The organism is Bacillus sp. N3378-2at (genome assembly GCF_033412715.1).
GTDB lineage: Bacteria > Bacillota > Bacilli > Bacillales > Bacillaceae > Bacillus > Bacillus subtilis.
Genome location: NZ_CP117986.1, coordinates 2,752,501 through 2,810,171 on the forward strand (window position 1 = coordinate 2,752,501; position 57,671 = coordinate 2,810,171).

Sequence of the window (57,671 nt, forward strand, 5' to 3'; positions counted from 1 at the left end):
ACGTCCTATCTCTAGGATTGTCAGAGGATGTCAAGACCTGGTAAGGTTCTTCGCGTTGCTTCGAATTAAACCACATGCTCCACCGCTTGTGCGGGCCCCCGTCAATTCCTTTGAGTTTCAGTCTTGCGACCGTACTCCCCAGGCGGAGTGCTTAATGCGTTAGCTGCAGCACTAAGGGGCGGAAACCCCCTAACACTTAGCACTCATCGTTTACGGCGTGGACTACCAGGGTATCTAATCCTGTTCGCTCCCCACGCTTTCGCTCCTCAGCGTCAGTTACAGACCAGAGAGTCGCCTTCGCCACTGGTGTTCCTCCACATCTCTACGCATTTCACCGCTACACGTGGAATTCCACTCTCCTCTTCTGCACTCAAGTTCCCCAGTTTCCAATGACCCTCCCCGGTTGAGCCGGGGGCTTTCACATCAGACTTAAGAAACCGCCTGCGAGCCCTTTACGCCCAATAATTCCGGACAACGCTTGCCACCTACGTATTACCGCGGCTGCTGGCACGTAGTTAGCCGTGGCTTTCTGGTTAGGTACCGTCAAGGTACCGCCCTATTCGAACGGTACTTGTTCTTCCCTAACAACAGAGCTTTACGATCCGAAAACCTTCATCACTCACGCGGCGTTGCTCCGTCAGACTTTCGTCCATTGCGGAAGATTCCCTACTGCTGCCTCCCGTAGGAGTCTGGGCCGTGTCTCAGTCCCAGTGTGGCCGATCACCCTCTCAGGTCGGCTACGCATCGTCGCCTTGGTGAGCCGTTACCTCACCAACTAGCTAATGCGCCGCGGGTCCATCTGTAAGTGGTAGCCGAAGCCACCTTTTATGTTTGAACCATGCGGTTCAAACAACCATCCGGTATTAGCCCCGGTTTCCCGGAGTTATCCCAGTCTTACAGGTAGGTTACCCACGTGTTACTCACCCGTCCGCCGCTAACATCAGGGAGCAAGCTCCCATCTGTCCGCTCGACTTGCATGTATTAGGCACGCCGCCAGCGTTCGTCCTGAGCCAGGATCAAACTCTCCGATAAAGTAGTTTGACTGACTACGCACATCACTGTGCGATTTTTAAAAACTGAATTAACAGGTACGTTTTGTCTTGTTTAGTTTTCAAAGAACTTTGTGTGCTTCTCTCGAAGCGACTACTTAATAGTAACATTTTTAGTTAACTAGGTCAATACTTTTTTAAAAAAGTTTTTACTAGTCATAATGGTCATGCTTGTGTCTTTAAAAAGACAACAGAAATGATTATACCATAATTTTTATGGCTGTAAAGGGTTATGACAAAAAAAGCACAGCTATTTCAGCTGCGCTTTTTTTCACACTTCTTCTTGTTCTTCTTCATTCTCATCTTCTTCGTTTTTCTCTACTAAAGCTACTGTAGCAACATGCTCTTCTTCTGCCATTCTGATGAGACGCACACCTTGAGTGACACGTCCGGTGATGGAGATATCATTGATGTCCATTCTGATGAGTACGCCGCTAGCTGTAATAATCATTAGATCCTCTTCACCTTTAGTAGCTTTCACTGCTACTAGTTGGCCGTTGTTCTCGGTGATTTTCGCTGTTTTGAGTCCTTTTCCGCCCCGGCTTTGGGTTCTGTACTCTTCAGCCGGAGTTCGTTTTCCGTACCCTTTTTCAGTAACGATAAGGACGTGTGATTCTTCCTCTAATATCTCCATGCCGACAACAACGTCGTCATCCGTCAGGGTGATGCCTTTTACGCCCGCCGCAGTTCTTCCCATCTCCCGAACATCTGTTTCAGGGAAACGGATCAGTAAACCGTTTTTCGTTCCAATGATGATTTGTTTTGTGCCATCAGTCAGACGTACACCCATCAGTTCATCGTCTTCACGAAGACTCAGAGCGATTAGACCATTGTTGCGGATATTAGCGAATTGAGATAGTGATGTTCGTTTTGAAACCCCATGCTTTGTAGTGAAGAAAAGGTAAAGCTCCGCATTGAATTCCGTGACTGGAATAATCGCGTTGATCCACTCACCCTTTTCTACCTCCAGCAGGTTAATAATCGGGATTCCTTTTGCCGTTCTGCCGTATTCAGGGATTTCATACCCTTTTGCACGATACACTTTCCCCTTGTTCGAGAAGAAGAGAATCGTGTCATGAGTTGACGTAGATATCAAATGTTCAACGAAATCATCTTCGTTTGTTCCCATACCTTGTACACCTTTTCCGCCCCGTTTTTGACTGCGGTAAGTTGATGCAGGAAGACGTTTGACGTATCCGTTGTGCGTCAGAGTAACTACGATATTTTCTCTCTCGATGAGATCTTCATCTTCAATTGTCTCCAGTCCAGAAGTGACGATCTCAGTACGTCTTTCATCGTTAAAACGCTCTTTGATTTCCGTGAGTTCTTCACGAATGATCTCAAGCACTTTATATTCATTTGCCAAGATGTCTTTTAGCTCTGCAATTAATTTAACAAGAGATTGGTATTCTTCTTCGATCTTTTCACGTTCCAGTCCCGTTAAACGCTGGAGCCTCATGTCAAGGATCGCTTGTGCTTGCTTCTCTGTCAGTGAGAATTGTTCAATTAAACCTGTTCTCGCAATTTCAGCCGTTTGAGAATTACGGATAAGGGAGATAACTGCATCGAGATGATCCAGTGCAACTCTCAATCCTTCCAAGATATGAGCTCTCGCTTCTGCTTTACGCAATTCATAAGCAGTACGGCGTCTAATGACAACTTTTTGGTGGTCAAGGTAATGCTCCAGGCATTGCTTAAGAGTTAAAACTTTCGGCTGGCCATCAACAAGTGCAAGCAGGTTGATGCCAAAAGATGTTTGTAGAGCAGTTTGTTTGTACAGATTGTTTAAGATGACATTTGCATTGGCATCGCGTCTTATTTCAATGACAATTCTCATACCTGTACGATCTGACTCATCACGCAGATCTGTGATACCCTCTATCTTTTTGTCCCTTACGAGATCAGCAATTTTCTCAATTAATTTCGCCTTATTTACTTGGTAAGGTAACTCTGTAACGATAATTCTTTCTTTACCCGAAGATGTTTGTTCGATCTCAGCTTTTGCCCGGATCGTGATAGAGCCTCGGCCTGATTCGTATGCTTTCCGGATACCGCTGCGTCCCAAGATTTGACCCGCGGTCGGGAAATCAGGCCCTGGAATGACTTCCATAAGCTCTGGAATGGTAATGTCCGGATTCTCACTGACAGCAAGTACACCGTCAATGATTTCTCCCAGCTGGTGAGGAGGAATGTTTGTTGCCATACCTACCGCAATGCCGGCAGCACCGTTCACGAGCAGATTCGGGAACCTTGAAGGCATAACGACAGGTTCTCTTTCTGACCCGTCATAGTTATCCTGGTAATCGATTGTGTCTTTTGTGATGTCGCGAAGAATCTCCATTGAGATTTTAGACATTCTTGCTTCTGTATAACGCATGGCCGCCGCTGAGTCTCCGTCAACAGAACCGAAGTTTCCATGACCGTCAACGAGCATATAACGGTAGTTGAAATCCTGAGCCATTCTAACCATGGATTCATATACCGCTGAATCACCGTGCGGGTGGTATTTCCCGATAACTTCTCCAACGATACGCGCGGATTTTTTATAAGGCTTGTCACTTGTCATGCCTAAATCATTCATTGCATACAAAATCCGTCTATGAACCGGTTTTAAACCGTCTCGAACATCCGGAAGAGCACGGGACACGATAACGCTCATTGCATAATCCAAGAAGGACGTACGCATTTCCTGACTGATATTTATTTCACGAACTTGTGGTGTGTTTTGTTCACTCATTAAAAAACCTCCCTGAAGTATCACATGAAATATGTGGGAGTAGATTGTCCATTATGACCTTCAATACGATTTCACTATTCTCCATTATATCAATAAACTTATGATTATACACATTAAATTGCTAGAATATATAGGTATTGCAAGCATTGCTGCATCTGATCTTGTTCAGAAAAAAGCCTTATTTCTTATTGGAAATAAGGCTTTTTATGATTAGATGTCAAGATTTTTAACGTATCTCGCATTCGCTTCTATGAAGTTTCGGCGCGGTTCTACTTTGTCGCCCATAAGCATTTCAAAAGTCTCGTCCGCATCCATTGCATCTTCAAGAGTTACCTGAAGAAGTGTTCTGGAGCTAGGATCCATGGTTGTCTCCCATAGCTGGGTGGCATTCATTTCACCAAGACCTTTGTAACGCTGCAGTCCAGGCTTAGGCGTTTGAGGAAGAGTTTTTAACAGCTCTTCAAGCTCCTTGTCATTGTACGCATATTCAACACGTTTCCCCTGTTGAACCTTGTAGAGCGGCGGCTGTGCAATGTACACGTAGCCATTTTCGATAATTTGGCGCATATATCTGTAAAAGAACGTTAACAGCAGTGTTCTGATGTGCGCGCCGTCAACATCGGCATCTGTCATAATGACAACTTTGTGGTAACGGGCTTTCTCAAGGTTGAAGTCTTCCCCAATACCTGTGCCGAGCGCTGTGATCATAGAGCGAACTTCGTTGTTAGAAAGGATTTTATCCAGTCTGGCCTTTTCAACGTTTAGGATTTTACCTCTAAGCGGCAAAATGGCTTGGAAATGTCTGTCGCGTCCTTGTTTAGCAGATCCTCCGGCAGAGTCACCCTCTACGATATATAACTCGGAGATGCTCGGATCTTTTGAAGAGCAGTCCGCTAACTTACCGGGCAGGTTTGAAATTTCCAAAGCACTCTTACGACGTGTTAGTTCACGGGCTTTTTTCGCAGCCATTCTTGCTCTTGCCGCCATTAAGCCTTTATCGACAATTTTTTTGGCTGCATCTGGATTTTCCAGCATAAATGTTTCCATCGCCGTAGAAAATAACGTATCGGTGATCGTCCGTGCTTCTGAGTTGCCCAGCTTTGTTTTCGTTTGGCCCTCAAACTGCGGATCAGGGTGTTTGATTGAAATAATCGCTGTCAGCCCTTCCCTTACGTCATCTCCGCTTAGGTTTGGATCATTTTCTTTAATAAGCCCTTTTTTTCTGGCGTAATCGTTGATAACACGAGTCAGGCCCGTTTTGAAGCCAGCTTCATGGGTACCGCCTTCGTACGTGTTAATGTTGTTTGTAAACGAGTAAATGTTGCTTGTGTAGCTGTCATTGTATTGCAAAGCCACTTCAACCGTAATGCCGTCCTTTTCGCCTTCAATGTAAATCGGCTCTTCATGGACAACCTCTTTAGAGCGGTTTAAATACTCTACATAACTTTTAATTCCGCCTTCGTAATGGTATTCATTTTTGCGCTCTTGTCCTTCACGTTTATCCTCAATCGTGATGTTTACGCCCTTTGTTAAAAAGGCTAATTCACGTACGCGGTTGGCAAGCAGATCATAATCATACTCGGTTGTTTCTGAGAAAATTTCAGGGTCCGGGACAAAATGTGTCGTCGTTCCTGTATGATCCGTTTCGCCAATGATTTCAAGGTCTGTAACCGGAACTCCGCGTTTATAAGTTTGGCGGTGAATTTTACCGTCACGGTGAACCGTCACATCAAGCTCTGTTGATAGTGCGTTTACGACAGACGCACCTACACCGTGTAATCCTCCGGATACTTTATAGCCGCTTCCGTCAAATTTTCCTCCGGCATGAAGTACCGTCATAATGACTTCTACCGCAGGACGGCCCATTTTTTCATGAATACCGACTGGAATACCGCGGCCATTATCTACAACCGTGATACTGTTGTCTTTTTCGATTTGGATATTGATATCCGTACAATAACCGGCGAGGGCTTCGTCAATACTATTGTCGACAATTTCCCATACCAGGTGGTGAAGGCCTTTGCTGTTTGTCGAACCGATATACATCCCCGGTCTTTTACGAACAGCTTCCAATCCTTCTAGTACCTGTATCTGATTTTCATCATAACTGTTTTGCTGCTGTTCCATAGCCACGTCATTCACCTACACTTTTCTAAACGATATATTCGTGATAAAAAATTTCTAAGAATCTATTTCAAACATAAATTGCGCACGTTTTTTTAATGTGCTGGAAGATAAGGGAGAGTAATATATATTCTGAACCGTGACTACGATAGATTTGGGCGTGCCGTTTACGGAAGGCACCACCTTGTGTTTCTGTTTTTTCAGAAATTCTTCAACAATAGGCGACATGTTGGCTTTAAAGTCAAAAATGCCGACAATATCTCGTGTTGAAACCACAAAGTCATCACCTAAATGAATATACAATTGCTCACCTCATTTCTTCACTTCACTAACGCACCATTTTGCACACGGAACATTCCTGCTTGACGTAAGGTTTCGTGATCAATGCCATCAACGCTTGTCGTTGTGACAAACGTTTGTACACGGCCTTGGATCGTATGAAGCAAGTGTGACTGGCGATAATCATCCAGTTCACTCAGTACATCATCCAATAGTAAAATGGGATATTCTCCGATTTCTTCATGGATCAGGTCAATCTCCGCCAGCTTAAGGGACAACGCCGTCGTTCGCTGCTGTCCTTGAGAACCATACGTCTGCACATCGCGTCCGTTCACATAGAAAAGAACATCATCGCGATGAGGCCCTGACAGCGTCACACCACGCTCAATTTCTTTTTCTCTTAATTTAGAAAACGCTTCTTGATAGCTATCTCCTATTTTCGACAAATCTAGGGGATCTGATACATCAAGAGCTGTATGGTATTTCAGGGTAAGTTCTTCAAGCCCTCTTGAGATGCCTGCATGGATGGGCTGCGCCCATTTCTCGAGCTGTGCTGTAAACTGCAGGCGTTTTACGACGACTTTTGCTGCAACTTCTATAAGCTGATCGGTCAGAACATCGAGCATCGTCCGGTCAGTTTGTTTTCTTGTTTGCAGCTGTTTCAAAAAATGATTCCGCTGGGAAAGGATTTTCTGGTAAAGAGAAAGATCATGAAGATAGACGGGAGAAACCTGTCCAATTTCCATGTCAAGAAACCGCCTTCTCACTTGAGGGCTTCCCTTTACAAGATTTAAATCTTCCGGCGCGAACATAATGGTGTTGAGGGCCCCGACATACTGGCTGAGCTTTTGCTGTTCAATATGATTGACCTTGCCCTTTTTACCCTTTTTGGAGATGACGAGCTGCATCGGGATCGCCCCGTTTTGCTTCATCACTCTTCCCTCTATTTTAGCATAGTCTTTGTCCCACCGTATAAGTTCTTTGTCATTTGATGTCCGGTGCGATTTCGCCATGGACAAGACATAGATCGCCTCCATGAGGTTTGTCTTCCCCTGGGCGTTTTCTCCGATGATCACATTTACTTTATTTTCAAATTGAAGTTCAGCATGGTCGTAGTTGCGGTAAGATGAAAGTTCTAAGTTCTGGATATACAATCAGTGTCACCCGCTTTAATTGACGACTTGAAATGAACCAAATCCTTCAATCTCTACCACATCTCCAACATACAGCTTTCTGCCCCGGCGGTTGTCCGGCTCATCGTTCACAAGCACTTCATGCTCGCTTAAAAACCACTTCGCCATACCGCCAGACTGAATCACATCGGCTAATTTTAAGAATTGTCCGAGTGTAATCATCTCTGTATCAATTGAAATCGGATTTGCCATTATATCGACCTCTTTCAAATATCACTAATATCTAATTGTACTAAAAAAAAACGAATTAGGGAAAGGGAAAACTTGTCGGAGCAGATACCGAATAGAAAAGCTGCCGACAAGTCGGCAGCAGTGTATCGGATTAATAGGTTCTGACAGGGAGGATAAGCTGTACAATCGTTTCATCATTCGGCGTGCGAATTAAGAAAGGTCTCATTGCACCTGTAAAGCTTACGCGTATTTCTGCTCCTTCAAGCACCTTTAGTGCATCCAGCATATATTTTGGACTAAAAGAGATATTTAATTCCTCACCTTCAATTTGATCCGCAGCAATTGCTTCCACAACTTTACCGATTTCCGGTGAATTGGAAGAAATTTCAATGGATTCAGCCGGTTTTGCGGACAGTTTTACAACGTTGTTGCGTCCCTCTCTAGCTAAAAGAGATGCACGATCAATGGCCTGAAGGAATTCTTTTGTGTTCACAATGATTTCTGTTTTGCTGTCTTGCGGAATCAGGCTGGTTGTGTCTGGATAATTCCCGTCCAGAAGCCGTGAGAAGAATAAGACGTTTTTCGCTTTAAACAGAACTTGGGTTTCTGTGATGACGATATCTACAAGTTCCTGGTTGTCATCTAAAATCTTGCTGAGTTCAGTTAAACTTTTTCCCGGAATCACGACGTTATAAGATCTGTCTTCTGGAATATCAAGTTTGGCCTTTCTTAATGCAAGACGGTGGCTATCCGTTGCAGTGCATAATAATTCACTTTGCTCCACTTTCCAGTTTACACCTGTCAAGATAGGGCGTGTTTCTGAGGTGGACACTGCAAATACTGTTTGTCTGATTAGATTTTTTAACAAATCAGTTGGGATCTGAATCGCATGATGCTCTTCAATCTGCGGCAAGTGCGGATACTCGTCAGCATCCAGTCCGTTTAGATTAAATTCAGCTTTACCAGAACGGATAATCGTCAAATACTGATTTTGGACTTCAATTTCTACAGTTGCCATCGGCAATTTTTTTACAATTTCACTAAAAAAGCGAGCCTGTAAAACGATGCTTCCGGGCTGTTCAATAGTGACGATTTCTTTATCTCCTTCTTCTTTTGGAATGAAGGATTCAATAGAAATATCTGAGTCACTCCCTGTAAAGGATACTCCATCATCTGATGCAACAATTTTAATACCAGTCAGAATGGGAATCGTGGTTCTGGATGAAACTGCTTTTAATACATCTTGGACACTTTCAACAAGACGATCTTTTTGAATCGTGAATTTCATTTTTATCCTCCTAACGGATAATGTATTAATATATATATTTATAAAAAATAGTAGAAGTAATAGTAGGGCCTGTGGATTTGTGGATAAGTTGTGAAAAAGACAGGAAACACAGCCTATCCACATGTGGACAGACTGTGTATGACTTCCGAAAAGTTATTCACACTTTCCCCGATTGATCCCTGGTCCTGCTATTTAAGCTGTTCTTTAATTTCTTTTACATGCTGCTGAAGCTGTTCATCATCTGCCAGCAGTTTCGAAATTTTTTCATGCGCATGAATAACGGTCGTATGATCACGTCCTCCAAACTCTTCACCGATTTTAGGAAGAGAGGAATCAGTCATTTCCCTTGATAAGTACATGGCGATTTGACGCGGAAAAGCTACTGACTTTGTCCGTTTTTTTGCTTTGAAATCCTCGAGTTTAATATTAAATTGCTGGCCTACTACCCTCTGAATTTCTTTTATCGTAATGACTTTCGGTTTTGAGGAAGGAATAATATCTTTCAACGCCTCAGCGGCCAGATCAGCATTAATATCTTTATTAATTAAAGATGAATAAGCGACAACTCTGATTAATGCTCCTTCGAGTTCCCGAATATTGCTGTCGATTTGATTCGCGATGTAAAGCATAACCTCGTTCGGAATATCGAGGCCTTCTGCTTTGGCTTTTTTTCTTAAAATTGCAATTCTCGTTTCTAGATCAGGCGGTGTGATATCTGTAATAAGTCCCCATTCAAAACGAGAGCGCAATCTGTCCTCAAGTGTCGGAATTTCCTTTGGCGGTCGGTCACTTGAAATGACGATTTGTTTGCTTTCTTCGTGCAATGTGTTAAATGTATGGAAAAATTCTTCCTGGGTTTGTTCTTTCCCCGCTAAAAATTGAATATCATCTATCAAAAGCACATCAACATTTCGATAGCGATTGCGGAAGTCGACGGCTTTATTATCTCGGATAGAGTTGATGAATTCGTTTGTAAATTTCTCAGAAGACAGATAAACCACTTTGGCAGAAGGATTATGATCTATTACATAATGGCCGATCGCATGCATTAAGTGCGTTTTCCCTAAGCCGACGCCCCCATAGATAAATAAAGGGTTGTAAGCTTTCGCGGGTGCTTCCGCTACTGCGAGGGAAGCAGCGTGTGCAAATCGGTTTCCAGATCCGATGACAAAAGTATCAAAAGTATATTTTGGATTGAGCATATTTTGAGGAAAATCAGATGTATCTTCTTTGACCGCTTTTTTGACTTGCGGTTTCGGCATAAAGTCCTCAACATCTTGATTTTGAGGAATGACAAACTTAATGCTCAATTCTTCCCCGGTTAATTCATATATAGTATCTGCAATCAGATGCAAGTATCTGGACTCCAGCCAGTCTCTGGCAAATTCATTGGGAGCCGTGATCGTTAATGTATCGCCTTGCAGTGAGTGGGCTTTGGTTGACTTCATCCAAGTCTCAAAACTCGGTTTGCTCAACTTTTTTTCGATTTGAGCAAGGGCTTGGTTCCACAGGTCTAATATATTTTCCATCTTCCGGCACGTCCCTCCTTTTCATAGAAAATGTTGTCTTTCTCTGTTATAGAACACAAAAAAAGAGCAAATGGCGCTTACCATTCGTACACATTAAATGTTGAAAACATATAATATAGTAGATAAATAGCTTTTCGACAAATTTCACAACTTGTGGACAACCTGCTACACAAGCTGTGTGAAATCAATCCACAACTTATCCACACTTTGTGGATAAAGAGGAAAGGTAGGATTAGTAATCAAGAGTTAAAACACAAATATAATACCAAAATAAACGAGAGCTTGCAATGGTTGTCACAATCTTATCCACAAAGCGGACAACCTGTTGAAAAAGCCTTGTCCACAGGGGTTGGTAATGTGAAAATGTTGTCGATAACCTCTGTGGATACTAAAAAAAGCCGAAAAAGATATCCACATGCGTGATTTTAGGGGCAAATTATTTGGATTTGTCTTTTTTCCGTAAAAATAAGGAATCTAAAAAATAAGGTTTCGAAAGTTGAAAAGGTATGGTATCCTATTATGGTTGCAAGAAATAAAAGCACTAGTGAAGTTGACAATGAATAGGTAACGCAAATATAATAAGTAAGACTGTCTTTAACAGCTATTCCTCGAGGGAGGTGTCATAAATGAAAAGAACATTCCAACCGAATAACCGTAAACGCAGCAAAGTTCATGGCTTCAGAAGCCGTATGAGTTCAAAAAACGGTCGTCTAGTTTTAGCACGCCGTCGCCGCAAAGGCAGAAAAGTATTATCAGCTTAGGCCACTGAATAATGTCAGTGGTCTTTTTTCACGTTATGGGAAAAGATAGATGTGATGCGTAATGAACCGGGGCATGCTTCCTGGTTCAGATGCATCTCATGTTCATAATAAATTTTAAAAGTTTCTGCCAGCCAGTATCGGAGTGAGTCATTTGAAGAAGCGAAATCGTTTAAAGAAAAATGAAGATTTTCAAAAAGTGTTTAAACATGGGACATCAGTTGCAAACCGCCAGTTTGTCTTATATACGCTTGATCAGCCTGAAAATGATGAACTGCGTGTCGGGCTTTCCGTCAGCAAAAAAATTGGCAATGCTGTGATGCGAAATCGGATCAAACGTTTGATTCGGCAGGCCTTTCTTGAAGAGAAAGAGAGACTGAAGGAAAAGGATTACATCATTATTGCCAGAAAACCGGCGAGCCAGCTGACATTTGAGGAAACGAAAAAAAGTTTGCAGCATCTATTCAGAAAGTCTTCATTATATAAGAAATCTTCGTCAAAGTAGGCATCACCACGCTTTCTTACAACTTTTAAAAGCGCTTCCTTTCTGGTTGATCAGAAAAAGACACCATTTAAAACTGAAAGATGCTAAAATACATACAAGTATGCTTTGCAATAAAAGAGTGTAAAGATTAATTATAGGAGGAAATGTTGTTGAAAAGGAGAATAGGGTTGCTATTAAGTATGGTTGGCGTATTCATGCTTTTGGCTGGATGCTCGAGTGTGAAAGAGCCGATTACTGCAGATAGTCCGCATTTCTGGGACAAGTACGTAGTATATCCATTGTCTGAGCTCATTACGTATGTAGCGAAATTGACGGGAGATAACTACGGGCTTTCAATTATTCTAGTTACCATTTTAATTCGTTTATTAATTTTACCGCTGATGATTAAGCAGCTGAGAAGTTCGAAAGCGATGCAGGCTTTACAGCCGGAAATGCAAAAGCTTAAAGAAAAATACAGCTCAAAGGATCAAAAAACGCAGCAAAAGCTTCAGCAGGAAACAATGGCTTTATTCCAAAAGCATGGTGTCAATCCATTGGCGGGATGTTTCCCGATTTTGATCCAGATGCCGATTTTAATTGGATTCTATCATGCGATCATGAGAACCCAGGCGATTTCAGAGCATAGCTTCTTATGGTTTGACTTAGGAGAAAAAGATCCTTACTATATTCTTCCTATCGTTGCCGGTGTCGCTACATTTGTTCAGCAAAAACTGATGATGGCGGGCAATGCGCAGCAAAATCCGCAAATGGCGATGATGCTTTGGATTATGCCAATTATGATTATCGTATTTGCGATCAACTTCCCGGCGGCTCTTTCTCTTTATTGGGTAGTCGGTAACTTGTTTATGATTGCGCAAACTTTCCTCATTAAAGGACCTGATATTAAAAAAAATCCTGAGCCGCAAAAAGCCGGAGGAAAGAAAAAGTGAGGAATGTGACTGCTGCAGGGCGAAATGTCGATGAAGCAGTACAGTCCGGATTGCAAGAGCTGGGATTAACGAAGGATAAGGTAGAAATTATTATTATTGAAGAGGGAAACAAAGGGTTTCTCGGCATTTTCGGCAAAAAGCCTGCGATCGTAAAGCTGGTTGAAAAGATTGATCCGATTCAGCAAGCGAAGTTATATCTTCAAACGATCGCCGAAGCCATTGCCGGGAAGTCTGATGTGACTGTTCAAGAAAGCAAAAAGACAGTGAGATATCATATAACAGGTGAAAAGGCAGCATTGTTGATTGGGAAAAGAGGACAAACCTTAAACGCTCTTGAAACTTTGACACAGCTTGCCCTTAACCGTTATCCAGGCCAATACAAAAATGTGACGGTGGATGCAGAAAACTATCGTTTGAAAAGAAAAGAAACACTGAGCCAGCTGGCCATCAAGCTTGCTGACCAAGTTTTGAAAACGAAAAAATCCATCCAGCTTGAGCCTATGCCGTCCAGCGAAAGAAAAATTATTCACGATACTCTTTCTGGATATGCAAACCACCAGATCAAAACATATTCAATGGGTGAAGGCGAAAATCGTCATCTCGTTATTTCCCATAAAAGATAGCATAAAACCGAAGTCCGATAAAAATTGGATTTCGGTTTTTTTGTATCAGAAAAATCTACTTTTCCTAGTAATATCAAGGTTTTGCCGTTTAAGTTTTTTCTTTTTAGGTGTATCCTGTTGATAAAAAGGAAGTTCAGGAAATAAAATTAATTGTTATTCACATGTGGATAAGTTAAAGTAATAAGGGACGAATTTCTATTTCTGTGGATAACAAATCTTCCACTTCGAACCAAACTATGTTATCTTTTAGTTTTGGCATAATAAAAATTTTTTTATATAGATGAAGTATAAGTAAAGAGAGGTGAACAACATGGATACAATTGCGGCAATTTCCACACCGATGGGAGAAGGCGCGATTGCGATTGTACGGTTGAGCGGACCAGAAGCCATTCAAATCGCAGATAAAATTTATAAGGGACCGAAGGGGAAAACACTCAGCTCGGTCGAATCACATACGATTCATTATGGTCATATCGTAGACAGACCTTCGGATCGTGTCGTTGAGGAAGTAATGGTATCAGTGTTAAAAGCGCCGAGAACTTTTACACGGGAAGATGTTATCGAGATAAACTGTCACGGGGGAATTGTGACTGTGAACCAAGTGCTTCAGCTCGCATTGAGAGAGGGGGCGAGACTGGCAGAGCCTGGCGAATTTACGAAACGTGCGTTTTTAAACGGGCGAATCGATCTTTCACAGGCGGAAGCGGTTATGGACTTAATCAGAGCGAAAACGGACCGGGCAATGAACGTTGCTATGAATCAAATGGAAGGGCGTCTTTCTGCTTTGGTGCGCCGTTTGCGCAGTGAGATTTTAGAAACACTGGCCCATGTTGAGGTGAATATCGATTATCCGGAGTATGATGATGTAGAGGAAATGACGCATCAGATTTTAGTCGAAAAGGCAACCGCCGTGAAAAAGGAAATTGAGGCGCTGCTGAGGACTTCTGAGCAAGGAAAAATCTTGCGTGAAGGTCTTTCTACCGTCATTATCGGCCGGCCGAACGTAGGAAAATCATCTCTTCTGAACAGCCTCGTTCATGAGGCAAAAGCCATTGTAACCGATATTCCCGGAACGACACGGGATGTAATTGAGGAATACGTGAATGTAAGGGGCGTCCCGCTTCGTCTGGTTGATACAGCAGGTATTCGCGAAACAGAGGATATTGTTGAGCGAATCGGTGTTGAACGTTCTCGCCAGGTTCTAAAGGAAGCGGACCTGATTTTACTTGTGCTTAATTATAGTGAAGAGCTTTCTGAAGAAGACGTGAAGCTTTTTGAAGCCGTTGAGGGCATGGATGTTATCGTGATTTTGAATAAGACTGACCTTGAGGCGAAGATTGACACTGAACGTGTCCGTGAGCTTGCCAATGGACGTCCAGTTGTTACGACATCTCTTTTAAAAGAGGAAGGCATCAATGATCTGGAAGAAGCGATTCAATCATTGTTCTACACGGGTGCCATTGAAAGCGGTGATCTGACTTATGTCAGCAACACACGTCACATCTCTATTTTACAGCAAGCAAAACGCGCCATTGAAGATGCGCTTAGCGGCATCGAACAGGATGTCCCGATCGACATGGTGCAAATTGACCTTACAAGATGCTGGGAGCTTTTAGGGGAAATCATTGGAGATTCTGTCCACGAAAGCTTAATTGATCAGCTCTTTTCACAATTCTGTTTAGGAAAATAATAAAAGGAGGAACTAGAATCATGGGGTATGAAGCAGGCCAATACGATGTGATTGTGATTGGCGCCGGGCATGCCGGTGTTGAGGCTGCCCTCGCATCTGCACGCCAAGGCGCCAAAACGCTTGTCTTGACCATCAACCTAGATATGGTTGCATTTATGCCATGTAATCCGTCTGTCGGCGGCCCCGCAAAAGGGATTGTCGTCCGCGAAATTGACGCGCTCGGCGGAGAAATGGGAAGAAACATCGATAAAACGCATATTCAAATGAGAATGCTGAATACAGGAAAAGGTCCTGCGGTTCGTGCATTGCGTGCGCAAGCAGACAAATTCCAATATCAGCACGAAATGAAAAATACGCTTGAAAAAGAACCAAACTTAACATTGCTGCAAGGAATTGTGGAGCGGCTGATCGTTGAAGACGGCGAATGCCGAGGCGTTATTACACAAACCGGCGCACATTATCGTGCGAAAGCAGTTGTCATGACGACAGGGACATATTTAAGAGGACGTATCATTCTTGGTGATCTGTCTTACTCAAGCGGCCCAAATAACCAGCAGCCTTCTATTAAGCTTTCTGAGCATTTGGAGGAACTTGGTTTTGACCTTGTTCGTTTTAAAACAGGTACGCCGCCTCGCGTTAAAAGCGACACGATTGATTACAGCAAAACGGAAATTCAGCCTGGTGACGATGTGCCTCGCGCTTTCTCATATGAAACAGTGGAATATATCACAGATCAGCTCCCTTGCTGGCTGACATATACAAGCCCTGAGACACATGAGATTATTGACAGCAACCTGCACCGTTCACCGATGTATTCCGGTATGATCAAAGGTACGGGCCCAAGATACTGCCCATCCATTGAAGATAAAGTTGTACGATTTAATGATAAACCGCGTCACCAGATCTTCCTTGAGCCGGAAGGCAGAAATACACAGGAAGTCTATGTCCAAGGTTTATCTACAAGTCTTCCAGAAGACGTACAGCAAAGAATGCTTGCAACGATTCCTGGACTTGAAAACGTGCAAATGATGAGAGCCGGCTATGCGATCGAGTATGATGCAATCGTACCGACACAGCTCTGGCCGACACTTGAAACAAAAAAAATCACAAACCTTTACACTGCAGGCCAAATTAACGGAACTTCCGGTTATGAAGAAGCTGCGGGACAAGGGATTATGGCGGGAATCAATGCAGGACGAAAAGCGCTTGGAAAAGAAGAAGTGATTTTAAGCCGTTCTGACGCCTATATTGGTGTTCTGATTGATGACCTTGTGACAAAAGGTACCAATGAGCCATATCGTCTTTTGACATCACGTGCGGAATACAGATTGCTGCTTCGCCATGACAATGCTGATTTGCGTCTGACAGAAATCGGACACCGCATTGGATTGATTTCTGATGAGCGCTATGCGGCTTTTGAGAAGAAAAAAGCGGCGATCGAGGCGGAGAAAAAACGTCTTCATTCTGTAATTATCAAGCCGTCTCCGGAAAATCAAGAATATATCCGTTCTCTTGGCGGAAGCGAATTGAAAGATGGAGTTCGCGGCACAGACTTGATGAAGCGTCCTGAAATGAACTATGAAACAGTCACAAAACTGGCGCCGCCAGAAGTGCCAGTTCCTCAAGACGTGGCAGAACAAGTAGAAATCCAAGTGAAATATGAAGGATATATTGAAAAATCTCTTCAGCAAGTGGAAAAACTGAAGAAGATGGAAAATAAAAAAATTCCAGATCGAATTGATTATGACGCAATTAAGGGGATTGCGACCGAGGCGCGTCAAAAACTGAAAAATGTACGGCCTTTGTCTGTTGCCCAAGCTTCCCGCATTTCCGGTGTAAACCCGGCGGACATTTCAATTCTATTGGTGTATTTAGAGCAGGGACGCATTGCGAAGATAGCCGAATAGAAAGGATGACGGCATGAATATTGAAGAATTTACTTCTGGTTTGGCGGAAAAAGGGATCTCCCTTTCTCCCCGTCAGCTAGAGCAATTTGAGCTGTATTACGACATGCTGGTTGAATGGAACGAAAAAATCAATCTGACTTCAATAACAGAGAAAAAAGAAGTGTATTTAAAGCATTTTTATGATTCCATTACAGCTGCTTTTTATGTCGACTTCAATCAGGTGAACACGATTTGTGATGTCGGAGCGGGAGCGGGTTTTCCAAGTCTGCCGATAAAAATATGCTTTCCGCACCTCAATGTCACAATCGTAGATTCACTGAATAAACGGATCACGTTTTTAGAAAAGCTATCTGAGGCTTTGCAATTGGAGAATACAACATACTGCCATGACAGAGCTGAAACGTTCGGGCAACGGAAAGACGTGCGTGAAAGCTATGATATTGTGACAGCGCGAGCAGTTGCGAGATTATCTGTTTTGAGTGAGCTTTGCTTGCCTCTGGTGAAGAAAAACGGTTTATTTGTTGCTTTAAAAGCCGCATCAGCGGAAGAAGAACTGAATGCAGGCAAAAAAGCAATCACGACGCTTGGAGGAGAACTTGAGAATATCCATTCTTTTAAGCTGCCTATTGAAGAAAGCGATCGTAATATTATGGTGATACGCAAAATAAAAAATACACCTAAGAAGTATCCAAGAAAACCGGGAACTCCTAATAAATCGCCAATTGAAGGGTAATTTAGACAGCCTGATATGACAATACCATCATATTTTCATCAAAATTGATGGATGTACAGCAGGAAAAACCATGAGAAAATAGAATTATAAAAATGGCAGTTTTTAAAGGTGGTGTAGGTACATGAAGCATTCATTCTCTCGTTTCTTCGGGCTTGGTGAGAAGGAACAGGAGCCGGAGATTGCTGAACATGATACAAACAAAGAAGAGATTCTGGAAATACCGGTAAATGCTATCGTTCCCAACCGTTTTCAGCCACGCACCATTTTCTCAGATGAAAAAATCAAAGAGTTAGCAATGACCATTCATACACACGGCATTATTCAGCCGATTGTTGTTAGGCATACAGAAGAAGAAGGCCAATACGAACTCATTGCAGGTGAAAGACGCTGGAGAGCGGTGCAATCGCTTGAGTGGGAAAAGATTCCGGCAATTATTAAGGATTTTTCCGACACGGAAACCGCTTCTGTGGCGTTAATCGAGAACTTGCAGCGGGAAGAACTGTCTTCTATTGAGGAAGCGCATGCTTATGCTAGGCTGCTTGAGCTGCATGATTTAACACAGGAGGCACTCGCACAGCGCTTAGGAAAAGGGCAGTCTACAATCGCGAATAAGCTTCGGTTATTAAAGCTGCCTCAGCCGGTCCAAGAGGCGATTATGGAGAAGAAAATCACCGAGCGCCATGCCAGAGCGCTGATTCCGCTGAAACAGCCTGAGCTCCAAGTCACACTGCTCACAGAGATTATTGAGAAAAGTTTAAATGTAAAGCAGACGGAAGACCGCGTGGTGAAAATGCTGGAGCAAGGCCAGAGAAAGCCAAAGCCGAGACGCAAAGCATTCAGCAGAGATACAAGAATTGCGATGAACACGATTCGCCAGTCACTATCAATGGTGGAAGACAGCGGTGTAAAATTGAATACGGAAGAAGAAGAATTTGAAGAATATATTCAATTAACGATTCGCATACCAAAATAGAAGCTCTCCTGAAAAGCAGGAGAGCTTTTTATATTTTTAATAAAAGGTAATCACTTACTTTTAGTGAATATTATTATATTAGAATTCTTTTCTTTGAGCTTGTGGATAAATTCTTCAGATTTTTGCGGTGAAATTACTGCATGTCCCCATCCCCCCTTATAATATATCGTGATGGCATGGCGAGAGCCGATCAGACGAAAACCGGACCACAGTTTCTTTTTTTGAACGACTTTATCGATTTTTTCATAAGGAATTTGATGTTTGATCAATCCGGCTTTAATGATCAGATGGTGTTCCTTCAATACATATTTTAGGTCAATAAAGCTCCAAATGATGAGTCCATTTAAAAGAGTCAGCAGAATAAAAATGATCCAGCCGGAAACTCTCATATTTCCCAGCACAAAAGGAACAATGGCATCTGCTTGTATCAGTAATATGAGAAACACAATCATCAGCGTAACGGGTACATCTCTCTTCGTTTGATAAACCATTTTCTCACCATCCTGTTTCCACGTTCTGTACTGTGACTTCTTCTTTTTTTCTTTAAGAAATTCCTTTTTTAAGTCAAAAAAACATAGAAATTGCAGAATTTATAAGAGAAAGCATAAAGCGTGCTTGAATTTTCAATTATTTCCCTTCTGATTCGGAACAAAATGATGAAAAAAATGAAACGCTTTAATCTTTTTTTGATAGAATAGAAGCAAGATAGTACATGTTCATGTGAAAGTAGGTGACATCGTGGGAAAAATCATAGCAATTACGAACCAAAAAGGCGGGGTCGGCAAAACAACGACGTCTGTCAACCTTGGGGCATGTTTGGCTTACATAGGGAAAAGGGTTCTGCTGGTAGATATTGATCCGCAGGGAAATGCGACAAGCGGATTAGGGATTGAAAAAGCCGATGTAGAGCAGTGTGTGTACGATATTTTAGTAGATGATGCAGATGTAATAGATATTATTAAAGCAACGACAGTAGAGAACTTGGATGTGATTCCTGCGACGATTCAGCTTGCCGGGGCTGAGATCGAGCTGGTTCCTACAATATCAAGAGAAGTGAGATTGAAGAGAGCGCTTGAAGCAGTAAAGCAAAATTATGATTATATTATCATTGATTGTCCGCCGTCATTGGGCTTGCTGACGATTAACGCCCTTACTGCCTCGGATTCCGTTGTGATTCCTGTACAGTGCGAATATTATGCCTTGGAGGGGCTCAGCCAGTTATTAAATACAGTACGTCTTGTGCAAAAGCATTTGAATACTGATTTAATGATTGAAGGTGTATTGCTGACAATGCTTGATGCCCGGACAAACCTTGGCATTCAAGTGATTGAAGAGGTTAAAAAGTATTTTAGGGATAAAGTATATAAGACAGTTATTCCGCGTAATGTCCGTCTGAGTGAGGCACCGAGTCACGGAAAACCCATCATTTTATACGATCCGCGGTCAAGAGGTGCGGAAGTATATTTAGATTTAGCAAAGGAAGTGGCTGCGAATGGCTAAAGGCCTTGGAAAAGGGATTAATGCGTTATTTAATCAGGTAGATTTGTCTGAAGAGACAGTTGAAGAAATTAAAATTGCCGATTTACGCCCTAATCCTTATCAGCCAAGAAAACACTTTGATGACGAGGCATTAGCTGAACTAAAAGAATCTGTGCTGCAGCATGGCATTCTTCAGCCGCTTATCGTCAGAAAATCTTTAAAAGGCTATGATATTGTTGCGGGTGAACGGCGTTTTCGAGCGGCAAAGCTGGCAGGTTTAGATACAGTTCCGGCCATTGTCCGTGAATTATCAGAGGCGTTAATGAGGGAAATTGCTTTATTAGAAAATCTTCAGCGTGAAGATTTATCTCCGCTTGAAGAGGCTCAGGCATATGACTCCTTGTTGAAACACTTAGATCTCACACAAGAGCAGCTTGCCAAACGTCTTGGGAAAAGCAGACCGCATATTGCGAATCATTTAAGACTGCTGACACTGCCAGAAAATATTCAGCAGCTTATTGCCGAAGGTACGCTTTCTATGGGACATGGACGCACGCTTCTTGGCTTAAAAAACAAAAATAAGCTTGAACCGCTGGTACAAAAAGTGATTGCGGAGCAGCTCAATGTTCGCCAGCTTGAGCAGCTGATTCAGCAGTTGAATCAGAATGTTCCACGTGAAACAAAGAAAAAAGAACCTGTGAAAGATGCGGTTCTAAAAGAGCGAGAATCCTATCTCCAAAATTATTTTGGAACAACAGTTAATATTAAAAGACAGAAGAAAAAAGGCAAAATCGAAATTGAATTTTTCTCTAATGAAGACCTTGACCGGATTTTAGAGCTTTTGTCTGAACGAGAATCATAAATGAAAAAACCATCTTTCAAACGAAGATGGTTTTTTCATTTATATGCGCCCAGTGAGCCTTTGCAGCGGGTTAAGGCGTTCTTGCCTCCACTCTGTCCGATCTGTTAAACTCAAACCTTCCGCTAGAACATTTGCCATATTCATGACCAAGTTGAGTCTAGTATTTTGTAATACAAAATATTCCATAAAACCGCTGACATTTACGATTCCGTTAATATGAAGATCTCCCACTTCAGGAAGGTCTTTTTGCACACCGGCTCCGGGCTTTAATGGCCCGTCCCCGATTTGAAATGAACCCACACTCTTAACGCGGCCTAAGCATGCATCCACCGCTATAACAAATGGGTTTTTATGTAATTTATGAATGTCATTGATTTTATCCTTCATGTTCACAGCATGGACGGGGTCAGATAAGGTTCCGTAGACATGGAATCTGGTGAGCTGCATCTGTTTGAGTTTCATCCCTACGAGCGGGCCTAATGAGTCACCGGTTGAACGGTCTGTTCCGATACAAACCACGACAATTGGTTTGCCGGCAGCTTTACGTAAGGATGAAGAAAGGATGGTTTGGATTTGTTTTGCCGCTGCAGCATCTGTATGTGAAACATATTGCTTTACTCGTTCCTGAGAGGAAAAAAGCCCGCCTTTTCGATTCATGGGTTTCACTTCCTTGTTATAGTAGGTAACAGAATTGCTATGGTGTGTGTAGTTATGTAAGGTTGTTTACAGTATATCCAGCAGTATGATTTTTTATGCTTTGTGTATGGCACCGGAGATTTTAAAAAAGTAGAGGTTATGATATGAATGGTTAGTGGGTGATTACAAGTATTGTCCCCCATTGCCTCGATCATGATCAAGCAATGGTCTGCTTATGAAACACTTGAATAGATAGGAATGGTTAGAAAAAAGTGAAGAGTGAAGTTCACTTCTTCATTCCAAGGACAAACAAATAAATATCTCTTTTTAGACTGCCGCATTAGCAGTCTTTTTTATGTTTATTTCGTATGATAATTTCACCTTGTGTTTAAATGTCTATGAAAATATGGCATGTTTGCTTTCCTTTATTTATATAGTAACAATAACGGGAACAAGCTGAACTTTGTCTATGAGGTGATAGTGTTGTGGAGAGCCGGAATGAAGTGGATGCTGCTCATATTAGGGAGCCTGATTGGGGCCGGATATGCGAGCGGTCAGGAGATATGGCAGTTTTTTGGGGCGGAAAGCGGACTTGCTATTGTGCTGTTTACAATTATGTTCATTTTCTCGTCTTATATTGTGATGAAAATCAGTTTTAAAGTTCAATCCACTCATTTTCTGCCGGTTCTGGAGCATTTAATGGGGCCATGGCTGGCGAAAATTTATGATGTCCTCATCATTTTTTATTTGTTTTCGACGACTATGGTGATGATTGCCGGAGGCGGTGTGACCCTGCAAATGTACAAGCTTCCTTTCTGGTGGGGAATCACGCTGATTTGTATTGTGACAGTGTGTTTGTTTTTGTGGGATGTGAAAGGAATATTATCTATAAATAGTATTTTGATTCCTGTGTTAGTAGCGGGGCTTTTATATGCGCTGATCTCCTTTCAGAGCACACATCACCATACGTGGACGATTGATTTGTCCCAGCAGTATAACTGGCCTGCGAGCATTACGTTTACCTCTTTAAACATCCTTTCAGTTGTTGCGATTTTATCCTCTGTTGGGAAAGAGATGAAAGGGCTCGGAGAAGCAAAAATCGCAAGTGTGGCAAGCGGTCTTATTTTTGGCGTGATCTCATTTGTTTATAATGAAACGTTGGTGGAGCTGGCGGGCTCCCTTTCTCAGTTTGAAATACCGCTGTTTGCCGTTCTGGAGGGTGCGCCTTATTTCCTTTTTTTATGTATGACGGCGGTGCTGTGCCTGGCGATTTACACGACGACGGTAGCAGGTTTGCTGGGGCTGTCCAGCCGGCTGATGGCGTTTATTCATATGCCTAGATGGATGATTGTGTTGATTTTGTTAGTGTTAATGGTACCTTTTACTTCTTTCGGATTTTCTGATTTGATCGCGTTCTTGTATCCGATATATGGGATGCTCAATTTGTATTTGTTAGTTTGTCTGCTCTTATATCCTATTTTGAGTAAATGGAAATAAGAGGATGTATTTCTTTTCAGGTATCTTGATTGCTCTTATGATCAGTTTTTTTGTACAATAGATACAGCAGTTTAGGAAAAGAGGTGAAGGGTCTTGGCGGATAAAGACTTTGGCCTGAATGATATCGTAGAAATGAAAAAACCGCATCCATGCGGAGCGAACAGCTGGAAAATTATACGCATGGGAATGGATATTCGAATTAAGTGTGAGGGATGCTCTCACAGTGTTATGATTCCGAGAAGAGAATTTGAAAGAAAACTAAAAAAAGTACTAGTCAAGCATGAGGAGCCTACTTCATAAATAGGCCGACACTCATGCTTTTTCATATAGAAGGTAAGGAGAAGACGGCGATGAGCAAAGTGCATCAGTCGGCATGTCCGCTGAATTGTTGGGACAGCTGCGGCTTTTTGGTGACTGTTGATGATGGAAAGGTAACAAAAGTGGACGGAGATCCAAACCATCCGATTACGGAAGGTAAAATCTGCGGCCGCGGCAGAATGCTTGAGACAAAAACAAATTCGCCTGATCGGCTTCGCTATCCAATGAAAAAACAAAATGGCGAGTTTGTGCGGATTTCTTGGGAGCAGGCACTTGATGAAATTGCCGATAAACTTCGGGAAATCAAGGAAACGTCGGAGACGACTGCTGTTTTGCACAGCCATGATTATGCGAATAACGGTCTGTTAAAAGCGCTTGATCAGCGTTTTTTTAATGGATATGGCGGCGTGACCGAAATCGTCGGAAGCATATGCTGGGGCTCCGGTATCGAGGCGCAAAGCTGGGATTTTGGCCGTTCGTACGGTCACGGACCGCTTGATATTTACAACAGCAAGCATGTTGTTGTGTGGGGAAGAAATGTATCCAGAACAAATATGCACTTATACCACCACTTGCAGCAGGTGAAAAAGAAGGGCGCCACAATTACGGTGATTGATCCGATCTTCAATCCGACTGCCAAGCTTGCCGATCGCTATATCTCTGTAAAGCCAGGAATGGACGGCTGGCTTGCGGCAGCCGTTTTGAAAGTTCTGATTGAGACGGGAAGAACGGATGAAACGTTTATTTCTGAGCACTCTGTCGGTTTTGATGATGTGAAAGAGCTTTTGAAGACCGTTTCTCTGGAAGAGTTTATTGTGAAAACAGAAACTTCTATGGAGGACCTGGAGTATCTGGCCGCTTTGTATGCTGATGGTCCGGTGTCTACTTTTATGGGGCTTGGCATGCAGCGTTATAAAAACGGCGGGGGAACGATTCGTTGGATTGATGCACTCGTTGCGGCAAGCGGAAATGTCGGAATTAAGGGCGGCGGCGCGAATTTCGGAAATGTCCAGATTGGTGAGAGCTTTGCAAAAACAAAGCTGACGCTGCCGGAATTAAAAACAACATCCCGTTCTTTTTCAATGATGACACAGGCTGAAGAAGTGTTGACCGCTGCTGATCCTGCGATTGAGATGATTATTGTGACGTGCGGAAATCCGCTGACTCAGGTGCCGAATACAAATAAGGTGAGACAAGCATTTGAAAAGGTTCCCATGACGGTCGCGATTGATTCCATTATGACGGATACCGCAGAGCTGTGTGATTATGTTTTGCCGACTGCCACTGTTTTTGAAGAAGAAGATATCTACTATTCCAGTATGTATCATCATTATGTTCAGTACGGGAAGAAGCTTGTGGAGCCGCAGGGTGAAGCGAAATCGGACAGCTGGATCTGGTCAGAGCTTGCAAAACGTCTTGGGTTTGGCGAGCTGTTTGAATACAGCACTCAAGAATTTTTAGAGATGGGGCTTTCCTCATTGGAAGCAGAGGATGTGACACTTGAGCGTTTAAAAGAAAAAGGCCACCTCCCTCTTCCAGTAAAACAGGTGCCGTGGGATGATTATCAGTTTTTGACGCCGAGTGGAAAATTTGAATTTACTTCGTCGCTAGCTGAGCAAAAAGGATTTAGCGGCTCGCTTCAATTAAATGTGCCCGAAGAATCTGTTTTCCATAATGAGGAGTTAGCTGAAAAGTACCCTTATACGCTGTTATCCATTCATCCGCAGCGTTCCAACCATTCACAGCATGTGCCGTTTATTGAAAAGCTTCAGCACGTTCAGGTCGATATTTCTCCAGATATAGCTGCTGAGCAGAATCTTCAGGATGGAGACGAGGTTGTCATCTTTAATGACCGCGGACGCTTGAAGGGCAAGGTGAAAGTGATGAAGCAGGCTCATGCGAAGACGATTAATATAGATGAAGGCATGTGGGCGGCTTTTGGAGGGTCAGTCAATGCACTGACAAATGATACAAATTCTGATAATGGAATGGGAAGTACGCTTTTTGACTGTTTAGTAGGCTTGAAAAAAGCATAATCAAAGGGATTGGCAGGTTGAAAATGCTTTTTTGTCAGCTTGTCTTTTCCAGTGAACCTCCTTATAATTGCTCTAGGTTCAAAATACACTCATACAATGACGGTTTTATATAGAGGAGATGAAAGAATGGCTTTAACAGCTGGAATTGTTGGTTTGCCGAACGTCGGAAAATCAACACTATTTAACGCAATTACACAGGCCGGTGCCGAATCAGCCAACTACCCGTTCTGTACAATTGATCCGAACGTGGGAATTGTAGAGGTGCCGGATGATCGTCTGCAAAAGCTGACTGAGCTGGTCAACCCGAAGAAGACTGTGCCGACTGCTTTTGAATTCACTGATATTGCAGGGATTGTAAAGGGCGCATCTAAAGGAGAAGGACTCGGCAACAAGTTCCTATCTCATATTCGCCAAGTTGACGCGATTTGCCACGTTGTCCGTGCTTTTTCCGATGACAACATTACACACGTTTCCGGAAAGGTTGATCCGATTGATGACATTGAAACGATCAACCTTGAGCTGATCCTCGCTGATATGGAAACGGTTGAAAAGCGGATTACACGCGTCAGCAAGCTTGCGAAGCAAAAAGATAAAGACGCTGTATTTGAGTTTGAGATTTTATCTAAACTGAAAGAAGCGTTTGAGAGTGAAAAGCCTGCTCGATCTGTAGAATTCACTGAGGAGCAGCAAAAGCTTGTGAAGCAGCTCCATTTACTGACTTCGAAGCCTATTTTGTACGTGGCCAACGTAAGTGAAGATGAAGTTGCTGATCCATCTGGCAATGAAAATGTAGCGAAGATTCGCGAGTACGCTGCCGGCGAAAACGCAGAAGTTATCGTTGTATGTGCAAAAATCGAATCTGAAATCGCTGAGCTTGAAGGCGAAGAAAAGCAAATGTTCTTGGAAGAGCTGGGCATTCAAGAATCAGGTCTTGATCAGCTGATCAAAGCGTCTTACTCTCTTCTCGGCCTCGCAACATATTTCACAGCCGGAGAACAGGAAGTCAGAGCTTGGACATTCAAAAAAGGCATGAAAGCACCTGAGTGTGCAGGAATTATTCATAGTGACTTTGAGCGGGGCTTCATTCGTGCTGAGACAGTTGCTTATGAGGATCTTCTTGCGGGCGGCGGTATGGCAGGAGCTAAAGAGGCAGGAAAAGTCCGCCTTGAAGGGAAAGAATATGTGGTCCAAGACGGAGATGTTATTCATTTCCGATTTAATGTATAGGATGCAGTTGTAAAGGGACAAGAGCTTTGGTATAATATAAAATTGTGAGTAATAGAATTATTGCTCCTTGCCCATTATGGGCCGCTTAGTCCAAAAGGAGGTGCAAACAGATGAGAAAGTACGAAGTTATGTACATTATCCGCCCAAACATTGACGAAGAGTCTAAAAAAGCAGTTATCGAGCGTTTCAACAACGTTCTGACTTCTAACGGTGCGGAGATCACTGGAACAAAGGATTGGGGTAAACGTCGTCTTGCTTACGAAATCAACGATTTCCGCGACGGTTTCTACCAAATCGTAAACGTTCAATCTGACGCTGCGGCAGTTCAAGAATTTGACCGTCTAGCTAAGATCAGTGACGATATCATTCGCCACATTGTTGTTAAAGAAGAAGAATAAGCAATTTTGAAATATATAATGGTAAAAGGTGGTCTTTCTTATGCTTAACCGAGTTGTATTAGTCGGAAGACTGACAAAAGACCCAGAGCTTCGTTATACGCCAAACGGTGCGGCTGTTGCTACGTTTACTCTTGCTGTGAATCGTACATTTACGAACCAGTCCGGAGAACGTGAGGCCGATTTCATTAATTGTGTCACTTGGAGAAGACAAGCCGAAAACGTTGCAAACTTCTTGAAAAAAGGAAGCCTTGCAGGCGTAGATGGCCGTTTACAAACAAGAAACTATGAAAACCAGCAAGGACAGCGTGTCTTCGTGACAGAGGTCCAAGCTGAAAGTGTTCAATTTCTTGAGCCGAAAAACGGCGGCGGTTCTGGTTCAGGTGGATACAACGAAGGAAACAGCGGCGGAGGCCAGTACTTTGGCGGAGGCCAAAATGATAATCCATTTGGGGGAAATCAAAACAACCAGAGACGCAATCAGGGGAACAGCTTTAATGATGACCCATTTGCCAACGACGGCAAACCGATTGACATCTCGGATGATGATCTTCCATTCTAATGTGATTATCACCTAAAATGAAAAAGAAAGGAGGGAAATGACAATGGCAGGAGGACGCAGAGGCGGTCGTGCGAAACGCCGTAAAGTGTGTTATTTCACTTCTAACGGTATCACGCACATCGACTACAAAGATGTAGATCTTCTTAAAAAGTTTGTTTCTGAGCGCGGTAAAATTTTACCACGTCGTGTAACTGGAACAAACGCTAAATACCAACGTAAATTGACTGCAGCGATCAAACGCGCACGTCAAATGGCTTTACTTCCATACGTAAGCGGTGAGTAAGCTGATACGTAAAGAGCAAGGACCTTCGGGTTCTTGCTCTTTTTTATAGGGGGGAGGATGAAACATGAAGTTGATTTCATGGAATGTAAACGGCCTGCGGGCTGTGATGAGAAAAATGGATTTCCTCTCTTATTTGAAAGAAGAGGATGCAGATATTATATGTCTTCAGGAAACGAAGATACAGGACGGCCAGGTTGATCTCCAGCCTGAAGGCTATCATGTGTACTGGAATTATGCAGTTAAAAAAGGATATTCCGGCACAGCTGTTTTTTCTAAGCAAGAACCGCTGCAGGTCATCTACGGTATCGGATTAGAAGAGCATGACCAAGAAGGCAGAGTGATTACGCTGGAATTTGAAAACGTGTTTGTGATAACTGTTTACACGCCCAATTCCAGAAGGGGATTAGAGCGGATTGATTACCGCATGCAATGGGAAGAGGCTTTACTGTCTTATATTCTTGAATTGGATCAGAAAAAACCAGTGATTTTATGCGGTGATTTGAATGTAGCCCATCAGGAGATTGATTTGAAAAATCCAAAGGCGAACCGGAATAACGCTGGATTTTCAGATCAAGAAAGAGAGGCATTCACTCGTTTCTTAGAAGCTGGTTTTGTTGATTCTTTCCGTCATGTTTATCCTGATCTTGAAGGCGCTTATTCCTGGTGGTCGTATCGTGCCGGCGCCCGGGACAGAAATATTGGATGGCGGATTGATTATTTTGTTGTTTCTGAAAGACTTAAGGAACAGATTGAAGATGCCAGCATATCAGCGGATGTCATGGGTTCCGACCATTGTCCTGTTGAACTTATCATCAATATATGATGAGATAGCAGTAAGGATTTTACACTTACTGCTTTTTTTATATGAAAAAGGAGAAAGAGATGGCAAATATAAAAGAGATCGCAAGACTGGCAAATGTATCTGTTTCGACTGTCTCGCGTGTATTGAATCATCATCCGTATGTGTCTGAAGAAAAGAGAAAGCTTGTTCAACAAGTCATGAAGGATTTGGATTATACACCAAATCGAACCGCAATCGATCTCATTCGCGGGAAAACCCATACGGTCGGTGTGATTCTGCCTTATAGCGATCATCCCTGCTTTGATAAAATCGTTAACGGAATCACCAAGGCGGCTTTTCAAAATGAGTATGCAACGACCCTCCTCCCCACCAATTATAACCCCGCTATTGAAATCAAATATTTAGAGCTGTTAAGAATGAAGAAAATAGACGGTCTTATCATTACATCCCGTGCCCAACTTGGGGAAAGCTCTCGAAATCACATAAAGCAGACTTTCATGAAGCATTGTACAGCTGCTTACTGAAGTTGAAAATTTGGCAGTCCGCTGGAAGATGAAACAGGATCATGCTAAATTTGCATTTGTATTAACAGTTTTGCAACGTGTGTAAGTCAATTCGATCTGCTTGGAATCAATTCACCGAGGACATCAACTTCACGTCTGACTCCGTTACCATGGAAGAGCCTGTAAGGGAACTGCTTATTGAGTAAGAGGTACTTACATGAGGGATAGTAGCGGAGACTACCGGCATTGGCAAACGGAAGTTTTTAACCGGACAAGGCCAGAAAATCGACAAAGACGAAAAGGGTAAAATCAGAATTCTTTGAGAAGAACAAAAGGTGTAAATGAGCTGTAGAGCTGTTTTTGCTGAATAGCAAAGCGATAAAATTTTTTAAAAAAGTGATGCAAACTTAATGATATATTTAAATACACATATTTTTCGCGTGTTTAAATGTTATGCCGCATACTCAAGGATAAGCATAAACTGCTTGAATTTATTACATTGAAGTTGATTGTATCTAAGATACTTGATTAAGAAGGTAATAAAAGGTCCAAGTATTAAGATTGAGATTATAAAATAATTGAAATCGATTCAGCAAGATTACCTTTCGCGAAAATTTCCTTCAAAAAAAACTAAGCTAAGTGTGTTAGTTCTCAAAAAATGATTGGGTTTAAAATTTTGTATGACCAGTCTTTGAACTTGGCTAATAATCGGCCAATAACTTATATAGAGGCCGATTGTTAGCCAATATTTGAAAGAGTTAGGAGGACACTTGAGAACTTTCTCTCATCTTACCAAGATTTAAGGATGGATAAATATACACTAGTTATAGTGTACAGTTTTCTATGGTTCTTGGTTAGAGAAAATAAAGCATCATTTAAAAAACAGTTTTCGACTTTTTAGGTTGTCTTTTTTGAAATTTATTTTTTTTCTTTTGTTTATTCGATACTTCGTCCAAATCATTATTGAAAAAGATAAAAATAAAAATATAAAATAGAACAATTTAAACATTCCAATAACACTAATAAAACTTAGTATAAAAGAAATACTAGACAACACAAAGATGGAGGAAAGATTCATTAAAGTTCCGATTAATGAATTAAGTGTGCTAATATTAGAAGCAGGACTATTCTTTCTAATTTCCACAAGTAAATTTTGATAGTATATATAATAAAAGCACAACGTTATTGGGAATAATAGAAAGAATGTTATTTTGTAACTAAATTCCATTATTACATAAGCGCTGATATTCACTAATAGTAAAAGGGGATAGGAGTAAATTTGCTTGTACTTAATTTTTGAGAATATATAAATTCCTAATATGTTGCATAACTGAAATATTACATAAGTATACCCAAAATAACTAATAGAAATATTTTTTTGTTGGTAAAGAACCTGCCAATATTGAAAAAAGGGTTGTAAAAAGAAAGATAACGAGGCATATAATAGGATAAGTTCAAATATTCTTGGGTTTTTGAAAAAGTAAGCAATAGAATTTATAGTATCATAAATCGTTGTCTTTAAAATATTATGGTTTTGAAATTTTTCCTTTTCCTTTTCTTTTTTAAAGGATTTTTTATTATTTTTTTGTTTAAAACCTAGAGATACGACTATACTTCCTATAAATAAGAATATAGATATTAGGTAGATATTATCAATAAAATACTTGAAAAGTACACTTCCTATAATAGCCCCTAAAGCAGATGAAATATTTAGTGCATAAGAGTCTAATTCAGTGAATTTTTTTAAGTTTTTTTTCTCAGCATTTAATTCATTAATAATCTCACTTTCAAGAGTTCCTGATTTAAATGCTGCACTTGCTCCGTAAAGAATCCATGCAATGTATAGAAGCACTTTACTTTCAGTCGAAATGTAAATTAGTGAATAGCCAAGAAGAATAAGAAAAATTGATATTATATACATTCTTTTTCTTGACCAGTTATCACTTAAAATTCCACTTGGAAATTCAAGAATGAACAAAGTAGTCATATACACAATTTGTAGTAAAGCGATCTCTTGTAGAGTAACGCCTCGTCCTAACAAATAAACTGTTAGGACAGCATGAGGTACTGTTCGTCCTAAATTCCAAAGAAAATCTGATATAATAAAGATATTAATATTCTTTTTAATAGACACTGGAACATTCATATATATAATCCTTTAATGTATTTTCGATTGAAACTTCAGTATGTAAGACTCTTGTAGTAGCAGAGTAGTAGTCAAGAAAGTCAATAAGTTTATCTGGAAAGTGTTGATTAGGTAATTGATTTTTTAAATTATCAAGTATCATTTGAAAATCCTTATTACTAATACTTGGAATATTAAAATCTCCTAAGAACTTTCCCTTTAATTTTAACAATTGAGATAGTTCAAATTCTGGAACTTTAATAATGCTAAAACGTCTTTTAAACGCTTCATCTTCTAATAATATATTTGCCTCTTTAATAGTTGTTGCTCCAATAAATTTAAGTTTTTGACCGGATAGATAAGGTTTTAATATATTTGTTGCTGACATTCCCCCTGTAGAATGCCCTAAGTCAATTAGAGAATGTAATTCATCAAAAAATATTATTAAATCTTCTTTGACTGCATAATTTAAGATATCTACAACTTTTTGTTCGAATTCTCCTCTGTATTGGCTGCCTCCAATCATTTTAGCTACTTCTATACAAAGAATCTTTTGTGATTTGTGGTTTCTAGCATAATATTCAACTAGAGTAGTTTTCCCAGTACCAGGTTCACCAACTAATAGTATATTATTTTTTATTTTCTTTGATAATACAATCTTCATTTTTTTTTCTAATTGTCTTCTTGGAACATAAATTCTATTAATAAAATCATTTTCCTGTGGAACAATTATATATCCAACATCTCTTAAAAGTTTAGGTATTTCGTTTATTTGTTTTTTCTTTTTTAAATATATCATTGAAGAGAATTGATTATCATCTAGTTTTAATAATTCTAAAAAAATATCGATATTCCCTTTAGATTTCTCATAAAATTGTGATATTTTTTTTGTGCTCATACTTAATTCATGGTAATCATCAGGATTTTTAGAAACAATAATATCATACTTTTTACTAAGGTTATTTTTATCAATATGATCCAGTATTTTAAATATACTTTGTTTTTGTTGAATTAATTCAGCTAGCATCAATCTAATAACCTCTTTTCAATAATCCAATCATCAGTATCTAACAGGATCCGCTTTTGTTCAATGGAATTCATATGGTAGCCTGTAATATACTTTAAAATTTCTATTGAAGCCATTTTAGCTGCTATACCATTAAAAGGATCTATTATAGATGCTATAAAATTTTCATTAATAATTTCAGTACGACAATCATTTTTCACCATTAGTTTTGGGAAAATATCTGAATAACTTTTTGTCTTCCCAGGTATAATTAGCGGTCCTATTACGACTTTTGAGTGATTATAAGGCCCAAAAAACATCCAAGGGATCTTTAAATCTTGTGAAATTTGATCAACCATGTATTGGATTTCTCCTCTGGGGGTATCAGCACACAGAACTATCAGATCTGCATCATGATGGTCTCTGATAATCTGAAGATCATCAATTGTAGTTATAAATTTTTCATATGTATGTAATTTTAAGTTTTTATTGTATTTTTTTAATTTTCTTGCAGCAACTTGAACCTTGCTTTTCCCTATATCATCTTCTGAATAAAGAATTTGCCTAGAGGTATTGCTTAACTCGATTTCATCTTTATCGATGATAACCATGTCCTCAACGCCCATTGATGCTAGAGATAGTGATAAATAACTTCCAATTCCACCAACACCTATAATTATTATTTTAGAGTTCACAAGTTTGCATTGCATACCATGAGCATCTGAATAATTTAAGCCTTTTAGAGTATTAAAAGACTTGATTTGTCGATCAAATTTTTGTAATTGATAATCTGATAAAGTCTTAATCGAGTCAACATTATCGTCATACGTTTTAATAATGTTATTCTCGATTGAAAACTCAAATATTTTATTGTAGTTACTATTATTCACATAAAATGCATTGTTCAGTTGTTCTAATCCTATTTCTTTGGAAACTGGAAAGCGAAATATACTTAAGAATTCTAGGTATTCATCAATTCCTTCTGTAATTAATACAGGTTCATTATCGGCAACCATAACAACTAGTCCGTCATTTAATAGGTCGCATCTTATGGAAGTATTTAAACTATATCTATGTTCCATTTAATTACACCTCATTTATATATATGATTAGAAAAATTGCAGCGGAAGATATAATAATCATCTTCCGCCTCTGTTTAGTTTGATTTTAAGTAAGCATTAAGGAGTAATAACATTAACAAGCAATCGATCTTTAACTTTAGACTCAACTTTAGTAGTAACTTTAATCATCAAAAACACCCCTTTCATATACTTATTAACCAAAAAATAACTGGTTTAATTTAGGTTATCACAGGGAAAATAAATGAGTCAATATATTATTTTAAATTATCAGAAAATAAACTAGGTTTTTAATTAAGTATACTTATAAATATAATACAAAATCAGTCTATTTTAGTATTGCCTTATGAGGGGGAGATTGAATATACATACAGCGATCTGGGTCAAAGATTTAGAGCGAATGAAGGCTTTTTACGAAACGTATTTTAACGGCAAAGCGAATGATTTGTACCATAATGAGAAAAAAGATTTTAAGTCTTATTTTATTACGTTTGATTCCGGAGGAAGGCTGGAAATGATGAAAAAAGGAAATGTGACTGATCCGCCTTCACCAACGATGACAGGCTGGGCCCATATTGCCTTTTCTGTTGGAAGCCGGAAGAAGGTTGATGAACTGACTGATCGATTGAAGAAGGATGGTTTCGCAGTAGTAAACGGCCCAAGGACAACTGGAGATGGCTACTATGAAAGTGTGCTTGAAGATGATGAAGGAAATTTGATCGAGATTACAATCTGACATCTGGAGTGACTTGAATGCTAAGGGCTGCGAGAATGTTGAAGGAATTGTAGTGAGATCAGTGCGGCAGGTCCGCACTGACTTTTTTAAATCTGTTTTGCATTCGTATTAGGACCGAAGAAGATTAACAGCAAGGAGCAAGCGAGCCAGCAGCCCCCAATAAATAAGAAGACGCTGATATAGCCGAGCTGAACGGCAATAAATCCGACAAGCAATGAGCCAAAAATGTTTGAAAAACGGCCAAGACCATAGGCTAAACCGCTGCCAGACGAGCGGTATTCAGTCGGATAAGGTTCAGATGTATAGGCGTATAAGTTCGAGGTAAAGACCCGTTCTGTGATATTCACGATAAAACCAAATACAATGATCATGATGGGAATAAAAGTCATACCATATAAGAGCCCGGCGATGGCCGTCAGAAACGCACTCGCAGCTAAAATCCATTTTCTTTGAAATCTTTCGGAAATCATGGAGCCGAGCAGTGCGCCAAGTGGAGCGCCGACGGAATGCAATACGTTATACCATAATGTATTTTCCATGGTTACGCCATTGCTTTTTAGCAGGCTTGGAACCCATGAAGCAAATCCGTAAAACCCAAACGTTTCAAAAATCCATACAGCTGATAATACGATGGTGATTTTGAGGTTTCTGCCTTTCAATAAGCCGGCGTAACCTGCATGCTGCTTAACAGTTTCGCTTACTTTAGGCTGGGATGCTGCCGGAAGCGGGCCTTTCTCCTTTTCAACCTGTGCCTCAATTCGGTTGAGGATCGCATCGGCTTTCGCATATTCCCCGCGATTTTCGTGCCAGCGAGGCGACTCTTCCAGCCGTCGAATAAAGAAAAAATAAATAAGGCCGACGGCACCCCATACAAATACTAGCCTCCATCCCCATGAACCAAGAGGAATGACAAAGGCAGACACAATGTTGGTGATCGGCACCCCGATCAATCCAATCATGGCACAAAAAGAAATATATTTTCCACGTACACTTGAAGGGAAAAATTCCGCCAAATAGCTATTCGTAATGACCATGGCGGCTGCAACGCCAAATCCGGTGAGAAAACGGAATGTCATTAAAGATGGAATGTCCCATGCCGCAGCATTGCATAGCGATGCGATTGAGAAAACAAAGACAAATAGATTTAAGGCTTTTTTGCGGCCGATTCGATCGGACAGCCGTCCGCCCAGTGAAGCGCCTAAAAACATGCCTAAAAACGAAGCAGCCGTTACGTTAGCAATAGTTGAAAGCGGGATGCCCCAATGTTCAATCAGTGCCGGCGCTACATTGCTGAGGGTAAATAAATCTGCGAGATCAAAGAAATAAACAATGCCGAGAGCGGTTAACACTTGGAAATGAACGCGTGAAATCGGAAGGCGGTCTAAACGATTCGCTGCGTTTGAGAAAGGATGTGTATTCTTTTGTTTGAAGATCGTATTCATAAAAAACCCCCTTTTAGTAGTAAGAAAAGACTGAAAATTCCCCTCTTGGGACTATTATAAGTATCTTGGTTCATTGGCAACAGAGTTCAAATCACTAGATGGAAGAACTAAATTCACACTTTATATTTTAATTTTGCTTAAAAGATTTCCAAAACAGTAGATTCATAGACCAATTTATGCAAATATATAGTAATATTCTCATTGAAAGGAAGAGACATAGAAGGAATGAATTCATTTATCCGTCCTATAGAAGGAAACAATACGTTGTGGAGATATTTTTTCGCTTTTTTGGTGATGGTAGGGTTATATGTATTCGGGAATATAGCTTACCTTTTCGCTATACTGTTCACGGTTATTGTGAATCCCAATATCACGTTTGATTTGGATGAAGCTGTGCTGAGTGATCCTCTCGTAGATCTTTATTTGTCCCATGTGATTTATTTATTCGCCATTCCGGGAGTTTGGCTGGCTGTGCGCTTTATTTTGAAGCGGCCTTTCCGAACTGTGATTACACCAAATTCAAAGATGAATTGGCGGAGAATTTCCTTTGGTTTTATTGCTTATTTCTTGCTGATGATCGCCGTACAATTGATTGATTTTGCGATTCATCCTGATAGCTATTCAATGCAGGAGTTTAATGCCTCACGCTTTATCTGGCTGCTAGCGGCTGCCCTCATTTTGGTTCCGATTCAGACATCAGCTGAGGAACTGTTTTTCAGGGGATTTTTGCTTCAAGCTTTCGGGAGATTGACGAAAAATCCTCTATTTTTGACACTGATTGTCGGAGGATTGTTTGGCGTATTGCATTTTGCGAATCCAGAAATGAACAATGGCGCTGTCTGGGCAGGAATTGAGTATTTAACATTTGGTTTTGTGTGGACCTATTACACGATTAAAACTGGAAGCATCGAAATATCACTTGGCGCCCATGCCGCGAATAATATGTTTTTGTGTATGTTTATTACAGAAAAAAACAGTGTGTATGGAGGAATTCCTTCTCTCTTTACGGTTACGCGGGGGAACCCGATGTGGGAGGCTTTCTTTACGATAGCGGTCAATCTTGTGTTTGCGGGGATCGCTTTATGGTACCATAAGAAATCAAAAAGTAAGCAGCAAGGGTCTTAATCCCTGCTGCTTATTAACGTGTGGATGGCTTCTTCGATATTCGTTGTCGGCTGCTGGCAGGCGAAGTTTTCACAAATATACACGGTTGTTTTGCCGTCTATGATGCGGTAGTCTGCCGCGAATGGCGCAATGTCTTTGCATTGATCAGGATGCTCTGCTACCAGAATGGAGTCGTTAGGCTTAAAGGCTTTTTGGAGCTCTGTTATGATTTGTTTTCTGGCTGGATCGTCTGCACTTCCAAAAATCACGATTTCTTTCTTAGGCATCAGATGTCTTAATACACTTTGCATAAAGAAAGCATGGCCGCTCGGATACGCGTCGATGTCTGGCTTGAACACGGAAAACATCGTTTCTGCTTTTTCAATTAGTGATGAGTCGCCTGTGACTTGCCCGAGACGCAGCAGCTGAACAGCCGCCACACTGTTTCCGGAAGGCACGGCGCCGTCGTACACTTCTTTTTCCCGTACGATTAAGGCTTCTGCATCGTGTCCGGTGAAGTAGAATCCGCCATGCTCCTCATCCCAAAATAAGCTGATGATATCGTCTGTCAGTTTCTTCGCTTTTTGTAAATAAGAAAGATCAAACGAAGCTTCATAGAGATCCAGATAAGCCCATAGGAGAAAAGCGTAATCGTCGATAAAGCCTTTGTTTTTCACTTCGCCGTCTCGATATCGGACCATTACACGGCCGTCGATGATTAATTTGTTTTCAATAAATGTGATGGCGTCTTTCGCTAGGCTGAGATATTTCGGTTCCTGGTATACCTTTGCCGCTTTCGCAAGACCCGCGATCATCAGCGCGTTCCATGAGGTAAGCACTTTATCATCGACATGCGGATAGGTTCTTTCCTCGCGTGTCTTCAAGAGCTGCTGTCTTGCTTCTTCGAGTTTGAGACTGAGCTCTTTTTCGGTTAACCCGGCATCGGCTTTGATTTGTTCCCACTTTGTGTGAATGAGGTTAGGAATATTTTTGCCTTCAAAGTTTCCTTCTTCAGTGATGTCATACACTTGGCAATACAGCGTTCCGAGATCGTCCCCGAGCGTTTTCAGAATTTCTTCCTTTGACCACACGTAGTACTTTCCTTCTTCTCCTTCTGTATCCGCGTCTAAAGCAGAGAAAAAGCTTCCGTCTTCATGAGTCATTTCCCTCTGAATGAACGTAATGATCTGCTCACAAATCTCTTTATAGCGGCTGTTTTGCGTGACCTGATAGGCTTCTGTATAAGCGGTCAGCAGCAGCGCATTGTCGTACAGCATTTTTTCAAAATGGGGAACGAGCCACTCGTCATCGGTCGAATAGCGGGCGAACCCATAGCCGATATGATCGTAAATGCCGCCATTCGCCATGCTGTCCAGCGTTTTCGTCACGTTGTATAAAGCGTTCTCCTGCCCCGTATTGTGATGATAACGAAGCAAATACATCAGCATATGGGGCATCGGAAATTTCGGTGCCTGCCCGAAACCGCCGTAGATCGTATCAAACCCGCTGGCAAGCTGCTGGAATGTCCGGTGAATCGCTGACTCGCTAAGGCCTTCGCCTGATTTGGCGGCTGTTTTGGTCTGCAAATGTTTAGCGGCGTTCTCCGCAATATCCTCGACATGCTCGCGGTCGTTCGCAAACGTCTCAGACAGATGCTCAAGCACATCAACAAAACCGGGACGATTGAATTTGCTCGTCTTTGGAAAATATGTACCCGCGTAAAACGGCTTCTGATCAGGCGTGATAAACACATTCAGCGGCCAGCCGCCCTGCCCGGTCATCAGCTGGCAGATTCTCATATAAACAGAATCCACATCCGGCCGCTCTTCCCGGTCGACTTTAATCGCCACAAACCGTTCATTGAGAAGACGCGCGATTTCTTCATCTTCAAAGCTTTCGTGGGCCATAACGTGGCACCAATGACAACAGCTGTATCCAATACTTACCAATATCGGTTTGTTTTCTTTTTTTGCTTTGTTGAAGGCTTCTTCTCCCCACGGGTGCCAGTCAACAGGATTGTGAGCGTGTTGAAGTAAGTAAGGAGACTTCTCAGCGATTAGTCTATTGGGTTTGTTGTTAGTTGGCATGGAATCACCTTCTTTCTATACAAATTTTTATTCAGTATTGTCTATACATTATTTAATATACCAAAAAAAAGAAGAAGAGACCTTTTGAGGTAATCTCTTCTTTTTTTTATGGATCTTCGGAATATACAGTGGCTAATGGCTTAATTAAACTATATTATAATCAGAATATTTTTAAAAAATAACTTGAAAAACATTTTAAATCGAATTACCTTATCTAAGAAAGGAGGACTAAAATTTGAAAATAACTATTGAAGAATTACCTGAATCAAGGATTGCTTATTTCAGAAATGTTGGGGAGTACGGTGAAAAGCAAAACAAAGAATTAATGGAGACTTTTAAAAAGTGGGCAAAATTGAATGATGTATTTGATAATTCTACAATTTTAGGCATACCGCAAGATAACCCAGAGATTACTCCTAAAGAGGAATGTCGTTATGATGTTTGTGTTGTTATAAATAAAGATTTGAATGTGAAAAAACCAGCTCATGTTGGAGAATTTTCTGGTGGGAAATATGCTGTTTTCTTGCTTGACCATACAAAAGAGGCAGTCAGAGACTTTTGGGGCAATATTTCTTCTGAGATAGAAAGAAATAATCTATCAATAAGAGAACAACCAATTATAGAAAGATATACTCCACAAATGATTGATAATCATTTGTGTGAAATATTAATTCCTATACAGTAAGGAAGCAGGGACATTTCTTTCCCACCTTCTATTTAAAGCGGACAACATTAGACCTACTATGTATTTCAGATCTAACCGCAATTGAAACACCACAAGTGAATGACACATATGTGATGTTTGAAGTTTAAGCAGTGGTCCCACTTGAACGTTATCCTGAGCGTGGGTTTCGACATGTCTGAGGAAGATATTAAGGGTCATAGGTTAGAGAAAAGTTTTCAAACTAAGGTTTCTAAAAATTTGCATTAAATTTATTAAAAGGCAGCCGAAACTGGTTGCTTTTTGTGGTTATTTTAAGAGACATGGCACCAATGACAAGTCGAATAACCGATGCTGACCAGAACAGGCTTGTTTTCGCGTTTCGCTTTTTCAAATGCTTCATCTCCCCAAGGGAACCAATTCACAGGGTTATGAGCATGTTGAAGTAAATAAGGAGACTTCTCAGCGATTAATCTATTGGGCTTATTGTTAGTGGGCATAGGATCACCTTCTTTCGTTTTTTTATAAACACAAAACTTAGCCGATTTACTTAAAAGAGGGAGAATGAAATATACTATAATGTTTAATTATGTTAATGCGTCCTTTCCAGTCTTCTTTTCTTTTAATACAAGAATGGATATTTTTAGCTCTGTTAAAGTTGATAATTCAATAGTATTAAGGAGAACCCATCGGATTCCCCCTTTAGTTCAATAAGAAAAATAACTGTCGAGTGTTACCTTACAATGTATATTTTGGAGGGAAAGATTTTTTTAGCCATTCCAATGATAAACGATTTGCACAACGCCAGAGGAAAATGTTCTTGTATTCACCATTTTTAAATTTATCCTCTGTTTTACATCAATAAACAACGGTTTTCCTTCTCCCAAAACAACAGGGTGAATAGATAATCTAAATTCATCAACAAGCCCCAAATTTATAAAAGTTGTAATGAGACTCGCTCCACCATATAGCCAGATGTCTTTGCCAGACTTTTTCTTCAATTTATTTACTTCTTCAAGAATATTATCATTTATAAATATGGCTTGATTATCAATCTCATTTTGTGTTCTGGAAAAAACATATTTCTTTTTACTATGAACCAATTTCCAAAGTTCCTTTTCTGTATCAGGGTCTTCATCTTTTGGAATATATTGTCCCCATAAATCGTAGCTTTTTCTGCTATATAAAATAGTATCAATTTGATTTAAGAAATCAGTAAACCCCATATCAGGGTCCATAATGCACCAATCAACTTCTCCATTTTTCCCTTCAATAAAACCATCTAAAGTAACTGCTAAATCTAAAATGATTCTTCTCTGTTTTAAGTTATTTGTCATAACTATTCATCCTTTTCCATAAGAAGTTGGTAGAAATTCTTCTCCCACTCTCGCACCAGATAGACTAAGTTGCGTTTATGGACTGAGTGAAGAACAGTATCCTAAAATGAAAGTGCCCACTACTTTTCGCAGCTTGATTAGCCGGAACACTCTTTATCTTCACTTGGTTAAATGAAAGCTCTGCTCGATTAAGTTATAGATTTCGCCTTCTGGATCTGTCCGTTCTAAAACAATTGAAATCCAATGTTCCTTATCCATATGATATCCGGGTAAGATATTTTCCCCGTTTCTTAAGCTATCACTTATTTCAGGGGGACATTTTAGATTTAGAATATCTATTTCGCCATGACCATCCAAGCCTAATTTTTCTGGGAGAACATTCATGATAAGACCGTACCATTTTTTGTTTGATGTATGTCTCAAAGAAGCATAGTTTGGGTATTTCACCCACGGGTAATCAGGCGATGTACCGTATTTTTCTTTGACGTGTTTAAAGATATCTTCTCTTGTTAACATACTCAATCACTCCTTTATTCACTCTACTTTCTTCTTGAAAAAGTCAAAGAGCGATCCTTGGTTGTCCTTTGGATACTTCAATAGAGATGTCATCAATGGCAGAAGCTGTGTCAAAGCTTCCTCTCTCCACGGATACTAGTCAACAGGGTTGTGGGCGAGTTGAAGGAAGTATGATATTTCTCATTGAGTTTATTGTTAGTGGGCATAGGTTCATCTTCTTTTCTCTTGTTTCTATTCCTTTTTACTGTACCACAAGCCTCTGTTGAAATACCCCATTAAGACAGTGAAATAGAAAAATCGCTATATATAAAAGGTAATGGATGCTGTTCTTTTAAAGAGTGCCCTTTTGGAAGCTGTTATCGATCGAAACGAGTATGCTAATATAATCTCGTTTAGGAGGGGATTGATATGATCAAGAAAATGACTCAAATGAATTTGAAAGATTTCAATAAACCAAACGAACCTTTCGTTGTTTTTGGGAGAATGATACCTACTTTTGAAAACGGTGTTTGGACATATACTGAGGAACGATTTTCTAAACCTTATTTTAAACAATATGAAGATGATGAAATGGATGTTAGTTATATTGAAGATGAAGGGAAGGTTGTCTTTTTATATTATGTTGAAAACAACTGCATCGGCCGGATTAAGATTCGTTCTAACTGGAATGGGTATGCACTAATAGAGGACATTGCCGTTGCAAAAGACTATAGACAAAAAGGCGTTGGAACAGCATTATTACATAAAGCGATTGAGTGGGCAAAGGAGAATCGTTTTTGTGGTCTTATGCTTGAAACACAAGATATTAATGTTTCAGCTTGTCGTTTTTATGCCAAACATCACTTTATAATAGGTGCAGTTGATACGATGCTTTATTCCAACCTTCCAACAGCAAATGAAATTGCGATTTTTTGGTACTATAAATTTTAATTCATCATAAAATTTGAACGAAACGAAGCTTGTTTTGCGTGTCGTTTTTTCAAAGAAGAGATTTTTTAACCCCTTCTTTTTTTTGATAAGAGGTGTCTTTCCACAATAGGCATAAAAACGTGAAGGATCATTCCTCCTAAACAGACGGTTAAAAGGGTTCCAATGCCGATAGGACCTCTAAAGACAATTGCTAATACTAAGAAAAGAGCATATACCAATGTTCTTGAAAACAAGATTGTTCTTTTGGAGAGATCTCGGATAATAAGTGTTAAATGATCGATGGGCGTTGATGCGAATTTCGTCTGAAGATAGATGGCTGTTCCAAGACCGATGAGCACCAAACCAATTCCGAAACAAAGCAGTTTGCTTAACAACGCGTTTAGATAGAGGGTGTTTTTTACAACAAACAACCATAGGTCAATGCCTATTCCAGTAATGAATGCTGTAATTAAGCCTAGCAAAATAGGTTTTTTTCTCGTTAATATAGCGTTGCAGATTAAGAGGATCACAGAAATAAGGACCTCCCAGCTCCCTACGGTAAGACCGATTTCTTTTGACAGACCAACCAAAAGGGCATCGAAGGGTGATGTGCCCAGTCCTGATTGTATGGTTAAGGAAATGCCCAAACTTAATATGAGTATGCCTAATCCGTAAAAAATATATTTCATGTTATATTCCGCGATATGTCTTTTGTCATCAAGACATGAGGGATGCCGTCTTCCATAAATGCCTGTGAAGAAATCTGGTAGCCCAGTTTTTGATAAAAGCCTGCTGCTTGTGTTTGACCATGCAGCTTACATGCAGTCAATCCTTTTTCTTTTATGATTTCTTCTAACCCGCTTACGATGACTTTCCCCAATCCGTACTTACGGTAAGGTTTTAGGATGCAGATTCTTTCCAGCTTTGCTGTATGGCCAACGATGCGCACACGGCCCGTGCCGACAGGCTGATTCTCATGATATACCAAGACATGCTGGCATTGTTCCTGGAGCGTATCAAATTCATCGAACTCTTCGGATTCCGATACATGTTGCTCCTCAATGAAAACCGTCTTTCTAATATTCAAAGCTTCATGTAAATCAGCTTCAGTTGTTATTCTTTTTATATTCATTATGAATCAATCCTTTTCTGATATTAGTCTGGACTGTACAGCATGCATGTGGTCTTATTATAGTAAGGTTAAAACATTTTTGTTGTAATTGCAACAAAAGTACGTGAGGGGTTTTAGGAATGAATGATATTTTGCGTGAGATCGGCATGATAGCAAGAGCGTTGGATTCCATAAGCAACATCGAATTTAAAGATTTGGACTTAACAAGAGGGCAGTATCTCTATCTCGTACGTATATACGAAAATCCGGGAATTATTCAAGAAAAATTGGCGGAAATGATAAAAGTGGACCGGACAACGGCCGCGCGGGCCATTAAGAAGCTGGAAATGCAGGGATTTATTCAAAAATTGCCGGATGAGCAAAATAAAAAAATAAAAAAACTGTTCCCGACTGAGAAAGGGAAAAAGGTATATCCATTGTTAAGAAGAGAAGGAGAACATTCCACGGAAGTAGCCTTGTCCGGTTTTACTTCAGAGGAAAAGGAAACCATTTCTGCACTCCTTCATAGAGTGAGGAAGAATATAGAACGTGATTGGGAATATGTGAAGAAGGGGAACAAAAGGGATTATTAATGGACAACGTTAACAAGTCGAGCTGATGCTGGCGAAAATCGGCGTCTCCTCCTCAAGAATTCCAGTCCGCTGGCCGTTCACTTCTGTTTTCTTTTGAACTATCAAAAATCTCCAAAGGGAGTGGTTTGCGTGAACTTGAGACAACTATCAGAACATGTCTATCAATGTGAATTTGAGCTTGATGTGCCTCTTCGGATTCCGGTTCATACCTGGTTTATCAAAGATGGTGATGATGTTTATATTGTTGATACGGGTATAGAACGTTTTGCTGATGCTCAAATTAGGGCAGCGTTAGTGATCGGCAATCCAAAAGCCATTTTGCTTACCCATGGCCACAGTGATCATATCGGAGGTGCATCAAAATGGTTAGAGAGATTTGATATTCCGATTTTTGCGCACCAGAAAGAACTAAAGTACATCAATGGGGAAGAGCCATATCCGAACAAAAATGAAGTGGAGAACACAGGGGTAGCCCATATTGTCCAGCCGCTGACGGAGCAACGCTTGCTCACCTGCCTCTGAAATACTATTTAACACCTGGTCATTCTCCGGGGCATGTCGTGTATGATCATAACCAAGAAAATTGAAGCTCGGGAAATTGGGAATGTCTCTGATCGGCCACTTGAGGGACCGTAAACTATTCAGCTTGTTTCTCATTGTTTTTTTGCTGCTTGGAAGCAATGTTGCCTTGTTTAATTACATTGTGTATGTGCTGTTGGGCCCGCCGTATTCGCTTAATAAAGCATTTTCCAGCTGGATCTTTATTGTGATGATTGTAGGCATTTTCAGCTCGTCTTTCATTGGAAGAATGGTTGATCGGTATGGCTATCCGAAAATATTGGTGATGAATATTTTCATCGTCATTGCAGGTGCGTTATTTACGATAAACAATATGCTGGCAGTGAAAATTCTGGGGATTGCCCTCTTTACATTCGGTTTTTTCGGAGGGCATTCAGTTGCCAGCAGCTGGGTGGGCAGGAGAGCCCTTCACAACAAAGCACAGGCTTCATCGCTGTATTTGTTCTTTTATTACGCCGGTTCAAGTGTTTTCAGAACAATCGGAGGGCTATTCTGGTCTGGTTTTCACTGGCTGGGCGTTGTCGGTATGATCACCTTCATGCTGCTGATTGCGCTATGGCTGTCGGGATACTTGGCAAGAAGTGCGAAAATGCCGGATAAAAGCAACGAAAAAGGATTCAATTGATGACAGCAAAAAAGGACCGTTAGCGGAGTCCTTTTTTATTTCCAATGGGCAGGGATTCGTACAGACAGCGGCAGCTTTGTGTTCGAATCGCCGTTGGCGGCGTTCACCTGTGCCTGTGTCAGAAAGATGCTCCCGGTCAGGTCGGCGCCGCTGAGATCAGCGTCTCTCATATCTGCACCGATAAAGTCTGTCATTCTCAAATCGGCATTTCTCAGATCGGCGGCTATGAGCAGCGCCCCTCTTAGATTTGCTCCTCGCAGATCAAGCCCTTTCAGTTTCGCGCCGATCAGGACACTTCCCCGGCTGACCTTTTTCGGGAGTTTTGGATGGCGGGCTTGGGCACGCACCAGCTCACTTGTTTTTAACAGCCATTCATTGACCTCAGCTCGATGCTCGTCCACCTGCAGTGTCAGCAATCGTTCTTTGCTGAGTCTGGTGAGCCTTTCTATTTTTTCGAAAGTGGTTCTCAGTTCAGAATGAATCGGCTTGGCTATATCTATAGAAAGAGCTTCATGTAAATACCAGAGCATTTCGTGCAGCTGCTGCATGATAGGAAAAACGTCAAACATCTGGTTGGCCGTTTCGGGGCAGTTTCGCCAATCCTTTCCCTCATAAGTGATTTGGGATACTTTTTGGCCGGCGCCAAAGCATTCATATGCAGAGCAGCCTCGAAATCCTTTTTCTCTGAGATCTTTATGTATAGAACATTGATAGTTTGATTGTAAGTTGCGGCAAGGCGTGCCCCCGTCTTTATCAAAAGCAAAATCTGCCGACTTCGCATAAGGCAAGGCGACACAGCACAGGCCAAAACAGTGCTGGCAATCCGCACTTAAATCATGATGTATATTGTCATGTAACGTTACTTCCGCAGACAATAATGTTCACCCCTTCACTTGGGTACTTTGTTAAATATATCTATTTGATTATATAGGAAAAAAGGATACTTTTCATTTTGTTTTCAAGGTTTCAGTGGTCTAGCGATGTATAATATATCCAATCATGATGATTGGGGGAATTCATTTGGAACAGCAATTGAAAGACATCATCTCTGCGTGTGATTTGGCAATCCAAAATGAAGATTTTGATACACTGATGAATTATTATTCGGAAGATGCCGTTTTAGTCGTGAAGCCCGGCATGATCGCGCGAGGCAAAGAAGAAATCAAAAAAGCGTTTATCACGATTGCGAACGATTTCAATCATCATATTGTGCCGAGACAAGGGGAAATGATCCTGTTGGAAGCAGGTGACACGGTACTCGTCCTTTCTCAGACACTGCTTGATTCGGATAAAAAGGACTCCGAGTATGCGATGGAAAGAAGGGCGACCTATGTATTTAAGAAGAATGCGCAAGGCGAGTGGCTTTGTGTAATCGATAACTCATATGGTACGGATTTAATTGGTGTGTAAGATATGTCTTTGATGTGCCATACCTGCATATAATGATTCATTCAGCTGATTAGGGAAGGTGACACAATTGAATGTGTATGACATCAGAATGGCTCCTTATTGGTTTTATGAAAGCAGAGGACTTGTTCAACATCCATACGTATTTCGGCAGCCTGTCTCCTCACGTGCAATCATTGCATCTACTCGCGGCGATGTAACGGGAGACGGCGTTATTGACGAGGTCTTTCTAACTGGAAATCAAATGCCCGGCAGCCCGTTATGGAGAAATATCACATTGGTGATCCGTGATGGCAGAACCCATCAGGAGCAGCAGATTCAGCTTCAAAACAATATGGGATACAATCCGTCACTTTTTCTGGGGGATATGACAGGCGACAAGATTGAGGATGTGGCAGTGGTAATGGACACAGGGGGAAGCGGCGGTGCTATTTATGCATACGTGTTTGCCTATCTAAACAGGCAGTTCCGGCGAATTTTCAATTCAGATGTATTGAATGATGAAATAAAGTACAGTGTGAGGTATCAAAATCAATATAAAGCGAGCGTCATCAGTCATCAGCAAAACGAAACGTATATCCTCGACCTTACTTACAAAGGCAGGGAATATTTGAATGAGATTTATAACAGCCAAGGTGTGTTAAAAATGCCGATAGAAGGATGGGTGAATCCTTTATCGGGCTTGTATCCGGTTGATTTTGACAGAGACGGCGTATACGAATTATTGGCGTACCAGCGGATAGCGGGAAGGTATAACGCCGACTCATTGGGATATGTTCAAACCGTATTAAAATGGAACGGACGGCGTTTTGCCGTTGACCGGCAGAATGTTTCGATTGTTGGCGGGGCTGTCTCGTAATCCTGATGGCTGTCACCCTATAAAGGGTGACAAAACACTACAGGTGTTCTGCAACGACAACCAAATAATAAGATAAACCGGCTTGCTGCTCTTCTAACATTCCTCTATGGAAATCATCTTGCATAAAAAAACGTGTTTGTTTTACGTAGTCTTCTTTACTTGTCGGATGCCCGTTCTGATTTAGGAACTTAAGATGATTCATGACATGCTCTTGCACGGAAGGGTCATGATACGTTACACCATTTCTTAAAAAATCAGCCATCCTATCAAGAAAATGTTTAGCCTCTATTGCCATTTTGTTCATTTCATCGACATTGATTGTATGTGTATCCAATTCAAAATCGTAACGCTCTTTTAAATACCCATTTTGTTCTGCTAAAGATTGTTTCCATTCTTCAGCGCTTTCAAATCCTTTAAACATTACCTTATGATCCATGTTTTCACCTTTTCTCGTGTATTCTAAAGATGTGTTGACTGTTTGAATGAGACGCTGATACTTTTCAATTTTCTTTTCAAACAGCTTTTTTTGTTTTTCTAATGTACTTGTTCTTTCAGCATCCTCATTTAATAATCTTTTGATTTCTGACAAAGGAATATCTAATTCTTTGTAAAAAAGGATTTCCTGCAGTCTTTTTAGTTCGTCAGCACCATAGTACCGATATCCGGCTTCGCTTATTTCCTTTGGGAGCAAGCCGATTTTGTGGTAATGATAAAGCGTTTTGATTGTGACATTCGCAATATTGGATAGTTCTTTTACTGTTAATTTCACCATCTGACTCCTCCTTTCTTCTTTCACTATGAGGCCTTACCTTTGGTTGGAGTCAAGGATAAAATGGTGGTGTTTTCGTCTGAGAACAGCCTAGTGAATGTTGGGAGAAAGAAAATAACACCTGGCGGATTCAAAGAAAAGAGTGCTTTTCAGCAAGCACTCTTTATTCCAGTTTAATTCGTTTTACATCTCCTAATACAAACACATAAAAAACCAATCCCAGCAACAGCACAAAACCAGCTACCAGAAAGCTGAGGGTAAAGGAGCCTGTCACATCAAACAAATACCCTGTCAGTGACGCAGCAATAATGCCTCCGAACAGGTTATTTGCGAGATTCACCATGGAGCTCAGCATGGATACGGAACCGATCGGCGCGAGTTCTGCGGAGATGGACCAGCCGACCGGAGCGGTTGCTGAAATTCCGGCGAGTCCGATGGAAATGCAAATAATGGCTACGGTAATATTGTTCGTCAGAATGGAGCCTAAAAAGAAAAAGCCAAAGCTCATTCCGACTATGATTACGGTTCGGTACACCTTGGTGTTAGGATAGCCTTTCTTAATAAAATAATCGACGAGCCAGCCGCCGACGGCAATTCCGGAAATGGTTGAGATCAGCCACGGCACTGCCGTAAATAAACCGGACGACATGAGATCCATACCGTATGTATGTTTAAAGAAAGTCGGAAGCCAGGTGAGCAGCAGGTTGAATGTATACCCGTACCCTGTAAATCCGATCATTAAGCCCCATACTTTCCGATTGGTGAAAAGCTTTTTTAAAAGCGGGCCCGTTTTGTAAGGGATTTGCTCTGTTGTAATGGCATTGTGTTTTTGAATATAGTTTAGTTCACTTTTAGAAATACGTTTGTGCCGTTCAGGCTGTTCATAATACTGCCAGAAAAAGATCGTAAACAGCACATTGATGCATCCAATCGTCAAAAAAGCGACACGCCAGTCAAATGTTGTGACAAGAAAGGCGACCAATGGCGCGCCGATTACATTTGAAAACTTGGCGGCCGAATCGAACAGTGAGTTTGCCAATCCCCGCTCACTTGGAGGAAACCAGAGAGCGGTTGCTTTAGAGGCAGCAGGGAACGCAGAGGCGCTCGTCAGCCCAATGAGAAACCGGAACAGATACAACAGCAATTTTCCTTGCAAAAAAGCAAGAAGGATCGTTAAAAAGCTCCATATTGTCATTCCAACCCTCGTGACCCATGCGACCCCAAAACGGTCCAGCAAACTTCCGACAGGCAGCTGCATCAGTGTATAGGAATAGGTGTAAATGGAAAACACGATGCCGAGTTCAGTTGCAGTAAGGTGAAACGAATCTTGTATCGCAGGGGCCGCTACCGAGATGGCCACTCGGTCAAAATAATTAAGAATAATAATGCCGCTAAGTAACGAAGATATGTACCATCTGGTATGCCCAGGCCGTTTCACGCGCTCTTGACTCATGATGAAAACCTCCTCTGTCATAGCATGATCTCCTGATAGAAAAACCATTCAAATTTTAAATACCACAGCGCGCTTTTATATAAACGGCAGGAATTTGACTGGAACAGATCGGTGCTTTAGAATGAAAGTAATAAAAATGAACACTCCAAAGGGGAGTAGCTTTCACAGTAAAGTCGTCATTACGGGACAAGGTGTCCTCGGCTTTGCTGGCAATCTCATTGTTAGCGAGACCTTTGCCAAATCTGATTTGGTGAAGGTCTTTTTGTTTCAGGAACTTCACCAAATTGGTGGAGTTTTTTCATTTTTATCAAAAAGGGAGAGGAGCATCAGAATGTCTAAGCTGAAAAAGTGGCTGAAGCGTGAATTGGTGAGGAAAGGGCTGCCGTTAGCGAAAGAGAAATTAATTCCGATCTTAAAAGAAAAAATGAAAAAGAAACGATGAGGGGGCTGAAGATGAAGATCATTTTGACAGTACTTGCCGGAGTGGGACTTTTGAGTGCAGGCGGATGCGGCATGCTTGATCAGGTGAACGACGGATTGAACTATACGAGTGAAGCAGCTGGTTATGTGGAGAAGGTGAAGACATTTGCAGAGGAAGCGCCTGAATTGGCTGAGAAAGCTGTAAATGACACCGAGGCGAAAGAAAAACTTGAAACGCAGCTTGAGTCGATTCAGAAGGCTGCCGCTGATTTTAATGAATTAACGCCGCCTGATGCCGCAGCGGAGATTCATCAAACCATTCAGGAACATAACGAAACCTTGCAGAAAAGCGCTGAAGATGTGTTGAAACAAGCCGAGGAAGGCAAGGTATCGCTTAAAGAATTGGAGCAGTCAGACCTGGTCCAAAACGCAAAGCAAATTACTGATGTGATGGGACAAATTGAGAAGCTGGGTGAATAAGAAAAAGCATCCCGACGCGGGATGCTTTTTGCTTATTCAGCCATTGCGTCTGTTAAGACAGGAACGACTTGTTTTTTACGGGAAACAACGCCTTTTAAGAGGGCTGTGTTGTTTTCTAATGTAACGTTGAACGCTTTTTCCACTTTCGCTGCTTCGTTACCGATTGCAAGAGCAAGTGAATCATTTTCTAAGATATCTGTGATAACGAGAAGGAACAGATCAAGATTCTTCTCAGCCACAACTTTTGAGATCACAGCTTCTAATTCAGCTTGGCGTTTTTTTACATCTTCAATGTCCACTGTGTTTACTTGTGCGATTTCGACTTTCTTGCTGCCGAGTGTAAATTCTTTCGCATCAAGAGAAATGAGCTCTTCCACTGTTTTTTTGCTTAGATCAGCGCCTGCTTTCAGCATGTTCAAGCCGTATTCTTCAGCATTTACTCCAGCGATCTCCGCAAGCTCTTTTGCTGCTGCTACGTCTTGGTCCGTGCAAGTTGGAGATTTAAATAACAGGGAATCAGAAATGATCGCAGACAGCATAAGGCCGGCAATTTCTTTCTCGATTTTCACGTTATTCTCTTTGTACATTTTGTTTAAGATGGTAGCCGTACAGCCTACAGGCTCAGCACGATAGTAAAGCGGCTCAGCTGTTTCAAAGTTAGCGATGCGGTGATGGTCGATAACCTCTAAAACCTGAACCTCTTCAATGTCTTTGATGCTTTGCTGGCGTTCGTTATGGTCAACCAGGATAACGCCGTTTACTTCGTTTGCAGCTGTTTCAACAAGACGCGGGCTTTCTTGTTTGAAATAGTCAAGCGCGTATTGTGTTTCGCCGTTGACTTGTCCGAGGCGGACAGGCTCAGCATTGAAGCCGAGTTTGTTTTTCAAATCAGCATAAGCGATCGCAGAACAAATCGTATCTGTGTCTGGGTTTTGGTGTCCGAAAATAAGTATCTTTTCCATGATAGCTCCTATCCTTTTTTTAAGTAGTGTAATCTTTATATAGTTTAACACGTCTTGCTGCAGGTGTAATCATGCAAACCCTTAAAAATTGATGTGAATAAGAAGCATTTTCTTTGAGCTAAGGAGAAAAGGTGTGTAAAATACTGGGTAGCTTAGTTGCAAAATGTAATGTAGTATCAAAAAAGGTACTATTGGAGGGTCAAGAATGAGTGGAAAAAAGAATATATACCCGAACAAAGAAGGCTGTCCAGTTGAATTTACTCTAGATGTCATTGGCGGAAAGTGGAAAGGAATTCTTTTTTATCACATGATAGATGGCAAGAAACGATTTAATGAGTTTCGGCGAATCTGCCCGAGTATTACTCAAAGAATGCTTACTCTTCAGCTGAGGGAGCTGGAAGCGGACGGCATCGTGCATCGTGAGGTTTATCAACAGGTGCCGCCCAAGGTTGAGTACTCTCTGACGGAATTCGGGCGAACGCTTGAACCGATTGTTTTGCAAATGAAAGAATGGGGAGAATCCAACAGAGACGTGCTGGAATCTTATCGTTCGAACGGCTTACTGAAGGATCAGCAGAAATAGCAGCAAAGGGAAAACTCCTTTGCTGCTTGTTTTATTTCATTGAAATGGCTCTGTTGGCGTTTCTGACATCGTTTTTCAACAGTTCAGAAAGGTTGTAAGACGGATAATATCCATGCTGATACATGTATCGATAAACATGGGCGTGCAGCTGGATGGCAGCATTCAGCTGTTTGACCAGTACGTTTCTTAATTGAGGTGTTGCTGTTTCTGTAATTGCGATGGCATAGCTGCGGACAGATGTTTTAGCAAAACCGAGCAGGTCACCGCTGTAAAATGGGTTATCTGCGCGTTCTTCTTCCTCATCTTCTCTGTGCGGAGCCTGTGGAAAGAACGGAAGAAGCTCTCTCAAATTTTGCTCAACACCCTGAATAGACACGTTATAAAGCTGTCTGAGCTAAGGGTCTTTTACTTCTCTTATCATTTTCTTCAGTTTAATGAGTCCGTTTGATTGAAAAGCAACCAGCTCGTGCATTTCTAATGTTTCATGCCAAGCCAATGTTCTGCGTTCATCCATGTGAAAATTCTCCTTTATCGATCAGATTCCATATCAGCATATGCCCAATGCTCAATGTTGTTCATGATGTTTTGAAGTTTTTAAAAAGGGAAATTCACCTTATATAGGATACGGGTTGAGAACATGCACAAAGAGGTGAAACACAATGTGGGACATGATAAAGAACTTTTTCTTGTTTAGCAGCGGCGTTCTGCAAGCAACAACCCTTTTACTGGTGATCTTAATTTTTATGTATGTCAGAAAAACTAAAAAGAAAAACAAGGAATCTTCTGGCTTTATGGATGATAAACATTAATTGTGATGGGCATTCTTTTCAAAGAATGTCTTTTCATTTTTCATGTTTCACATGAAACATTAGCGTCATTTTACTTACGATTTGGACTTATGTTAAAATATAAAAGTAAAATTTAGAGATGATATAAAAACATTCGGTGTAACGTATGTTGCAGCGATGAAAAAGAGCAGTCGTTTATGCTGCTCTTTTCTATTCGTATGTTCAGGATGATACGAGGTGACTAAGTGAAACAAACGAGAGCTTTAATGGAAGGTGCTATTTTAATCAGTCTGTTTGCGATCATTACGCTTCTGGTCGTTTATGTTCCTGTGATTGGAACAATTCTGTTATTTGCACTGCCGCTGCCAATGATCTTGTATACGATCAGACATGGATTGAAGCTAGGGATATGGATGGGCGCTGTCAGTCTTCCGGTTGTTTTTATTGTCGGGTCCTTTAACGGGCTTATTGTAGCTTTTATGTCAGCTTGCGCCGGCATTGCCATGGGACATTTTTTCAAAAGGAAAGAGCCCGGGCACGCCATTATTTCGGGCGCTCTTATTTATATGCTTAGTATTGTCTTCTATTTTGTGATAAGCATTCAGTTTTTGGGTATCAATATCATTGATGAGGCGATGACACAATACCGGCAATCTCTTGATATGGTAGAAACTGTAGCGAAGCAGTCGGGCAATGCTGGACAGTTTGAGAAGCAATTAAAACTGATGGAAGAACAATTGGGTATCGTTCAATATCTTTTTCCAACAGCTATTGTGATGGTAGGAGTTATTTTTTCTTTCCTCAGTTACCTTATCGCTAAGCCGCTCTTAAGGCGATTCTCCCCCGATATTCCTAATCTAAAGCCTTTTAGAGAGTTGAAGTTTCCGCAAAGTGTTGTAGTACTGTATTTGATTATTGTCATGCTTTCATTTTTGCCTTTAGAAAAAGGCCAAATGCTGTACTCTATCGCTTTAAATGGGGAGTTTATACTCGGGTTTCTGATTTTCATCCAAGGTTTATCATTTATCTTTTTCTATTGCCATAAGAAACAATATCCAAAGGCTGCGGCTGTGATTGCTGTCATACTTGGGTTTGTGCATCCGGTCTTCATGGCGGCCATTCGCATTTTAGGCGTTTTAGATATGGGCTTTCATATAAGGAATAAGGTGAAGTGAACATGAGTTTTACTCACATGGTGGGGAGTGATAGAAATGCCAAGCTTTTATGAAAAACCGCTGTTTCGGTATCCCATCTATGCATTGATTGCTCTGTCAATTATTACAATCCTCATCAGCTTTTATTTTAACTGGATATTAGGAACCGTCGAAGTGCTGCTGCTGGCAGTTATTTTGTTTTTTATTAAGCGTGCTGATTCTCTTATTCGACAAGAGATTGATGCTTATATTTCTACGTTGTCCTACAGGTTGAAAAAAGTCGGTGAAGAGGCATTGATGGAAATGCCGATTGGAATCATGCTTTTTAATGACCAATATTATATAGAATGGGCAAATCCGTTTCTTTCCTCTTGCTTTAATGAAAGCACTTTAGTGGGGAGATCACTTTACGATACTTGTGAATCGGTAGTGCCGCTTATCAAACAAGAGGTGGAATCAGAAACGGTTACATTGAATGACCGCAAGTTTAGGGTTGTCATCAAACGGGATGAGCGTCTGTTATATTTCTTTGATGTAACAGAACAAATTCAGATTGAAAAGCTATATGAAAACGAAAGAACCGTCCTGGCATATATTTTCCTTGATAACTATGATGATGTGACACAAGGATTGGATGACCAGACGAGAAGCACGATGAACAGCCAGGTGACATCTTTGCTGAACGCTTGGGCGCAGGAGTACGGGATCTTCTTGAAAAGGACGTCTTCAGAGCGCTTTATCGCTGTACTTAATGAACACATCTTAACTGAACTCGAAAATTCGAAGTTTTCGATTCTTGATGAAGTGCGGGAAAAAACCTCGTTTGACGGTGTAGCGCTGACGTTAAGCGTCGGTGTCGGGGCTTCAGTCTCTTCCCTGAAAGAACTTGGCGATTTGGCGCAATCCAGCTTGGACTTAGCACTGGGACGCGGCGGAGACCAGGTAGCCATTAAGCTGCCAAACGGCAAGGTGAAGTTTTACGGCGGTAAAACAAACCCAATGGAGAAACGAACAAGGGTGCGGGCCCGCGTGATTTCTCACGCTTTAAAGGAAATCGTCACCGAAAGCAGCAATGTGATTATCATGGGGCATAAATTCCCCGACATGGATTCTATCGGCGCAGCGATCGGGATTTTAAAGGTGGCTCAGGCAAATAACAAAGATGGTTTTATCGTGATTGACCCAAATCAAATCGGATCAAGTGTGCAGCGTTTGATTGGGGAAATCAAAAAATATGAAGAACTGTGGTCAAGATTTATTACGCCTGAAGAAGCAATGGAAATTTCCAATGATGACACACTGCTTGTGATCGTTGATACACATAAGCCGTCACTCGTTATGGAGGAACGGCTGGTCAATAAAATTGAACATATCGTGGTCATCGACCATCACCGCAGAGGTGAGGAGTTTATCAGAGATCCGCTGCTCGTTTATATGGAACCATACGCTTCTTCCACAGCGGAATTGGTGACAGAGCTGCTTGAATATCAGCCGAAGCGCTTAAAAATCAATATGATTGAAGCTACAGCCCTATTAGCTGGTATAATAGTGGATACAAAGAGCTTTTCTCTCCGCACGGGCTCGCGGACTTTTGATGCGGCTTCTTATTTAAGGGCAAAAGGCGCCGACACGGTGCTGGTGCAGAAGTTCCTGAAAGAAACCGTTGATTCCTATATTCAACGGGCGAAGCTGATCCAGCATACGGTCCTCTATAAAGATAACATTGCGATTGCTTCTCTTCCTGAAAATGAAGAGGAATACTTCGATCAAGTGCTGATTGCGCAGGCTGCCGATTCGCTGCTGTCGATGAGTGAGGTTGAGGCTTCATTTGCGGTGGCGAGACGGGATGAACAAACGGTTTGTATCAGTGCGCGGTCGCTTGGCGAGGTAAATGTTCAGATCATCATGGAGGCCCTGGAAGGCGGAGGGCATTTAACAAATGCGGCGACTCAGTTGTCCGGCATTTCAGTTTCTGAAGCGCTGGAACGGCTGAAGCACGCCATAGATGAGTATTTTGAGGGAGGCGTACAGAGATGAAGGTTATTTTCTTACAAGATGTAAAAGGAAAAGGAAAAAAAGGCGAAGTCAAAAACGTAGCAGACGGTTATGCGCATAACTTTCTAATTAAAAAAGGCCTCGCGGTTGAAGCGAACGCTTCAAACATCAGCGCGCTAAACGGACAAAAGCAGAAAGAGAAAAAAGAAGCCATTGCTGAGCTTGAGCAGGCTAAGAGCTTGAAAGAGACATTAGAAAAACTGACTGTTGAGCTTAGCGCAAAATCAGGTGAGGGCGGCCGTTTATTTGGTTCAGTGACAAGCAAGCAAATTACTGAACAGCTCCAAAAAGACCATAACATTAAAGTAGATAAGCGGAAGCTTGAACTGCCGGACGGCATTCGTGCATTAGGATATACGAACGTGCCTGTGAAGCTGCATCCTGAAGTGCAGGCTGTGTTAAAGGTACATGTAAAAGAAGAAGCTTAATAGAAAAGAGGCTTGGATTCATCCAAGCCTCTTTTTTTATTCCACGAGATAAAGAGTTTGCTGGCTTTCTCCGCCAGGTCCTCCTCGCATTCCCTGCACGCTGTTCGTGCTGCTGGAGGAACCGCTGTACTCGTCAGATGTTATTTCTTTTCCGTTTTTCTTAATCCAGGAAACAAGTTCGCTGTTGCCTGAGTTGTTTTCTGACAGAAGGAAGTATTTCACTTTGCCTTCTTTGATCAGTTTTTTCAGTTCCGACACAGTCAGAATGGGATCCGTGCCGTTAAATCCGCCCATTGCCATAACAGATTCATTTTCGTAAATGATGTATGGCGCAGCTGTTACGGTTGTCAAAGTAGCAAATAAATATTCTTCGCCGGTATTGTGTTTTCTCAGATAGGACAGGAGCCCGCTGTCGACCTCTGAAGAGAACATGTTCCCGCCGTTTGCTGAGCCTTTGAGCTGCGGGCCGGATTCAGGAAGGACGCTGTTGCCACCGTATAGAAGCGGCGTTGCTGACCAGTAAACTGGTGTGAGAAGCAGAACGCACAAGCTGATGATGGTCAGCTGCTTACTGAACGGATGGCTGCGTTTAAGCATCAGAAGTGCAAGGGTGATGCCCAGTCCTAAGAGCCCCAGGACATACATCCATACACTGCCGATTTGGCTTGTATAAGCACTCAGAATATACACCTGGAACGCGGCTGTGATCAGAACGGCTGCCGGCAGAAGATAGCTGGACCAGTCTTTATTATTTTTGTATAAGCGGTGCATCGTATACCATCCGATACCAGAAAGGGCGGCAATCGGCGGTGCCAGCATAATCAAATAATACTGGTGGAAGAATCCTGCGATGCTGAAGAAACCAGCCACGGGAACAAGCCAAGCCGCCCAGAATAGCGTTTCTTTCATTTCAGCAGCATGTCCGCGGCGATCACGGTACCAGCTGACGATTGCGCCCAGTAATCCGATCAATGAGAATGGAAGCATCCAGCTGATTTGGCCGGAGAGTGCTGATTGGAAAAGACGAAGCGGTCCAGGATCACCGGTGCCGAACATATTCACGCTTTTTCCGCCTCCACCGCCAGGCCCTCCATTTCCAGGACCGTTGCCACCTGTGGGAGGTGTGCCTCCGCCTCCATTGAGAGCGCCGGTTTGTCCGTTAGACGGCTGAGGCGCATGTGAATGGTTTCCGAATGATTGATTTCCGTTCTGAGAAAAAGATGAACCGTTGCCATTTGGCGCTTGCATGTTGTCTTGATTCTGCATCTTCCCTCCGCCAGCAGCATTCATATCACCCTTTGCCAGGCCCGTAGTT

55 protein-coding genes, 1 rRNA gene and 5 pseudogenes (2 of these 61 only partly in view) are annotated in these 57,671 nt (G+C 41.4%); 35 read left to right on the forward strand and 26 right to left on the reverse strand.

Annotated elements, in window-relative coordinates:
* The 8 genes from PUN35_RS14835 to dnaA form a co-directional block, all read right to left on the reverse strand.
* Window positions 1–1,032: ribosomal RNA gene (locus tag PUN35_RS14835) — 16S ribosomal RNA — on the reverse strand; it reaches 518 nt to the left of the window's first position.
* Window positions 1,033–1,320: 288 nt separating this feature from the next.
* The gene (gyrA, locus tag PUN35_RS14840; protein ID WP_003244540.1) at window positions 1,321–3,786 is read right to left on the reverse strand and encodes a DNA topoisomerase (ATP-hydrolyzing) subunit A; all 2,466 of its coding nucleotides are present in this window, start codon (window positions 3,784–3,786) and stop codon (window positions 1,321–1,323) included.
* 210 nt (window positions 3,787–3,996) lie between these two features.
* Window positions 3,997–5,913: a DNA topoisomerase (ATP-hydrolyzing) subunit B gene (gyrB, locus tag PUN35_RS14845; RefSeq protein ID WP_003226808.1), complete on the reverse strand. Its 1,917-nt coding sequence runs from the start codon at window positions 5,911–5,913 to the stop codon at window positions 3,997–3,999.
* Window positions 5,914–5,967: 54 nt separating this feature from the next.
* Complete coding sequence (gene remB / locus PUN35_RS14850) at window positions 5,968–6,213, reverse strand: extracellular matrix regulator RemB (protein WP_003219266.1); 246 nt, start codon at window positions 6,211–6,213, stop codon at window positions 5,968–5,970.
* A 17-nt stretch (window positions 6,214–6,230) separates the two neighbouring features.
* The gene (recF, locus tag PUN35_RS14855; RefSeq protein WP_014478578.1) at window positions 6,231–7,343 is read right to left on the reverse strand and encodes a DNA replication/repair protein RecF; all 1,113 of its coding nucleotides are present in this window, start codon (window positions 7,341–7,343) and stop codon (window positions 6,231–6,233) included.
* Between the two features lie 15 nt (window positions 7,344–7,358).
* Window positions 7,359–7,574 (reverse strand): ribosome maturation protein RlbA, encoded by a 216-nt coding sequence (gene rlbA / locus PUN35_RS14860; RefSeq protein WP_003226810.1) that lies wholly within the window; start codon window positions 7,572–7,574, stop codon window positions 7,359–7,361.
* A gap of 130 nt (window positions 7,575–7,704) precedes the next feature.
* Window positions 7,705–8,841 (reverse strand): DNA polymerase III subunit beta, encoded by a 1,137-nt coding sequence (gene dnaN / locus PUN35_RS14865; RefSeq protein ID WP_003226811.1) that lies wholly within the window; start codon window positions 8,839–8,841, stop codon window positions 7,705–7,707.
* 188 nt (window positions 8,842–9,029) lie between these two features.
* Window positions 9,030–10,370 carry a chromosomal replication initiator protein DnaA gene (dnaA, locus tag PUN35_RS14870; RefSeq protein ID WP_003242674.1) on the reverse strand — a complete coding sequence of 447 codons (1,341 nt, stop codon included), beginning with the start codon at window positions 10,368–10,370 and terminating at the stop codon, window positions 9,030–9,032.
* Between the two features lie 626 nt (window positions 10,371–10,996).
* Between dnaA and rpmH the strand changes: the two genes are divergently transcribed.
* The 8 genes from rpmH to noc all read left to right on the forward strand — a co-directional run bounded on the left by rpmH (window position 10,997) and on the right by noc (window position 18,488).
* Entirely contained in the window at window positions 10,997–11,131 is a 135-nt protein-coding gene (rpmH, locus tag PUN35_RS14875; RefSeq protein WP_003178075.1) for a 50S ribosomal protein L34, read from the forward strand.
* Between the two features lie 151 nt (window positions 11,132–11,282).
* Window positions 11,283–11,633 (forward strand): ribonuclease P protein component, encoded by a 351-nt coding sequence (gene rnpA, locus PUN35_RS14880; protein WP_014481515.1) that lies wholly within the window; start codon window positions 11,283–11,285, stop codon window positions 11,631–11,633.
* A 143-nt stretch (window positions 11,634–11,776) separates the two neighbouring features.
* Window positions 11,777–12,562 carry a YidC family membrane integrase SpoIIIJ gene (spoIIIJ, locus tag PUN35_RS14885; RefSeq protein WP_010886648.1) on the forward strand — a complete coding sequence of 262 codons (786 nt, stop codon included), beginning with the start codon at window positions 11,777–11,779 and terminating at the stop codon, window positions 12,560–12,562.
* Complete coding sequence (jag, locus tag PUN35_RS14890) at window positions 12,559–13,185, forward strand: RNA-binding cell elongation regulator Jag/EloR (protein WP_014481513.1); 627 nt, start codon at window positions 12,559–12,561, stop codon at window positions 13,183–13,185. Before spoIIIJ ends, jag begins: the two co-directional genes overlap by 4 nt.
* A gap of 310 nt (window positions 13,186–13,495) precedes the next feature.
* Window positions 13,496–14,875, forward strand: a complete 1,380-nt coding sequence (mnmE, locus tag PUN35_RS14895; RefSeq protein ID WP_014478576.1) for a tRNA uridine-5-carboxymethylaminomethyl(34) synthesis GTPase MnmE — start codon at window positions 13,496–13,498, stop codon at window positions 14,873–14,875.
* 20 nt (window positions 14,876–14,895) lie between these two features.
* Window positions 14,896–16,782: a tRNA uridine-5-carboxymethylaminomethyl(34) synthesis enzyme MnmG gene (gene mnmG, locus PUN35_RS14900; protein ID WP_003226825.1), complete on the forward strand. Its 1,887-nt coding sequence runs from the start codon at window positions 14,896–14,898 to the stop codon at window positions 16,780–16,782.
* Window positions 16,783–16,795: 13 nt separating this feature from the next.
* Complete coding sequence (rsmG, locus tag PUN35_RS14905; protein WP_014481512.1) at window positions 16,796–17,515, forward strand: 16S rRNA (guanine(527)-N(7))-methyltransferase RsmG; 720 nt, start codon at window positions 16,796–16,798, stop codon at window positions 17,513–17,515.
* 121 nt (window positions 17,516–17,636) lie between these two features.
* The gene (gene noc / locus PUN35_RS14910) at window positions 17,637–18,488 is read left to right on the forward strand and encodes a nucleoid occlusion protein (protein WP_003226829.1); all 852 of its coding nucleotides are present in this window, start codon (window positions 17,637–17,639) and stop codon (window positions 18,486–18,488) included.
* Window positions 18,489–18,538: 50 nt separating this feature from the next.
* On the opposite strand, the gene PUN35_RS14915 is transcribed toward noc, so the two are convergent.
* Window positions 18,539–18,979, reverse strand: coding sequence for a PH domain-containing protein (locus tag PUN35_RS14915; RefSeq protein WP_014481510.1), 441 nt, complete (start codon window positions 18,977–18,979; stop codon window positions 18,539–18,541).
* Between the two features lie 247 nt (window positions 18,980–19,226).
* On the opposite strand from PUN35_RS14915, the gene soj reads away from it, so the two are divergent.
* Window positions 19,227–19,988, forward strand: coding sequence for a sporulation initiation inhibitor protein Soj (gene soj / locus PUN35_RS14920; protein ID WP_003219244.1), 762 nt, complete (start codon window positions 19,227–19,229; stop codon window positions 19,986–19,988).
* A complete protein-coding gene (gene spo0J / locus PUN35_RS14925) occupies window positions 19,981–20,829 on the forward strand; it encodes a stage 0 sporulation protein Spo0J (protein ID WP_003226832.1) in 849 nt (282 codons plus the stop codon). Before soj ends, spo0J begins: the two co-directional genes overlap by 8 nt.
* 39 nt (window positions 20,830–20,868) lie before the next feature.
* Here spo0J and yyaC read toward each other — a convergent pair whose 3' ends face one another.
* Window positions 20,869–21,486 carry a spore protease YyaC gene (yyaC, locus tag PUN35_RS14930; RefSeq protein ID WP_003243890.1) on the reverse strand — a complete coding sequence of 206 codons (618 nt, stop codon included), beginning with the start codon at window positions 21,484–21,486 and terminating at the stop codon, window positions 20,869–20,871.
* Between the two features lie 459 nt (window positions 21,487–21,945).
* Here yyaC and PUN35_RS14935 point away from each other — a divergent pair, with 459 nt between their 5' ends.
* The 9 genes and pseudogenes from PUN35_RS14935 to PUN35_RS14975 all read left to right on the forward strand — a co-directional run.
* Window positions 21,946–22,962: a YkvI family membrane protein gene (locus PUN35_RS14935; protein ID WP_010886647.1), complete on the forward strand. Its 1,017-nt coding sequence runs from the start codon at window positions 21,946–21,948 to the stop codon at window positions 22,960–22,962.
* A 93-nt stretch (window positions 22,963–23,055) separates the two neighbouring features.
* A complete protein-coding gene (locus PUN35_RS14940) occupies window positions 23,056–23,262 on the forward strand; it encodes a DUF951 domain-containing protein (RefSeq protein WP_003226838.1) in 207 nt (68 codons plus the stop codon).
* A 50-nt stretch (window positions 23,263–23,312) separates the two neighbouring features.
* Window positions 23,313–25,316: a molybdopterin-dependent oxidoreductase gene (locus PUN35_RS14945; RefSeq protein WP_014481509.1), complete on the forward strand. Its 2,004-nt coding sequence runs from the start codon at window positions 23,313–23,315 to the stop codon at window positions 25,314–25,316.
* A 126-nt stretch (window positions 25,317–25,442) separates the two neighbouring features.
* Window positions 25,443–26,543 carry a redox-regulated ATPase YchF gene (gene ychF, locus PUN35_RS14950; RefSeq protein ID WP_003242727.1) on the forward strand — a complete coding sequence of 367 codons (1,101 nt, stop codon included), beginning with the start codon at window positions 25,443–25,445 and terminating at the stop codon, window positions 26,541–26,543.
* A gap of 110 nt (window positions 26,544–26,653) precedes the next feature.
* Entirely contained in the window at window positions 26,654–26,941 is a 288-nt protein-coding gene (gene rpsF, locus PUN35_RS14955) for a 30S ribosomal protein S6 (protein WP_003244064.1), read from the forward strand.
* 40 nt (window positions 26,942–26,981) lie between these two features.
* Window positions 26,982–27,500 (forward strand): single-stranded DNA-binding protein SsbA, encoded by a 519-nt coding sequence (gene ssbA / locus PUN35_RS14960; protein WP_003219228.1) that lies wholly within the window; start codon window positions 26,982–26,984, stop codon window positions 27,498–27,500.
* Window positions 27,501–27,543: 43 nt separating this feature from the next.
* On the forward strand, window positions 27,544–27,783 hold the full coding sequence (rpsR, locus tag PUN35_RS14965; protein ID WP_003219224.1) for a 30S ribosomal protein S18: 240 nt from the start codon (window positions 27,544–27,546) through the stop codon (window positions 27,781–27,783).
* A gap of 64 nt (window positions 27,784–27,847) precedes the next feature.
* On the forward strand, window positions 27,848–28,606 hold the full coding sequence (gene xth, locus PUN35_RS14970; protein ID WP_014481508.1) for an exodeoxyribonuclease III: 759 nt from the start codon (window positions 27,848–27,850) through the stop codon (window positions 28,604–28,606).
* A 59-nt stretch (window positions 28,607–28,665) separates the two neighbouring features.
* Window positions 28,666–29,055 (forward strand): annotated as a pseudogene (locus PUN35_RS14975) (LacI family DNA-binding transcriptional regulator); the annotation flags it as partial.
* Window positions 29,056–29,959: 904 nt separating this feature from the next.
* On the opposite strand, the gene PUN35_RS14980 reads toward PUN35_RS14975, so the two are convergent.
* Genes PUN35_RS14980 through PUN35_RS14990 form a run of 3 tightly spaced genes read right to left on the reverse strand, consistent with a single transcriptional unit; the run spans window position 29,960 to window position 33,301 of the window.
* Window positions 29,960–31,234 (reverse strand): MFS transporter, encoded by a 1,275-nt coding sequence (locus tag PUN35_RS14980; RefSeq protein WP_014481505.1) that lies wholly within the window; start codon window positions 31,232–31,234, stop codon window positions 29,960–29,962.
* Entirely contained in the window at window positions 31,212–32,240 is a 1,029-nt protein-coding gene (locus PUN35_RS14985) for an AAA family ATPase (protein WP_014481504.1), read from the reverse strand. The genes PUN35_RS14980 and PUN35_RS14985 overlap by 23 nt, the downstream gene beginning before the upstream one ends.
* Window positions 32,240–33,301, reverse strand: coding sequence for a ThiF family adenylyltransferase (locus PUN35_RS14990; RefSeq protein ID WP_014481503.1), 1,062 nt, complete (start codon window positions 33,299–33,301; stop codon window positions 32,240–32,242). Before PUN35_RS14990 ends, PUN35_RS14985 begins: the two co-directional genes overlap by 1 nt.
* A gap of 343 nt (window positions 33,302–33,644) precedes the next feature.
* Between PUN35_RS14990 and PUN35_RS14995 the strand changes: the two genes are divergently transcribed.
* Window positions 33,645–34,034, forward strand: coding sequence for a VOC family protein (locus PUN35_RS14995; RefSeq protein WP_031601202.1), 390 nt, complete (start codon window positions 33,645–33,647; stop codon window positions 34,032–34,034).
* Window positions 34,035–34,120: 86 nt separating this feature from the next.
* Here the strand turns inward: PUN35_RS14995 and PUN35_RS15000 are convergent, their stop codons facing one another.
* Window positions 34,121–35,476 (reverse strand): MFS transporter, encoded by a 1,356-nt coding sequence (locus PUN35_RS15000; protein ID WP_014481501.1) that lies wholly within the window; start codon window positions 35,474–35,476, stop codon window positions 34,121–34,123.
* 225 nt (window positions 35,477–35,701) lie between these two features.
* On the opposite strand from PUN35_RS15000, the gene PUN35_RS15005 reads away from it, so the two are divergent.
* Window positions 35,702–36,601 (forward strand): CPBP family intramembrane glutamic endopeptidase, encoded by a 900-nt coding sequence (locus tag PUN35_RS15005; protein WP_015250787.1) that lies wholly within the window; start codon window positions 35,702–35,704, stop codon window positions 36,599–36,601.
* Here PUN35_RS15005 and PUN35_RS15010 read toward each other — a convergent pair.
* Window positions 36,598–38,667: a thioredoxin domain-containing protein gene (locus PUN35_RS15010; RefSeq protein WP_033882018.1), complete on the reverse strand. Its 2,070-nt coding sequence runs from the start codon at window positions 38,665–38,667 to the stop codon at window positions 36,598–36,600. The genes PUN35_RS15005 and PUN35_RS15010 overlap by 4 nt on opposite strands.
* A gap of 235 nt (window positions 38,668–38,902) precedes the next feature.
* On the opposite strand from PUN35_RS15010, the gene PUN35_RS15015 reads away from it, so the two are divergent.
* A complete protein-coding gene (locus PUN35_RS15015; RefSeq protein WP_006640009.1) occupies window positions 38,903–39,352 on the forward strand; it encodes an AraC family transcriptional regulator in 450 nt (149 codons plus the stop codon).
* Window positions 39,353–39,648: 296 nt separating this feature from the next.
* Here the strand turns inward: PUN35_RS15015 and PUN35_RS15020 are convergent.
* The 3 genes and pseudogenes from PUN35_RS15020 to PUN35_RS15030 all read right to left on the reverse strand — a co-directional run.
* Window positions 39,649–39,828 (reverse strand): annotated as a pseudogene (locus PUN35_RS15020) (DUF255 domain-containing protein); the annotation flags it as partial.
* Between the two features lie 270 nt (window positions 39,829–40,098).
* Window positions 40,099–40,665: a dihydrofolate reductase family protein gene (locus PUN35_RS15025; RefSeq protein ID WP_014481498.1), complete on the reverse strand. Its 567-nt coding sequence runs from the start codon at window positions 40,663–40,665 to the stop codon at window positions 40,099–40,101.
* 159 nt (window positions 40,666–40,824) lie between these two features.
* Window positions 40,825–41,181, reverse strand: coding sequence for an MmcQ/YjbR family DNA-binding protein (locus PUN35_RS15030; RefSeq protein WP_003226867.1), 357 nt, complete (start codon window positions 41,179–41,181; stop codon window positions 40,825–40,827).
* 408 nt (window positions 41,182–41,589) lie between these two features.
* On the opposite strand from PUN35_RS15030, the gene satA reads away from it, so the two are divergent.
* Window positions 41,590–42,111 (forward strand): streptothricin N-acetyltransferase SatA, encoded by a 522-nt coding sequence (gene satA, locus PUN35_RS15035; protein ID WP_014481497.1) that lies wholly within the window; start codon window positions 41,590–41,592, stop codon window positions 42,109–42,111.
* Between the two features lie 65 nt (window positions 42,112–42,176).
* Here satA and PUN35_RS15040 read toward each other — a convergent pair whose 3' ends face one another.
* Window positions 42,177–42,779: a YczE/YyaS/YitT family protein gene (locus PUN35_RS15040; protein WP_014481496.1), complete on the reverse strand. Its 603-nt coding sequence runs from the start codon at window positions 42,777–42,779 to the stop codon at window positions 42,177–42,179.
* Window positions 42,776–43,222 carry a GNAT family N-acetyltransferase gene (locus tag PUN35_RS15045; RefSeq protein ID WP_014481495.1) on the reverse strand — a complete coding sequence of 149 codons (447 nt, stop codon included), beginning with the start codon at window positions 43,220–43,222 and terminating at the stop codon, window positions 42,776–42,778. Before PUN35_RS15045 ends, PUN35_RS15040 begins: the two co-directional genes overlap by 4 nt.
* Before the next feature lie 119 nt (window positions 43,223–43,341).
* Between PUN35_RS15045 and PUN35_RS15050 the strand changes: the two genes are divergently transcribed.
* The 3 genes and pseudogenes from PUN35_RS15050 to PUN35_RS15060 form a co-directional block, all read left to right on the forward strand.
* The gene (locus PUN35_RS15050) at window positions 43,342–43,794 is read left to right on the forward strand and encodes a MarR family transcriptional regulator (protein WP_003226875.1); all 453 of its coding nucleotides are present in this window, start codon (window positions 43,342–43,344) and stop codon (window positions 43,792–43,794) included.
* A 129-nt stretch (window positions 43,795–43,923) separates the two neighbouring features.
* A pseudogene (locus PUN35_RS15055) lies at window positions 43,924–44,366 on the forward strand (MBL fold metallo-hydrolase); the annotation flags it as partial.
* 2 nt (window positions 44,367–44,368) lie between these two features.
* Window positions 44,369–44,998 (forward strand): annotated as a pseudogene (locus PUN35_RS15060) (MFS transporter); the annotation flags it as partial.
* 35 nt (window positions 44,999–45,033) lie between these two features.
* Here the strand turns inward: PUN35_RS15060 and PUN35_RS15065 are convergent.
* The gene (locus tag PUN35_RS15065; RefSeq protein WP_014481491.1) at window positions 45,034–45,873 is read right to left on the reverse strand and encodes a pentapeptide repeat-containing protein; all 840 of its coding nucleotides are present in this window, start codon (window positions 45,871–45,873) and stop codon (window positions 45,034–45,036) included.
* A 145-nt stretch (window positions 45,874–46,018) separates the two neighbouring features.
* Between PUN35_RS15065 and PUN35_RS15070 the strand changes: the two genes are divergently transcribed.
* A complete protein-coding gene (locus PUN35_RS15070; protein ID WP_014481490.1) occupies window positions 46,019–46,408 on the forward strand; it encodes a YybH family protein in 390 nt (129 codons plus the stop codon).
* Window positions 46,409–46,475: 67 nt separating this feature from the next.
* Entirely contained in the window at window positions 46,476–47,264 is a 789-nt protein-coding gene (locus tag PUN35_RS15075) for a hypothetical protein (RefSeq protein ID WP_014481489.1), read from the forward strand.
* Window positions 47,265–47,301: 37 nt separating this feature from the next.
* Here PUN35_RS15075 and PUN35_RS15080 read toward each other — a convergent pair whose 3' ends face one another.
* Together PUN35_RS15080 and PUN35_RS15085 are read right to left on the reverse strand one after the other, a co-directional pair.
* On the reverse strand, window positions 47,302–48,036 hold the full coding sequence (locus PUN35_RS15080; RefSeq protein WP_014481488.1) for a MerR family transcriptional regulator: 735 nt from the start codon (window positions 48,034–48,036) through the stop codon (window positions 47,302–47,304).
* Between the two features lie 160 nt (window positions 48,037–48,196).
* Window positions 48,197–49,507, reverse strand: a complete 1,311-nt coding sequence (locus PUN35_RS15085; protein ID WP_014478548.1) for an MFS transporter — start codon at window positions 49,505–49,507, stop codon at window positions 48,197–48,199.
* A 100-nt stretch (window positions 49,508–49,607) separates the two neighbouring features.
* On the opposite strand from PUN35_RS15085, the gene PUN35_RS15090 reads away from it, so the two are divergent.
* Together PUN35_RS15090 and PUN35_RS15095 are read left to right on the forward strand one after the other, a co-directional pair.
* Window positions 49,608–49,928, forward strand: a complete 321-nt coding sequence (locus PUN35_RS15090; protein WP_003226899.1) for a hypothetical protein — start codon at window positions 49,608–49,610, stop codon at window positions 49,926–49,928.
* An 11-nt stretch (window positions 49,929–49,939) separates the two neighbouring features.
* A complete protein-coding gene (locus PUN35_RS15095) occupies window positions 49,940–50,386 on the forward strand; it encodes a DUF6376 family protein (protein ID WP_014481485.1) in 447 nt (148 codons plus the stop codon).
* 32 nt (window positions 50,387–50,418) lie between these two features.
* Here the strand turns inward: PUN35_RS15095 and PUN35_RS15100 are convergent, their stop codons facing one another.
* Window positions 50,419–51,348 (reverse strand): manganese-dependent inorganic pyrophosphatase, encoded by a 930-nt coding sequence (locus tag PUN35_RS15100; RefSeq protein WP_014481484.1) that lies wholly within the window; start codon window positions 51,346–51,348, stop codon window positions 50,419–50,421.
* A gap of 205 nt (window positions 51,349–51,553) precedes the next feature.
* On the opposite strand from PUN35_RS15100, the gene hypR reads away from it, so the two are divergent.
* Window positions 51,554–51,931, forward strand: coding sequence for a transcriptional regulator HypR (gene hypR, locus PUN35_RS15105; RefSeq protein WP_014478546.1), 378 nt, complete (start codon window positions 51,554–51,556; stop codon window positions 51,929–51,931).
* Between the two features lie 31 nt (window positions 51,932–51,962).
* On the opposite strand, the pseudogene cotF reads toward hypR, so the two are convergent.
* Window positions 51,963–52,445: pseudogene (cotF, locus tag PUN35_RS15110) on the reverse strand (spore coat protein CotF).
* Between the two features lie 145 nt (window positions 52,446–52,590).
* Between cotF and PUN35_RS15115 the strand changes: the two are divergent.
* The 4 genes from PUN35_RS15115 to rplI all read left to right on the forward strand — a co-directional run bounded on the left by PUN35_RS15115 (window position 52,591) and on the right by rplI (window position 56,356).
* On the forward strand, window positions 52,591–52,740 hold the full coding sequence (locus tag PUN35_RS15115; RefSeq protein WP_003226909.1) for a hypothetical protein: 150 nt from the start codon (window positions 52,591–52,593) through the stop codon (window positions 52,738–52,740).
* Between the two features lie 224 nt (window positions 52,741–52,964).
* The gene (locus PUN35_RS15120; protein WP_003226911.1) at window positions 52,965–53,894 is read left to right on the forward strand and encodes a YybS family protein; all 930 of its coding nucleotides are present in this window, start codon (window positions 52,965–52,967) and stop codon (window positions 53,892–53,894) included.
* A 36-nt stretch (window positions 53,895–53,930) separates the two neighbouring features.
* Window positions 53,931–55,910 carry a cyclic-di-AMP phosphodiesterase GdpP gene (gene gdpP / locus PUN35_RS15125; protein ID WP_014481480.1) on the forward strand — a complete coding sequence of 660 codons (1,980 nt, stop codon included), beginning with the start codon at window positions 53,931–53,933 and terminating at the stop codon, window positions 55,908–55,910.
* Window positions 55,907–56,356: a 50S ribosomal protein L9 gene (gene rplI / locus PUN35_RS15130; protein WP_003226915.1), complete on the forward strand. Its 450-nt coding sequence runs from the start codon at window positions 55,907–55,909 to the stop codon at window positions 56,354–56,356. The genes gdpP and rplI overlap by 4 nt, the downstream gene beginning before the upstream one ends.
* Window positions 56,357–56,392: 36 nt before the next feature.
* On the opposite strand, the gene PUN35_RS15135 is transcribed toward rplI, so the two are convergent.
* On the reverse strand, window positions 56,393–57,671 hold the 3' portion of the coding sequence (locus tag PUN35_RS15135; RefSeq protein ID WP_014481479.1) for a glycosyltransferase family 39 protein. 779 nt of this gene lie beyond the right edge of the window; only the last 1,279 of its 2,058 coding nucleotides appear in the window; its start codon lies beyond the right edge, outside the window; it ends in the stop codon at window positions 56,393–56,395.

Bases quoted from the DNA above. Each gene is read 5' to 3' on its own strand.
- PUN35_RS15000 (WP_014481501.1), bottom strand. From the start codon at position 35,476: ATGAATACGATCTTCAAACAAAAGAATACACATCCTTTCTCAAACGCA.
- PUN35_RS15080 (WP_014481488.1), bottom strand. From the start codon at position 48,036: ATGGTGAAATTAACAGTAAAAGAACTATCCAATATTGCGAATGTCACA.
- rsmG (WP_014481512.1), top strand. From the start codon at position 16,796: ATGAATATTGAAGAATTTACTTCTGGTTTGGCGGAAAAAGGGATCTCC.
- PUN35_RS15100 (WP_014481484.1), bottom strand. From the start codon at position 51,348: ATGGAAAAGATACTTATTTTCGGACACCAAAACCCAGACACAGATACG.
- rpmH (WP_003178075.1), top strand. From the start codon at position 10,997: ATGAAAAGAACATTCCAACCGAATAACCGTAAACGCAGCAAAGTTCAT.
- PUN35_RS15085 (WP_014478548.1), bottom strand. From the start codon at position 49,507: ATGACAGAGGAGGTTTTCATCATGAGTCAAGAGCGCGTGAAACGGCCT.
- PUN35_RS14945 (WP_014481509.1), top strand. From the start codon at position 23,313: ATGAGCAAAGTGCATCAGTCGGCATGTCCGCTGAATTGTTGGGACAGC.
- noc (WP_003226829.1), top strand. From the start codon at position 17,637: ATGAAGCATTCATTCTCTCGTTTCTTCGGGCTTGGTGAGAAGGAACAG.
- rplI (WP_003226915.1), top strand. From the start codon at position 55,907: ATGAAGGTTATTTTCTTACAAGATGTAAAAGGAAAAGGAAAAAAAGGC.
- yyaC (WP_003243890.1), bottom strand. From the start codon at position 21,486: ATGAATCGAAAAGGCGGGCTTTTTTCCTCTCAGGAACGAGTAAAGCAA.
- hypR (WP_014478546.1), top strand. From the start codon at position 51,554: ATGAGTGGAAAAAAGAATATATACCCGAACAAAGAAGGCTGTCCAGTT.
- gyrA (WP_003244540.1), bottom strand. From the start codon at position 3,786: ATGAGTGAACAAAACACACCACAAGTTCGTGAAATAAATATCAGTCAG.
- PUN35_RS14915 (WP_014481510.1), bottom strand. From the start codon at position 18,979: ATGGTTTATCAAACGAAGAGAGATGTACCCGTTACGCTGATGATTGTG.
- PUN35_RS15095 (WP_014481485.1), top strand. From the start codon at position 49,940: ATGAAGATCATTTTGACAGTACTTGCCGGAGTGGGACTTTTGAGTGCA.
- PUN35_RS15025 (WP_014481498.1), bottom strand. From the start codon at position 40,665: ATGACAAATAACTTAAAACAGAGAAGAATCATTTTAGATTTAGCAGTT.
- PUN35_RS15005 (WP_015250787.1), top strand. From the start codon at position 35,702: ATGAATTCATTTATCCGTCCTATAGAAGGAAACAATACGTTGTGGAGA.
- PUN35_RS14990 (WP_014481503.1), bottom strand. From the start codon at position 33,301: ATGGAACATAGATATAGTTTAAATACTTCCATAAGATGCGACCTATTA.
- spoIIIJ (WP_010886648.1), top strand. From the start codon at position 11,777: ATGTTGTTGAAAAGGAGAATAGGGTTGCTATTAAGTATGGTTGGCGTA.
- mnmE (WP_014478576.1), top strand. From the start codon at position 13,496: ATGGATACAATTGCGGCAATTTCCACACCGATGGGAGAAGGCGCGATT.
- gyrB (WP_003226808.1), bottom strand. From the start codon at position 5,913: ATGGAACAGCAGCAAAACAGTTATGATGAAAATCAGATACAGGTACTA.
- PUN35_RS15090 (WP_003226899.1), top strand. From the start codon at position 49,608: ATGAAAGTAATAAAAATGAACACTCCAAAGGGGAGTAGCTTTCACAGT.
- rpsF (WP_003244064.1), top strand. From the start codon at position 26,654: ATGAGAAAGTACGAAGTTATGTACATTATCCGCCCAAACATTGACGAA.
- ssbA (WP_003219228.1), top strand. From the start codon at position 26,982: ATGCTTAACCGAGTTGTATTAGTCGGAAGACTGACAAAAGACCCAGAG.
- PUN35_RS15030 (WP_003226867.1), bottom strand. From the start codon at position 41,181: ATGTTAACAAGAGAAGATATCTTTAAACACGTCAAAGAAAAATACGGT.
- PUN35_RS15040 (WP_014481496.1), bottom strand. From the start codon at position 42,779: ATGAAATATATTTTTTACGGATTAGGCATACTCATATTAAGTTTGGGC.
- dnaA (WP_003242674.1), bottom strand. From the start codon at position 10,370: ATGGAAAATATATTAGACCTGTGGAACCAAGCCCTTGCTCAAATCGAA.
- PUN35_RS15045 (WP_014481495.1), bottom strand. From the start codon at position 43,222: ATGAATATAAAAAGAATAACAACTGAAGCTGATTTACATGAAGCTTTG.
- PUN35_RS15050 (WP_003226875.1), top strand. From the start codon at position 43,342: ATGAATGATATTTTGCGTGAGATCGGCATGATAGCAAGAGCGTTGGAT.
- rlbA (WP_003226810.1), bottom strand. From the start codon at position 7,574: ATGGCAAATCCGATTTCAATTGATACAGAGATGATTACACTCGGACAA.
- xth (WP_014481508.1), top strand. From the start codon at position 27,848: ATGAAGTTGATTTCATGGAATGTAAACGGCCTGCGGGCTGTGATGAGA.
- mnmG (WP_003226825.1), top strand. From the start codon at position 14,896: ATGGGGTATGAAGCAGGCCAATACGATGTGATTGTGATTGGCGCCGGG.
- PUN35_RS14985 (WP_014481504.1), bottom strand. From the start codon at position 32,240: ATGCTAGCTGAATTAATTCAACAAAAACAAAGTATATTTAAAATACTG.
- satA (WP_014481497.1), top strand. From the start codon at position 41,590: ATGATCAAGAAAATGACTCAAATGAATTTGAAAGATTTCAATAAACCA.
- PUN35_RS15010 (WP_033882018.1), bottom strand. From the start codon at position 38,667: ATGCCAACTAACAACAAACCCAATAGACTAATCGCTGAGAAGTCTCCT.
- PUN35_RS14995 (WP_031601202.1), top strand. From the start codon at position 33,645: ATGAGGGGGAGATTGAATATACATACAGCGATCTGGGTCAAAGATTTA.
- gdpP (WP_014481480.1), top strand. From the start codon at position 53,931: ATGCCAAGCTTTTATGAAAAACCGCTGTTTCGGTATCCCATCTATGCA.
- dnaN (WP_003226811.1), bottom strand. From the start codon at position 8,841: ATGAAATTCACGATTCAAAAAGATCGTCTTGTTGAAAGTGTCCAAGAT.
- PUN35_RS14980 (WP_014481505.1), bottom strand. From the start codon at position 31,234: ATGAATGTTCCAGTGTCTATTAAAAAGAATATTAATATCTTTATTATA.
- rpsR (WP_003219224.1), top strand. From the start codon at position 27,544: ATGGCAGGAGGACGCAGAGGCGGTCGTGCGAAACGCCGTAAAGTGTGT.
- ychF (WP_003242727.1), top strand. From the start codon at position 25,443: ATGGCTTTAACAGCTGGAATTGTTGGTTTGCCGAACGTCGGAAAATCA.
- spo0J (WP_003226832.1), top strand. From the start codon at position 19,981: ATGGCTAAAGGCCTTGGAAAAGGGATTAATGCGTTATTTAATCAGGTA.
- PUN35_RS15115 (WP_003226909.1), top strand. From the start codon at position 52,591: ATGTGGGACATGATAAAGAACTTTTTCTTGTTTAGCAGCGGCGTTCTG.